Here is a 57671-nt window from a genome sequence, read left to right as displayed (position 1 = left end):
CGACGCGCACGACGGCTGATCCGTGTCACGCCGCTTCGACGACTCAACCCGCAATCGCGCGCAGTCAGTTCGAAACTGCGGCGGCAGCCATTTCGTCCAGCGGCTGCAGACGCGTGGACGACAGCAGCAGCCAGCCGGAATCCGTCGGAAGCAGGATCAGGTCCAGATAGCGGAAGACACCTTCGCGCAGAGCCAGCGAGCCCTTCAGCAGGGTCTGCGAAACCTGCGTGACCGTTCGGTTCTGCCATAGCGACGATCGCAGCAGGTTGTCGCGACAGGTCGCCGATGGATCGACAGCAATCACCAGCATCGCGCTGCCCGACGGCCACAGTTCGTGAAGGACAGCCGTCCGCTCAGATTCCGACAGTCCATCCAGAATGCAAAGCGTTGCGTTGTCATTGGCCGCCAGAATCGGGCACAGGTCTTTCCTTCGAGCAAGGTCCTTTTGCAACAGCGAAATCTGCGAAACGGCATCCGTGTCGACGATGACCGACGCCGTCCGTTGACCGCAGCAGGCGCGGACCACGGATTCGGAAGGGACGCCCGCTCCGCGATGTCTCATGCGGACTGAATCTGACCAGAACGAAGGATGAATCGTCGCTCTTGTGGTTTCGCGAATTGTGTGGTCGGGTCGGCGAGCGTTCAGGGTCTGCGAAAATTCCTGAGTGAACTCCGCCGTTCCCACCAGCGGAATTCGAAGCTTCTGCAGCCGGCTGACCAGCCCGCGAATCTTGACGATAAACTCGCAGTCACCGACTCCGATGACATCACCGTCGGAAAGCTGCTTCTGAGTCGTGCCGACACCGTTCACCTTCAGCTTCACCGCGGGAAACACGTTCTGAACGGTGCAGCTATCCTGAGTGCAGCGGACCAGAAACTGCGGATTCCCCATCATGGCCGGAGCCACCGAAAAGTCGCACAGTTCCGACGATCCGATCAGCGCGCTCTGCCCAATCTGAAGCACTCGGCAACTGCCGACCTGGGGACCGCGAATCATTCGAAGCAGCAGATTCATGTCCACCAGTGTCGCAGAACGGCGGACGAAAAACCTCACGAAAACGACGTCGATCATCCGCGCCGTTCGTTTTTCCTGTCACCTGCCCGACCAAACCGGCAACTTCCGCCGACGCGCCAGACGCCGTCCGATCAGGCGCACGTCGCCGCTGTTTTCCGGGTCAGGGGCTATTCGTCGATGTCGCTGCTGGCGGAAACGAGTCGGACTTTTCCCGACGTTGCGCTGTCGTCGGCAGGCTGTTCGCCGGCCGGTTCCGGTTCCGGAGATTCCGCCTGAGCGAGCTGCACCTGAGGCGGCTGTTCGCCGACTGATTCGACATCCGTGCTGCCGATGACCATCGACGAGTTGCCGTCGACGATGCCCAGGTTGTTGGCGGACATCAGACTGCCTTTTTCGAAGTGGACATTCTTCAGCGCCAGAGCGTATTCGGCCTTTGACTGGAAGTAACGGATCTCCGCTTCCAGCGCGCGTCGCTGAGCATCCAGCAGCCGATCGATGTCCAGATCCTGTCCCGCCTCTTCCTTGACTTCGTACGCCTTCAGAACTTCGCGGGCCGCCAGGTAGCGGTTCATGTTGTTTTCGCAGGCTTCGTGAGCACGTTCCGCGTCGGCAACGGCGTTGACAAGATCATGCACGACGGCCTTCTGCTGTTCACGCTGCAGCACTCGTGCCCTGGACAGCATCAGTTCCGCGTTGGTGACGGCCAGGTGAGCACGGCGGTATCCGATCGGCACCGTGAATTCGAAGCCGACCTGCCATTCCTGCAACTGGCCGGTCAGCATGTTGCCGACGGCGGACGAAGGCAGCATTCCCGCCTGATTGCCGCCCTGGTTGATCAGGTCTCCGCCGAATCCCCGGAAGCGGTACTTGCCGACGGCATCCAGTCGCGGCGCCAGAAAGTTCCGGGCGGCCAGCAGTTCCATTTCACGCTGCCGAACTCGCAACTGCTGCTTTCGCAGTTCCGGTCGGACGGCCACCGCTTCATTGGTGACGGCATCCCAGTCGAACAGAATCGGTGCCTGTTCCGGTTCATCAATCGGGCGCAGCATGCGTCCGTCGGCGACGGCCATGCCGGTCAGCAGCCGCAGCCGCCGTTCCGCCACCTGGACGCCTTCCGTGCCTCGCAGAGTTCCGCCGGTGCTGCCGTTGCGAGTCTGCGTGCCCTGAAGATTTCGACCGGAGATGGATTCATCAACTTCCGCCTTGAAGCGGTAGTACTGTTCGCGAGCCAGGGCAATGCGGGCTCCGCTTTCTTCGTCCTTGTTGGCTTCCAGACGCTTCCACGCGTCCAGAGCTCGATTCATCGCGCGCGTTCTGGCGTCCAGGTCGCGATAGGCAAAGTACAGGTCCCAATAGGCGTTGATCACGTTGCTAACGTAATCACGCACGGCGATTTCGAAGTCCGCCTGTGAAATATCGTTGTTGACGCGAGCCAGGAGGATCCCATTGTAAACACCGGGAGTACTGCCGGGACCGGCAATTCGGTTGAACTGAACTCCACCGCCCTGCAGCAGCGGCTGACGCAGTTCGCCTTCCAGGTACGTATCAAACGCGCTGGGAAACAGGTTGCCCGGTGCGTTGTTTGAGTCATACCTGGAAACGCTGCGAAGCGCCAGACGGGAACCGGTCGCCGTTGCTTTGGACAGTTCCGCGTTGTAATTGTGCAGGTCCTGCCGGAACGTGTTGGTCCCGCCGGAAAAAAAGGAGTTGTTGTAGGTCTGGTCGTTGTTGTTGAAGTACCCGGACATGGCGAACTGAGCGTCGAACGCGGCAAGAGCGGCTTCCATGCCGAACCGGGGATCCGTCTGCTGCAGCGGCATCGTAAACCGCGTGGCCAGAGCATCCGGACTTCGCAGCATCGTACCGCCAAGGTCGCGAAGCACCTGACTGTTGGACATTGCGATTGACAGCACCGAATCCAGCGTGACGTCTTCGTAAACGATCGCGTCATAATTCGGACGCTGGCGGGGAGTAAACGGGGTCGAAATATGCACGTCCGAAAAGACTTCCGGCTGGAAGTTGTCGACGCGCGATGAGATCGAATCAACCTTCACCGTGTCGTTCGCGATCGTCTCCTTCAGCACATCCCGGGAGACACAGCCGCCGGCCGTAACCAGACAGCTCACAATGCAGCATCCCACAATCAGAGTCGCGTGAGGCATTGGCAGAACGGAACTCGCGGAACCGTCTGTGATGTGTCGAGTCATGGCCATTCTCTGACTGGGGCTTTCCGGGCTCGCATTCGCGGCGGATTCGGCTGGCGGACAATGGGTGGTTCAGCCGCGCAAGCGTCCCCTGGCGAACGGGTCGTTTTAGAATGATCGGCATTCAGCACGTCCGCTTGCAGCGATTATGCGCAGCGCAGCGGACTTGCCGGATTCTCACAACGTTCTCTGAAGTCCAAATGTAAGGAAGCGGCAGTAAACGCCGAAAACGACGTTCCGGTACGCTGGACGATTGCGGCAAATCGAACGGGCCTCATTCCGGGCTCACGCCGTTCCGACATCGATGCTTCGGCAGTTTTTGCCGCGGAGCCGCGTTCCCTCAGCCACGTTCTGCGGACCGTGGGCAGTCGTATCTTGTGACCCTGGGGTTCCCGGCGTAGCATCGGGAACCATGTCCAGGTCGCTGAACGAATTTGAAGCACGACTTCTGGAAGCGGAGCGGCACATTCGCGAAAACGCTCCGTTTGCTGTGGTGTTTCGTGCCGCCGCGGCGGCGATGACCGAAATCGCCGGAGTCACCGGCTGTGCGGCGTGGGTTTCCATCGGCGACGGGCCGGTCCGGCTGGGCGTTGATGGTTCGTGCGGCGAACACACAACAGCCTATCCGAACGCTGTGGCCGCGTTTCTGACTTCGGAATGTCAGACAAAGTCGCTGCCGCTGCGCGAACTGGATCGAAAGCTGAACGGCGTGCTGCTGATCACTCCCGTCCGTCTGACGGAAGATCACCTGGCGGCGCTGGAAGTCCGCACTGCTTCCGACAAACCGGCGGAACCGCTGCTTCGCGAAGCCGCAGCTGCCGTCACCGATTGTCTGGCCGAAGCATTCCGCAACGTCATGCTGGACGATTTCCGCGTCCGGCTGAAGACCAGCAACGCGCTGCTGAGTCTGTGCCATCGACTTTACGAATGTCAGAGCCGCGATGCGTTTGCAATCGCTGCCGCGACGGAACTGCGATCGCTGCTGAACGTCGATCGTGTTGCGGTGCTGCGGAAACACAACGGCCACTGGACGATCGCAGCAGTGTCCGGCGTTGATACCGTCGACGAAAGCAGTCCGATCTGCCGAGCCATCCTGCAGTCCGCCGAATCGATCCTGTCTTCCAGTGATGTCGATTCGTGGATCTGCGCTCGCACTGCTCCGACGGCAAAAAGTTCTGCGTCGTCGGCCAGGGATGTCTCCGGCGAATCTCTGCGAACTCTGGCGCTGAGCGGCACCAGTCAGGTGCGAATCGTTCCGCTGGTTTCGAAAGGCGACACGAACCCGGTATCGTCCGCCACACAGGCGCCGGCGTGTCTGGTGCTGGAACTCTTTGGGGACACGACTCCCCCCGACGAACCATCCGTGGCTCTCGTGCGGCACCAGTTGTCTCTGGCCAGTGCCCGGCACTTTGCTGATCGTCCATCACTGCTGGGTCGACTGGGAAACCGACGCACGATTCTTTTGACTGCGCTGTTGATGGCCGCGCTGGTCATGCTGGTTGTCCGCACAGATTTTGAAATTGAAGTGACCGGTCAGTTGTTTCCCGACGACCGATACCGTGTCTTTAGTCCTCACGACGGAACCGTTGAGGAACTCAGCGTGGACAACGAGTCGGCGGTGTCGACGGGACAGAATCTGGTCCGCGTGCGAAATCCGGATCTGGATCTGCAGTTGCAGCAGACCGCCGGTAACCTGGAAACCGAACGCGTGCGGCTGACGTCGATTCAGCGGTCACGAACCGTCTCCTCCTCCGCGTCCGGCACGCTTTCGCTGGACCAGATTCTGGGAGGCGAAAGCGCCGTCAAACAGCGGATCACGGATCTGGAACAGAGAATGAAACTGCTGACCGAACAGCGCGAAGGGCTGACGGTTCAGGCTCAGTCCGACGGCATCGTCTATCGTGCGAATCTGAAGGAAGAGCTGCTTTCGCGCCCGGTCAGACGAGGCGATTTCCTGTTCGAAGTCATACCGCGGAATTCCGCATGGCATATGGAACTGCATATTCCTGACGATGTCGTCGGGTACGTTCAGCAGGCGCGGGCCGGTCAAAGCTCGTCACTGCCCGTGCGGTTTTCCTGCGGATGTCGCCGGGAACGTCGTGGGAGACAACACTGGAATCGCTGGAAAACACCGTTGAGGTCGTGGACAGCCGGCTGATCTGTCGGGGCACGGCCGGAATCGACAAACTGGAAACCACGAAACTTCGGCCGGGGACGTCCGTGACCGCAAGAATTCACTGCGGTCGGCGGTCACTGGGATTCGTGGTGTTTCGCGAAATGATTGAGTTTGCACGCGAACAGGCTTTCGCGTGGTTCTGAGGTGAATGATGAGACGACATCCTTCGATCCTTTCCGGCATTGGCTGTGAGTCTGGTCTTCGTCGCGGTGAAGGCTGTCGATGCCGCGGACGATGCGCTGCTGCCCGTCACCGTTTCTCCGGTGACCGTCATGCTGATTGAACAGCGTGAGATTTCGTTTCGCGACCCCGGACTGCTGGATTCGATGAATGTCACGGAAGGCATGAACGTCACGCAGGGTCAGACACTGGCCGGACTGGATGCCAGCCGGGAAGAAATCGCCGTGGAGACGGCCAGAGTCAATCTGCAGGCAGCGGAACTGCAGCTCAACAACCAGCTTCCCGTGGAGACAGCTCGCGCGTGGCTGGCCGAAGTGCGTGCGGCTCTGCAACCGCTGCAGGCGGCCTTGCTGATTTCGCAGAAGGGCGCCGAAAGTCGAACGCTGATCGAAATGGCGGAAACCGATCGAGACACGTCGCAGGTGGAACTCGAACGCGCTCAGCGCGCGAGAGCCAGATTCGAAAGCGCAGTTTCCGCGTCGGAAATCCTCAGACTGGAGACGCTGGCCAGGAAAGGTCTGCTGAGCGTCGACAAAGCCAATACCGACCACGACATGGCTCAGTTGCAGCCTCGCGTCCACGAAGCGGAAATCGAAGCACAGAATTCCACGATCGCCCGCCATGAGCTGCTGGTGCAGCAGGAACTGAAGAATCTGGATCTGCTGCAACTGACGGTCGCCGCCCGCCGCACGGAACTGCAGCAGGCGGAACTGGCGCTTGCGCGCCGCCGCATGATCGCTCCCATGGACGGTGTCGTCGCCGAAGTCATTCGCAAGCCGGGCGAATGGGTCGAACCCGGCGCCACCGTCGTTCGTGTCATTCAGTTAAGCCGGCTTCGCGTGGAAGGGAACATCGACGTGTCGCTGGTTTTGCAGGATCTGCAGGATCGAGTTGTCACGATTACTTTTCCTGACGAACTGCAGTCGCTGGGCGAAATTCGCGGCCGAATCACACATGTCAGTCCCGAAGTGCAACTGCTGGAACAGCAACTTCGCGTCTGGGCGGAATTTGAAAACACGGGCCTGAAGATTCGGCCGGGGATGTCCGGTGCCATGACCATTCACGCGGAAAAAGCCGAGTCCGATGTTGTGCCTTCCCAGGCCGAAAACACGGCGCAGCGTTCGGGTCGTCAACAGAAATGAACACGGACCGCGGCAGCGCAGAATCGCAGCGAGAATTCGGCCGTGCCGCTGCGACGAATTCACCATCCCCGGCGACGGTCGACGCCGCCGCTGACGACGCCGCGGCGCGCAGAAATCAGACACCCATCCGATGGCGAATGCGACCGGATCTGACCTGCATGCCTCACGAAAACGGAGGCTGGATTCTGAAGGATCCGCTGCAGCCGGCTCACACGTTTCTGGATTCGCACGAGTACCTGGCTCTGCGCGCGCTCGACGGCCGGATCGACATGAACGGCTGGAAACAACTGCTGCAGACTCAGTTTCCCGATCATGAAATTGACGAACAGGAACTGTGGACCTTTCTTCGCCGGCTGATTCGTCAGCAACTGCTGGTTGCCACCGTCACCGGAGATTCACCGCGCGTGCTGGCGGCGCTGGAGCAAAAGCGCAGAACGCGTCGCTGGACCGCACCGCTGAAACTGATGCGTCTGCGATTGCCGCTGATGGACCCGACGTCGCTGCTGAAAAGCATCGAGCCGCGGCTGGCCTTCCTGTACACACGCGCGGCGGCGGTGTGTTTCGCGATTCTGCTGCTGACCGCGGGCACTCTGGTCACTGTCCGGTTCGACGACTTCCGACAGGGACTGCCGAATCTGTCGACGTTCGCCAGCCGCGAAAACATCCTGCTGATCCTGGCAGCATTCATCGTCGTGAAATGCTGTCACGAACTGGCGCACGCTCTGACCTGTGTCCACTTCGGCGCGGAGTGCCGTGAATGCGGCATCATGATGCTGACGTTTACTCCGGTGCTGTACACCAACGTTTCTGATTCGTGGTCGCTGAATAGGTCTCATCGCCTTGCGGTCACGGCAGCCGGCATCGTTCTGGAACTGACGATTGCGTCGCTCTGCGTGCTGCTGTGGTGGTTCGCCGCTCCGGGAACAACTCGTCTTCTGCTGATGAACACGATTCTGCTGTGTTCCGTGACGACCGTGCTGTTCAACGGCAATCCGCTGCTGCGTTTCGACGGCTATTTTCTGCTGGCGGATCTCACGGGCATCCCGAATCTGTATCAGCAGGCGTCCGCGCGAGTCAGCCAGCTTGCTCGACGATATCTGTTCGGCGTCACGGACGGATTGACGTCGATTCGATCCCGGCAGACGGCGTTTCTGACCGTTTATGGGCTGCTGGCGGCGGCCTATCGCCTGCTGATCACGTTCGCGATCGTGAAGATCGTGCGCACGTTTGCCAGACAATGGCAGCAGGAAGCCGCGGGGCAGCTGTTGTCGTGGTTCATCCTGGCGACGTTTCTGGTGATGCCGCTGGCGTTGTTCGTCGGCAACACGGCCGTCACAGCCCTGAGACAGCGGCGCGGCCTTCGACCGCTGCTGCACACGATCGCATTCTGCGCCGTTGCATGGCTGGTGTTGAGTTTTCGCTGGCCGTATTCCGTGACGGCTCCGTGTACGTTTCTTCCCAAAGGAGAAGCGATCTACGTCACGGTTCCGGGTGACGTCATTTCGTTCGCCGACTATGGACAGGTGGTGCAGGCCGGTGACGAGATCGCCCGTCTTTCGAACACGGACATTGACCTGCGCGTGCAGGCGGTGGAAGCGGAACTTCGGCAGCATGAAAACATTCTGGCATCGCTGGAGACCGTTCGAGCGTCCGATCGGAAAAACGACCTTGCCACGACGGCGGAAGCAATCGCCGAAGTGAAATCACGGCTGGCATCGCTCCGTGAACAGGCGCGGAAACTCAGCGTCGAGGCATCGACAGCCGGCGTACTGCTGCCGCCGCAGGAACGTGTTCCGCAGCCTGATGGACGGCAGCTTTCCTCGTGGACCGGACTGCCGCTGACGCACCAAAACCGGAATGCCCATCTGGATCGCGGCACGGTGCTCGGCCATATCGGTGACCCTCGTGAATTGTGGGTCGTGGCATTCGTCGATGAAGCGGAAGTCGAATTTGTCGCACCCGGCTCGCTGACGACAGTCGCGTCCCTCTCGGGAGCAAACGAACGCTTTCAAACGATCATCGAGGAAGTCTCTCAGGAAACGGCCGATTCGGTCCCCATCCAGATCTCCGTCGCCGGCTTGAATAAGTGGCGACGCGCACCGCACGACGCCGCTCCGCCGTTGTTTCGCTGTTCCGGTGTCCTGACGGTCAGGGATTCGCAACCCGTGCCGAACCTGTATTCCGTCGGGCAAGTCCGGATTCACGGAGCGGAACGATCGCTGCTGGAACGCCTGCGGCGGTATCTCGCCCGAACGTTTTGAAGGTGGGCAGCGGTGGACGAGCCGGCTATGGTCAAGCGACCGGCCAAGACCATTCAAACATGATGTCGCGCAGAATCTGGCGTATAGGCAGCATCGTTTCGAGCCGCGCGTGCAAAAGAGCATTCAATGCGGCAGCGGCTCGGCAGGAGCCTCGCCCTCCCAATCACACCACGCTTCCGATTGCGGAGGCCATGAAATCCATCGATCTGCGGCCGACGAAGCACTAAGATTTTCCGGTATCATCGGTCACGGCGAGCCCTCAGCGCCTTCCGGCCCTTCGTGACGATGTCATCACGTGAATGCCCGCGACGCAGGTCACTTGTTTTTTCCGCGCTTTCAGGAGAATCGCATCATGACACTCCGAAGACGACTTGCCGTTGCGGCACTGGTATCCGCGGCAGTCGTGATCGTGGCAGCCATCGCTTTTCGTCTGACTGAGTCTGAACCCCGAATGACCCATTCCGGCGCCGCGCCGGCGGACAGCATCGGGACTGGAACCGGCAGTACCAATTCCTGGTCCGAATTCAGGAAGCCGGACGATGCAACGCTGCGACAACAGCTCACCGCGATGCAGTACGACGTCACTCAGCGCGAAGCGACCGAGCGACCGTTTTCCAACGATTACTGGGACAACACGCGCGAAGGACTGTACGTGGACGTCGTCTCCGGCGAGCCGCTGTTCAGCTCGAAGGACAAGTACAAATCGGGGACCGGCTGGCCGTCGTTCTTTCGCCCGATTGACGGTGCTAATATCGTCGAGAAGGAAGATCGGCAATTGTTCATGAGCCGAACGGAAGTGCGTTCGCGATACGGTGACTCGCATCTGGGGCATGTCTTCGACGACGGACCGCAGCCAACCGGTCTGCGCTATTGTATTAACTCCGCCGCTCTGCGATTCGTCCCGGCCGAGGATCTGGACAAAGAGGGCTACGGGGAATTTGCGTCCCTTTTCACTCCGAACGGAACCGGCTCGTCGACAGCAGCCGGCCAACAGGAAAACAAAACCATGAATACGACAGAACGCGCGGTCCTGGCAGGAGGCTGTTTCTGGGGGATGGAGGAATTGATTCGCAAGCGGCCCGGCGTGATTGACACGCGAGTGGGCTACACAGGCGGCGATGTGCCGAATGCCACGTATCGCAATCACGGGACCCATGCCGAAGCGATCGAAATCGTGTTCGATCCGTCACAGACCAGCTATCGCGATCTGCTGGAGTTCTTCTTTCAAATCCATGACCCGACGACACTGAACCGGCAGGGAAACGACCGGGGCGCGTCGTATCGATCGGCGATTTTTTACACCAGTGATGAACAGAAGCGAGTCGCGCTGGAGACCATCGCCGACGTGGAAGCGTCCGGCAACTGGCCGGGCAAAGTCGTCACGGAAGTGGTCCCGGCAAGTGATTTCTGGGAAGCGGAACCCGACCATCAGGACTATCTGCAGCGCTATCCAAACGGCTATACCTGCCATTTTCCGCGACCCGGCTGGGTCCTGCCGAAAACAAGCAGCACGGCGTCGGGAAAGTAACGGCCGGTCAACCCGCCGCGCAGCCAGCAGCACCCGTCGCGCCAGATTCGGAGTGGCACTGCGATATCAGCCGACTTCAAAATCGCCGCGGCAGAGTTTCTCCCGGGACCCTAAATGGCAGATGAACTCGACAGCAAGTTTGCCGGCGACGAACAACCGCAGCGCGGCGAACTGATCATGCTGGGTTCCGAATCGAGTTGCGGCTACCTGTCCGGCCGGATGTCGCAGATGGAATACCGCTTTGCGTTCTCGCTGACCGATAGGCACTACGAACAACTTCTGGAGCGGGGATGGCGACGGTTCGGACGCATGATTTTTCGTCCGAAGTGCCGGACCTGCCGCGAATGCCGCAGTCTGCGGATCGTGCTGGATCGGTTTCAACCGTCGAAGAGTCAGCGTCGCTGCCGAACTCGAAACCGCGCCATTCAGGTGGAGATCGGTCCGCCGGACGTCACCGACGAACATCTGTCGCTGTACAACCGGTATCACCTGGACATGCACCGTCGCCGCAACTGGCCGTTTCGCATGATTACGCGAGACGAATACTCCGAGTCCTTTCTGGAAGGCCGGTTTCCGTTTTCGCGGGAGTTCCGATATCTGCTGAACGGGCAGCTTGTCGCCATCGGGATCGTCGACATGACTGAATCCGCGATGTCCAGTATCTACTTCTTTCACGATCCGGAACTGCGCCATGCCGGGCTGGGAACGTATTCTGTGCTGTCGGAGATCGCAGAAGGTCAGCGGACCGCCAGGCACCGGCTGTACCTGGGCTATTACATACGCGAATGCGGTTCGATGAACTACAAGAATCGGTTCGCTCCGCACGAAATCCTGCGCGACTATGTCGGTGATGACGAGTTGCCGCTGTGGGAAGTACCGTGACGTGCTTCTCGTGATTCCGGTATCAATGTTGGCCGGGGCCGGCGCCGCCGGTATCATGGCGGCTCGACAGGTCTGTTCGGAAACAGAGATTCCCGCGAGATTGTGACTGTGGCGATCGAGCTGAAACCGTTTTCCTGGCAAAGGATGATTGAAGCCGTGGAAGCTGTCCGTGAACGCGCCTTACGAGCCACCGCTGCGCTGCGTGACGCGGGGATTCCGTATGCTGTTGCCGGTGGTAACGCCGTCGCCGCATGGGTAGCCCGAGTCGATCGGGCGGCGACCCGCAATACTCAGGATGTCGACATATTGATCCGCCGGTCTGACTTCGACCGCGTGAAGCAGGCACTGGAAAGTGCCGGTTTCTATCACTACGAAGTCATGGGAGTCGATTGCTTCATCGACGGTCCCGACGGAAGTCCCCGCGACGCCGTGCATATTCTGTATGCCGGTGAGAAGGTCCGGCCCGAGTATACAACTGCGTCAGCGGACGTCACCGAAGTGGCGGCGGGAGACGACTACAACGTCGTCGACCTGGAAGCTCTGGTCCGCATGAAGCTGAATTCGTTCCGTCGCAAGGACCAGGTTCATCTGCAGGACTTTCTGGCAGTCGGTCTGATCGATGAGTCCTGGTGTGCAAAGCTGCTGCCGGAACACGCGGCAAGGCTGCAGGAACTGATTGACGACCCTGACGGCTGACTCAGTTGGCGATCGACGATCCGCGCGGGTTATTTCAGCAGCTTCGCGGCATCGACAGCGAAGTAGCTCAGGATGCCGTCGGCTCCGGCTCGCTTGAACGCCAGCAGACTTTCCAGCATCACGGCATCGCGGTCCAGCCAGCCGTTTTTAGCCGCGGCGTTCAGCATCGCGTATTCGCCGCTGACCTGGTACGCAAACGTTGGTACTCGAAATTCGTCCTTCACCCGCCGGACGATATCCAGGTACGGCATTCCCGGTTTGACCATGACCATGTCGGCTCCTTCGGCGATGTCCAGAGCGACTTCCCGCAGTGCTTCGTCGGTGTTGGCCGGGTCCATCTGATAGGTCCGCTTGTCGCCTTTGCCGAGGTTTCCGGCGGAGCCCACGGCGTCGCGAAACGGTCCGTAAAACGCCGACGCGTACTTCGCCGAATAGGCCATGATCTGCACTCGCTGAAAACCCGAGTCATCAAGAGCCTTTCGGATGACGCCGACGCGTCCGTCCATCATGTCGGACGGAGCAATGATGTCGCATCCCGCTTCGGCCTGAACCACCGACTGTCGAGCCAGAACCTGCAGGCTTTCGTCGTTCGCCACGTAACCGTTGTGCAGGACTCCGTCCTGTCCGTGAGTCGTGTAGGGATCCAGCGCGACATCCGCGATGATTCCCAGAGGCAGTCCCGCGTCGCGGATCGCTCGCATCGCGCGGCAGATCAGGTTATCGGGGTTCGTGGCTTCGTCGCCATCTTCCGTTTTGCGATCGACAGGCGTCACGGGAAACACGGCCACGGCGGGAATCCCCAGCTCGGCAGCGCCGGTAACGCATGGGACGACTCGATCAATGCTGTAGCGATGGACGCCCGGCATGGAGGCGATCGGCTGTTCGATGCCGCTGCCTTCCGTCACAAACACGGGAAGTATCAGGTCATCGACCGAAAGTGAATGTTCCCGCACCAGCCTTCGCGACCAGTCGTGCCGGCGGTTTCTTCGCATCCGGATCGCCGGAAATCGTCCGGCGGATTCCCTGTCTCCGAGGGTCATGGGCTGGACCTCAATTCCGGAAACGGCGATTCCGCGCGATTGGCGTCCGCTTCCAACTGGTGCAGAGTCTCCTTCACGGAAACCGACGAAACTCCTTCAAACGATGCCGTCGCCGGTTGTCTGGCCAGTTGTCGGACGCGCGACTGCTGGTGCCGCAAATCGCTGCGATGGAATGACCACCAGATGAACGCGATTCCCGCGCAGACCGCCAGAGTCAGCCGCCAGAGGTATGGCGTCAGTTGCTCCGAGCGGGTGACCACGGCGGCCGGTTCAGGGATTTCCTTCAATGCTCCGGCAAGGAACAGGGGAGCGATATTGACGCTGTCACGGGTCGCGTAGCCTTCGCGTTTCAGAAAATATCCCGTGAAGCGAACGTCCGGCGGATGCTTGCCGTAGGCGTCGGCCGGCTTCAGTTTCTCATCGATCGACATTGCCACGACATGCACCAGACGGTCGCCGGAATCGGCGGTTGTCAGCCAGGCGTCGTACAGTGTGCCGACCCCGAATTCATTTGCGGCCCGGCTTTGAACCGACAGCCGCCGCAGCCTGCCGTCGATCGTGAAGGCTTTGCCGCGGGAGGCACTGGTGGCGTCCATGAACAGCGCGAAGCTGCCTGCATCCAGCTTTGCGGCGGTCTCCGGTTTGATCATTGCCGCCATTTTCAAAGCGGCGTAGTAGGCGACCGATTCGTCCGAATGAACCCCGATGACGTCGTCGTGAACGTTCTTCAGCAGATCTTCGGGCATCGTCAGGGCCGCGGATGCAGATGGTTTGGACACTGGAGCGGAACCGTCCTGTTCGACGACCGGCTTCCGTGCGACCTGCACGTTATCCGCCGCCGACGTGCCTTCCGTCGATAGTGTGTCTTCCGCCGGCAGCGTATCCGAATCGAATTTGTCGGCCGGCGCAGCAAAGAATTCGTCGGCGCGAAGCGAGTTCCCGGTCACCTGCAGTTCCGTCCTGGAATCGTCAGTCGCGCCCGTCGCCGTCTGTTCGCCGAACAGCGTGTTCCAGACCTGCGGCCGTTTCGCAACGCTGAATCCCAGCAGCACGATGCCGAAGCCCGCGACCAGCAGAGTCAGTCGCACCTGATCGGTCGGCCGCAGCAATCCTCGCGGGCGTTGTTTGGTTCGAAATCTCAATGGCTCAATCCGTGAGTAAATTTGGAACGACGGGACTGGTGGGACGCACGACATTTCCGCGACCGTCGTCGGTTCGAAATCGAAGATGCGCGATGGTTGCCTCCGCCACGATCGTCAGTTTTGCGGCGGTTCCGCGGAAGCCGTGTTGTCCTTGATGATGGTAACCGAATTGATGAAGTCGAGGTTTGGAAATGTCGGCTTGAGATACCCGTTTCCGCCGGCTCTGAGAGACTCCTGGTCGGGGCGTTCGCCGTATTCCGCGTTGATCTTGTCGACAACTTCCATCCCGTCGACAACGATGCCAAACGGGGCGAACCCGTCTCGATCCAGTCGCGAGTTGTCCTGATAGTTGATGAACACCTGCGTCGACCGTGAATTCGGCTGGTTCATCTTTGCGTAGGTCACGAACCCTCTCAGGTTGCTGCGCTTGACCGGATCGTCTTTGATGGACTGATCCCATTTGGCGGTGGTTGCCGGATCCGCGGCAATTCCAAACTGCACCATGAAATTCGGCACGACACGGAAGAAGCCCGCGTCGTTGTAGAAGTTGGCTTTGACGAGCTGATAGAAATGTTCGGCGCCGATCGGTGCCCAGTCGCGGTGCACGTCGATGGTGAAGTTGCCGGCCGTGGTTTCGAACAGGACGCGAAAACTGCCTTCCTCCGGCACGTCGGACATGTCGATGGATGAACCGGCATCCGGCAGGCTGGCATTGGTTGCGGCACGCGCGCGAGCTTCCGCGGCTCGCTTCTGCTTTTCCGCCTGATCGACTTCCTTCTGCACGTCCTCAATCGCCGTCAGAATCGGCGGCGCATCGTCAACAGGAGCGTTGGAACAGCCAGACGCCGGAAGGAACAACGCCGCCGCGACCGCAAGACGTACGAAGGCTGGCAGGCAGGAACTCAGCGACGACATGCAGTTGATACCTCGCTTCAGAACAGGGAACCGGAATACAAACCGTCCGCATCAGGATGACAAGCCCCGGCATTTTGGGATGTCGGCAGCTATGCGGCAACATACCAGCCCCGGAAACATTCCGCGACGGTTGATCCGGCGGAAGTCGATTAAGCTGGCCGCGGCGGACTCTGAGGCATCTTGCAGCTCTTACTGCCGCGGGCCTGAACGCCTCATTTTTCCCCGCTCGAGGCATAAGTCGGGCCGCCACCGGATGTCGCACCGAACTTCCAACGGCGGCAACGCCTCGTTCGGCATTGCTGGTCCGCGCGGTGTGCAATTCTGCGGCATAAAATGTTTGACGGACGACGCCGGGAAGGTTACGGTCATGCCCACGTCGGAACAGGACGGTTCACTGACAAGCCTGCGGTGGCTGTTCAAACCAGAATGACCAGAGCGGCCGCTGGCCCGGAATGCTTCGAACGGCGCCCGACAGTCGTGGCGGCAGTCGTGGCGGAAGTGTTGCGATTTGCGACACTGCGGCAGAATCGCGCAGTGTTGGTGAGTGGCATTTTCGGCGTTGTCGTCAAAAGCGTCACAATTTTCAGCAGAAAGCCCGTCATCGCGAGTTTCCCGTGAATTTGGCCGATTCGGCATTATCCGTGCTGAATTTTTCGCCGTCGCCCGTCTTCCCCGCCGTACTGTTCTGCGGTACGTCGGAGATTCATCTTTGCCGACCGTCGTGGACTCAAGGAATGTGCATATGCTTGGTGAGTTGAATCCGTGTGGTGGAGGCGATCCGATACCGCTGCTTCACGAGAAACTGCTGGTCGGACGCCGGTCGTCATGCGACATCTGCCTTTCCTTTCCAAACGTTTCGTCTCACCACTGCGAACTGGAAATGAAGGACGGTTACTGGCACATCCGGGACCTTGGAAGCAGCAACGGCATCAAGGTGAACGGAGAACGCACGACGGGAAAGCCGCTGATGCCGGGCGACGAACTTCAGATTGCCAAACACTGCTTTCGCATTGAATACATTGTCAGCGGCAACGCTCCTCCGCCCGAAGATGAAGACCCGTTTGCCATGGGCCTGATGGAAAAGGCCGGATTGGCGGCTGCCTCCAGCGGTCCCGGTCGCATGCCGGCAGCTTCCGGTCGCACGAAGACTCGCAGTCGCCGCCGCGATAGTTCGCACGACAATTTCATCATGGACTGGCTCAGCGAAGAGTAGCGATCGTCGGCCGAGATTCGGCAGACACTATTTTCACCGTTGATTTCTCACGTCGAAGTGAGGTCCGCTGCGGCTAATGCTTGGTGCCTCCACTGCCTTCCACTGGACGAAGTCCGGTTTCCTGCCGTCCGCCGCTCGCCGGTCGAGATGGCGGTCCATGGCGAAACGCGTCATTCGCCGAAGCGAACGGCTGCATAAGCTGACCGACGACGACCTGCTGGCGGCCGGCCGAAGAATCCGCTGGGAAGCCCGAGCTGGCACACCGCTGGCAAAGCTGCTGCCCGAAGCCTTTTCGCTCGTCCGCGAGTCCGCTCGCCGCGTGCTGAAGATGGAACACTTCGAAGTGCAGATCATGGGAGCGATCGCACTGTTCGAAGGCCACATCGCCGAAATGCAGACCGGCGAAGGCAAGACACTGACCGCCACCATGACGTCGTTCCTCCGCGCACTTCCCGGCTACGGCTGTCATGTCATCACCGTCAACGATTATCTGGCGAATCGCGATGCCGAAACCATGGGGCCCGTTCATCGCAAGCTGGGACTGTCCGTCGGCAAGATTCTGGACTCGATGGAAGCGGACGAACGCCGGCAGAACTACGCCTGCGATATTACCTACGGAACCTCCAAGGAAATGGGTTTCGACTTCCTGCGCGACCGTTTGCGCAAGGGAGCCAGCGCGGAAGACGGCAGCCCGTCGCTGCGAAAATTCGTCCGAACTCTGCAGGGCGGAGAAGAACCCGTTCAGCGCGGCCACTATTTTGCGCTGATTGACGAAGCCGACAGTATCCTGATCGACGAAGCCCGCACGCCGCTGATTATCGGACTGACTCAGCCGAACGATCCGGCCACGGTCAACCTGTTTCGCTGGAGCAACCGGGCGACGTTTCAACTGGAACCCCGCACCGACTACGTCTACGAACCGGAAAGACGCTCCGCATGGCTGACCGATGCCGGCTGCCGCAAGGTCGTGCTGATGTCCAAGCCGACGCTGCTGAGTTCGATGGATACGGAACGAATCTATACTCAGGTGGAAAAAGCTCTCACCGCGCGACACGCTTTCGAACTCGACCGCGACTACGTCATCGTCGACGACAAGGTCGTGATCGTCGACGAAGGCACCGGCCGCATCATGGACGGCCGCAAGTGGCAGGACGGACTGCATCAGGCCATCGAAGCCAAGGAACTGGTACCCATCACCGCCGCCACGGGTGAAGCCGCTCGAGTGACCGTGCAGAGCTTCTTCCGCAACTACACCAATCTGTGCGGCATGACGGGAACTGCCGTTCCGGCCCGCAGTGAACTGCGCAAGACGTACAAACTGAAGGTCACCAGAATTCCGACGAACAAGCGCTGCATTCGCAGGGGACTGGCTGTGAAAGTGTTCAAGACGCAGCAGGCCAAGCGAGCCGCGATTAGCGCTGAAATTGCCCGAATGATCACCGCCGGTCGCGCTGTCCTGGTCGGAACGCCGTCGGTGGAAGCGTCGGAATCTCTGGGAATCGTGCTGAAGGAAAACGGGATCAGCCACAAGATCCTGAATGCCCGTTACCACGAACAGGAAGCGGAAATCGTCAAGGACGCCGGCCATGCGGGGCGAGTCACCATCGCCACCAACATGGCCGGACGCGGAACCGACATCCTTCTGGACGACAGCGTCCGCAAAGCCGGCGGTCTTCACGTCATCGCCACGGAAATGCACAGTTCCAAACGCATCGACCGCCAGTTGGTCGGTCGAGCCGCACGCCAGGGCGACCCCGGTTCGTTTCAGTTCTTCCTGTCTCTGGAAGACGAACTGCTGCGCTGCCGCGAACCTCGCGAAGTCGCCCGAAAGCAGAAAATGGCGATCGCCAGCAAGAAGGGAGCACTCGCACGATCCTGGCTGCGTTACTTCCGGCGAGTGCAGCGGTTCCTGGAAAAGACTCACCGCAAACAGCGGAAGAATCTTCTGAAACAGGAACGCATGCGTCTGGAACAGTACGAAAACATGGGCCTGGACCCATACCTCGAACTGACCGAATCCTGACGGCGCCGCTTCTTCACGCAGCACAGCTACTGCAGCGTGCGCAACTGCAATTCCTTGATGCGAAATCTCCCACTGCTGCACCAACTCCAAGCGGTGCTGGTGTAGTCGGCGAAGTCGACCTGTTCGACGATCGCCTCGTGCCGTGTTTCCCGGACAGTGAACTGTGGTTGTCAGATTCGACCACTGTCGCGCGTGTTTCAATCGCCAATCTGTGTTGATCTGTGTGAATCTGTGGCCAGAGACGTCGCGGTGGTTGGTGATACGCTGTGAACGCAAAGTCGAGCGGGGTTCGTGCATCGCTGTCCGTTGTGCGGTAAAATCAGCGGTCAAGTCGCTTTGATACGCCTCCGATCAGTCCACGACGATCTGCGCGGAACGAACTGATGCTGAATCGCTGCCTGCTGCCGCTGAAAACCGTCGCGCGAAGCCTCGCCTTCGGGACGATCACACTGCTGTTCGTGACCATCGTTTCGGCGGCTCCAATCGACTTTGAACGTGACATACGGCCGATCCTGAACGACCACTGTGCTTCGTGTCACGGGGGAGTCAAAGCCAGCGGCGGATTCAGCATACTCAGCCGCGAACGCCTGACGACGGCAGCCGATTCCGGCAGCGTTCCCGTTCAACCGGGCAACGTTGCCGGCAGCGAACTGCTGGCGCGAATCACCAGTGACGATCTGAGCCTCCGAATGCCGCCGGAAGGTCATGACCCGCTCTCGCCGAAGGAAATTGAACTGCTGACCGAATGGATTCGGGACGGCGCCGAATGGCCAGTACACTGGTCGCACGCTGATGTGCCGCCGCTGCCGGACGCAGCACAATTCGCAGGGCAGCATCCGATCGACTGGTGCGTTCGTCTTCGGCTGAGTGAGCGAAACCTGGCACCAGCGCCGCGGGCGGACCGGCACGTTCTTGTCCGGCGAATGTATCTGGATCTGACCGGTCTGCTGCCGACGCCCTCTCAGGTCAGTGCATTCGTCGAAAGCGGTGACGCAGCGGCGCTGGCGGACGAGCTGCTTTCCAGTCCGCACTTCGGCGAACGCTGGGGACGCCACTGGCTCGACGAAGCCCGCTACGCCGATTCGGAAGGCTATGAAAAGGACAGCGCCAAGGACGATGCCTGGCGATATCGTGACTGGGTTGTGCGTTCCATCAACGACGATATGCCATTCGATGACTTCACACGCCGGCAGATCGCGGGAGACCTGCTGCCGAACGCTTCGCAGGACGACCTGATCGCCACCAAGTTTCAGCTTCAGACGCAGTTCAACCTGGAAGGCGGAGTCGATTCAGAAGAAGACCGCACGAAGCGCGTGATTGACACGGTCGGCACGGTGGGAACCGTCTGGTTGGCAACGTCCGTCGGCTGCACTCAATGCCACAACCATCCGTACGACCCGCTGGAACAGACAGACTTCTATCGGCTGTATGCATTCTTCAACAACACGGACTTAGGCGCCGATTTTCTTGGTTCTGAACCGACCAACGCGGCTGAGCTGCGCGGCGAACGTCGCGAAAAGTGGGCGAAAATTGTCGACCTGCTGAACCGACAGGTCGAGGACAAGGACCTGAGCGACGACTGCCAGCGCGAACTGAGCCAACTGCGAGGCTACGACAACGGCAAAGGCTTCACTCGCTACATGACTGAGCGGCAGCAGAATCGCCGCGCGACGTACGTCTTCACGCGCGGGGATTTTCAGAGACCGCAGGTTGATGGCGGCGAAATCGCGCCCAACGTCCCGCGCAATCTGGGGACCGTGCAACCTCGCGGCGCGATGCCCGATCGGCTGGATCTGGCCAACTGGCTGGTCAGCGAAACAAATCCGCTGACGGCTCGCGTGGCCGTCAACAAGATCTGGCTGCACCTGTTCGGCCGGTCTCTTGCCGACCAGCCTCAGGAATTCGGTTCGCGCGGGTCCGCTCCGTCGCATCCGCAACTGCTCGACTATCTGGCACGGTCGTTCATGGACAACGGCTGGAGTCGCAAGGCGCTGATTCGGTTGATTGTGACGTCGCAAACGTACCAGCAGTCTTCCTCGCACCGGCCGGAACTGGTTTCGTTCGATCCTGACAACCGCCTTCTGGCGCGACAGAATCGCTTTCGCGTGGAAGCGGAAATCGTGCGGGACATTTCGCTGCAGGCGGCCGGGCTGCTGAGTCGAAAAGCAGGCGGCCCGAGTGTCTTTCCGCCGCTGCCGGAAATTGTGGCTCAGCAGACGTATGCCGGAAGTTTCAAGTTCAGGGCGTCGGAAGGCGAAGACCGCTATCGCCGCGGGCTGTACACGTTCTTTCGACGCACCGCGATTGACCCGAATCTCAGCACGTTCGACTGCCCGGACAGCAGTCTGACGGTGGCCGAACGAGACCGCAGCAACAATCCTCTGCAGGCTTTGGCCACGCTGCACAACGAAGTCTATCACGAAGCCGCGCAGGCGTTTGCCCGGCGGCTGCTGAATGAGTTTCCAGGTGAGATGTCCGATGCTGATCGACTGGATCAGGCGCTGCGGATTACCGTCGGCCGAAGTGCCGATGATCGGGAACGCGCGGAGATGACCGATCTGCTGCACACCGCTCGTGATCACTTCGCCGCGAATCCGGATGACGCGCGGGCGCTGGCGGGAAGCAATGCGGACGAAGCGCCGGTCGTTGCGGAACAGGCGGCGTGGATCAATGTCTGTCGAGTCCTGCTGAATCTGGATGAGTTCCTGACGAGGAGTTGAACGTGAACACAATTCATGCCCACAAGCGTCGAAGCTTCTTTGCGACTGCCGCCAGCGGACTGGGTGGCATCGCTCTGACATCGATGCTGGCGGCGGATGGAGCGTTCGGCGGCGAGACGGCTCCCGTCAATCCTCTGGCGCCGAAGCCGTCTGACTTCGAACCGAAAGCGAAGAGCTGCATTTTCATCTTCAACGCGGGCGCTCCGTCGCAGCTTGATCTGTTCAACCATCGGCCGGAACTGAACCGTTTGCACGGTCAGCCGCTGCCGGAATCGCTGCTGGAAGGCGTGCGGTTCGCGTTCATTCAGAAGGACAGTGCCCGCCTGATGGCATCGCGGCGACGGTTTACTCAGCACGGACAAAGCGGCACGTGGTTTTCAGACCTGCTGCCTCACGTGGCCGCGTGCGCCGACGACATCTGCCTGATGAACAGTCTGCACACGGATCAGTTCAACCATCATCCCGGACAACTGATGATGCAGTGCGGCCAGGCTCAGTTTGGGCTGCCGTCAATGGGGTCGTGGCTTAGCTACGGTCTGGGAACGGAGAACCAGAATCTGCCGGGCTACGTGGTGCTGACATCCGGGCGAGGTTCCAGCGGCGGCGCGACTTTGTGGAGCAGCGGTTATCTGCCGTCCGTTCACGAAGGCGTGCTGCTGCGAAATCAGGGGCCGCCGATTTTGAATCTGGAACGGCCGTCCGGCCTGCCGGATTCGCTGGAACGGCAGGGACTGGATGCATTGCGGGCGCTGAACGAACGGCACCTGGATCGTGTCGGAGATCCGGAAATTCAAAGCCGCATTTCCAGCTACGAACTGGCGTACCGCATGCAGGCAGCCGCGCCGGAGCTGACCGATCTTACCGGCGAAACGGCGGCGACGCTGGACGCCTACGGTATCAATCGGCCGGAGCCGGAAAAGCGGTCCGCCCGAGTCGGTGCCGGCAATCATTATTCCGGCTTTGCCCGCAACTGCCTGCTGGCGCGGCGCATGGTCGAACGCGGTGTCCGGTTCGTGAACATCATCTTCGCGTCGTGGGACCATCATTCAGGACTGGACGCCGAACTGTCCTACAACGCGGGCTGCGTCGACCAGCCGGTCGCGGCGTTGATTCGCGATCTGAAACAGCGAGGTCTGCTGGACGAGACGCTGGTGGTCTTTGGAGGCGAATTCGGGCGGACACCGCTGGGCGAAAATCGCGGCGGCAGCGCAGACGTCACCGGACGCGATCATCATCCCAACGCGTTCAGTATGTTCATGGCGGGCGGCGGTTCCCGCGGCGGCCACACTCACGGCGAAACCGACGAGATCGGCTGGAATCCCGTCATCGATCCGATCCATGTCAATGACTTCCAGGCGACGCTGCTGCATCTGTTTGGCATCCGGCACAAACGGCTGACGTATCGTCACCAGGGAGTCGACAAGCGACTGACGAACATCACTCGCGAATCGGAAGTGATCGAAGGCCTGCTGGCGTGAATTTTCGTCGATGTGTTTCAAGACGGCAGAATACCGGTTTCGCGTCAGACATTCGGCGATTGCACACCGCGAATAACGCACGCGGCTGTGACAGGGACTCAGTCGGCTCGCATCGCGTCGAGATCCACGAGGTACAGAATCGCTCCCTTGTTTTCGTCTCCGCTGACGTAGGGAATAATTCTGACCAGAACATCGTGGCCGTCGGCGGCCTGGGTTCTCGTCGCGTATGGCTGTCCGCCGGCCAGCACGGTCCTGATTGCGGCGGGAAGATCACGAATTGCAAGTGAGTGCGTGAAGTTGGCCAGTGGGCGGCCGATGTCGTGGTCAACCAGGTTGAAGAACCGAGTGGCAGCTTCGGTAAACCTGCGAATTCTCTGGTCTGCGTCGACGAAAACCGTACCGATGTCTGTGCTGCGCAGCAGGTTTTCGATGTCTTCCGTCACTTCCTGAAGCTCAGTGATCTTGCGGTGGTTCTCTGCGTTGACGGAATAGAGTTCCTCGTTGACGCTGTGTAGTTCCTCATTGGTGCTCTGAAGTTCCTCGTTGGACGCAACTAGCTCCTCGTTTGTGGACTGAAGCTCTTCGTTGCTCGCTTCCAGCTCCTCGATGGTGGCGCTCAGACTTTCCTTCGTGTAGGTCAGTTCGGCTTCGAGCGACGAGTAGTCATCACCTGCCTGCGTGATGCGCACTTCGGTGTCTTCGACCTTACCTTGCGATACGGCATCGGTTCCGGACGTGAATTCAACAAACCACGCCACACGAGCGCCTTTGCCCTGCAGCGCGCGGATCGTGACATCGGCTCGCAGGGAATCGCCATTGACGTCGAAGCTGACATTTCGAAGAACAAAGCGGGCCTGTGGCTCTCTGGCCGCCCGAACCAGGCCCGCGGAAATTACCGTTCTGGCGTCGCCGCCAAGCAGCCTGGCAACGTTGCCCGTAAACCGGCCGGCGGAGTTATGCAGAAAACGATGCGCGTTGCCGAACGTGTGCAGGATGTTGCGGTTTTCGTCAAGCAGCAGTCCGCAATCGATAAACTGCGCCAGCAGCAGGTCGTAGGCTTCCAGCAGGCTGGTGAAACTCAGTTGATCGGGTTTGTCCCGGTTCAGAATGTTGACCAGCCGTCGCGGGCCGCGAGCGATGGACTCCGCGTCAACGCTGTTGCCTGCGATCAGCCGCGGCAGGTTTCTCAGCTTTCGATAAATCCTCCACGTGTTATCGAGCGTGTCAAATTCGTCCTGCAGCCGGCCCAGCGTTTCGCTGGAACCAAGCATCAGCAGACCATCCGGCTCCAGCGCGAAATGAAACGACGCAATCGCTGACTGTTGAGCGTTCGGCTGCAGGTAAATCAGCATGTTGCGGCACGTGACAATGTGCATTCTGGTGAACGGCGGGTCCTGAAGCACGTTGTGCCGGGCAAAGACGATATGCCGGCGAATCTCCGAACGAACCCGGTACTGATGACTGTCCACGGGAGCGAAAAAGGCGCTCTGACGCTCCTGAGAAACAAACTCCAGCGACTCGCCTGAATAGACTCCGCGGGCCGCGGTATCCAGTGCTGCCTGATGGACGTCGGTTGCCAGGATCTTTATTTTGACTTCGCGGCCGCACCGTTCAAAGGCATCAACGGCGAGCATGCCGAGCGAATAGGCTTCCTCACCGGTTGCGCAGCCGGCCACCCAGATGCGCAGTTCGGTGTCCACCGGCAGTCGGCGGACGACCTGCCGCAGATGTCCCTCAAACGCCAGAAACGCTTCGGTGTCGCGGAAGAATTTCGTAACGCCGATCAGCAGGTCGTGGTACAGGGCATCCAGTTCGACATTATCACCCTGCAGTTTGTCGGCGTAGGCCTGCAGCGACGGACTATTGGTCGCATGGATCCGGCGATCGATGCGCCGGGCGATGGTGGAGGGTTTGTAGTCGGCAAAGTCGATCCCGTATCGTTCGCAGAGCAGCGAAAACACCAGGTTGACACCGGTCAGTTCTTCATCCGACGAAAACTCCTCAACCGTGATCCGCCCTTCGCGGTGAACCGGGAATCGATTCAGGAAGCGGCTGATTTCCTCGGGCGGCAGCACAAGATCGACGCAGTGCGTTGCGATGGCGTTGGACGGCATCCCGTTGAACTGAGCGGTTTCCGGTGACTGCACAACCGTTGTTCCTCCGCACTGCCGCAGTTCGCGGATTCCGGCCGAACCGTCGTTACCGGTTCCGGAAAGAACCACACCCACCGCTCTGCTGCCGAAACTCTGGGCCAGCGACCGAAACAGCAGGTCAACCGGCTTCTGAATCTGCTCACGGTCCATCGCCGTCAGCCGCAGCCGTCCGTCACGGACGCTGAGGTTCTTGCCGGGAGTAATCAAAAAGACGCAATCCGGCTTCAGTTCCATCCCGTCAGCGGCGTTGATCACCCGCATCTTCGTGTGCCGCGAAAGGATCTCGTCCATCAGACTGTTGAAGGTGGGAGACAGGTGCTGAACGACGACAAACGCCATCCCGGTGCCGGAGGAGATGCCGTCGAAAAGCGTTTCCAGAGCTTTCAGACCTCCGGCTGACGCACCAATACCGACAATGGTGCTGACAACGCGGGCGGTATCTTCGTCATCTTCGGCGAACCGCCTGTCACTGGTGATGGAATTCATGGTGTTACCTCACGGCAATACGTTCCTCGGCAGCGGAACTGAATTGGAACTCGCGCAGAGTGAAGCAGACGATGGTTCCGCCGTCGGTCCCGGCTTCCACCCAGATACGCCCTCCGTGCCGAACCACAATACGTTTGCACAGCGCCAGACCTACGCCGGCTCCGGGGACATCGTCCTTGTACCCAAGCCGCTTGAAGATTGTGAAGACCCGGTCAGCGTGTCGGCTGTCGATTCCAATCCCGTTGTCTCGCACGGAAATCAGGAAATGCCCATCGTCTGCTTCGGCAGTGACCGTGACCATGGGCGCGTCAGTTCCGCGATACTTGATGGCGTTGTCAATGACGTGAAAGAACAGCGTCTGCAGTTGCTGCCGGTCACCCGAAACAACGGGCATGTCGCCGACCTGGATACTGGCTCCCTGGAATTCGATGCTGCCGGTCAGGTCCAGAACTGCATCATCGACGACTTCGGTCAGGTCGACACGTTCCATCGGCCGGCCGCGCGTGTTGATGCGGGAATAAGCCAGCAGGCCTTCGATCATCGTACTCAGCGACACGGCGCTGTTTCCGATGACTCGTGTGGCCTTCGCCATCTTTTCGTGGTCGTCGGACGTGACCGACTTTTCCAGAATCTCTGAATACTGCCTGATATGCCGCAGGGGAGCCTGCAGGTCGTGGGAAACGGCATAAGCAAAATCCGGCAGTTCCTCGTTGATCTGAGCCAGTGTCATCATGGTTCGCTGAGCACGTTCGGCTTCCTTGATGGCGGTGATGTCGGTGGTCGTCAGCACGACACCCCGGACATCGCCGTCACCCGTGCGATAGGGCTGCATCCGCTGCAGATAGACGCGCCCGTCGCTGTTTTGAACTTCCACTTCCTTTGGTTCACGCGTATTCAGCACATCAGCGGCATCGGCCAGCAGATGCGGGCTGTCCAGCTTGTAGGCGATGTGATCGATGGGCCGGCCGATATCCTGTTCCATGACGTTGAACGCGGCTTCGATCGCCGGTGTGAACATTCGAATGCGAAAGTCCTGATCCAGAAAGATCGTGCCGATATCGGTGCTTCGAAGCAGGTTGTCCATATCACTGGTCAGCTGCGTCAGTTCCTCGATCTTCTGCTTGTGTTCTGAGTTGACCGTATAGAGTTCTTCGTTGACGCTGTGCAGTTCCTCGTTTGTGCTCTGCAGTTCTTCGTTGGAAGCGATCAGTTCTTCATTGGTTGCCTGAAGCTCTTCGTTGCTGGATTCCAGTTCCTCGACGGTCGCCTGCAGAGTCTCGCGGGTGTACCCCAGTTCGCGTTCCAGTTGAGTGATCCGTTCGTCGGAATAGTCGCCGGCCCGAAATTCCTCCGCGACTTCAGGTCCTCGAACCGGTGTTTCCATCGGCTCCATACAAATGAGAAACAGACTCTGAGCGGATTTTTTGTAGGGTTCGACTGTCAGCTTGTAGCTTTGTGTTTCGCCGTCAGATTTGACGCGAATGTCCAGAAACACGACCGGCTCGTCGTCCTGTTTCGCTTTCAGCAGAGCGGCGCTTGTGGCAGACCGCAGCTCGCCGGTGAGCATCTTCAGGACATCCAGAGTCGGGCGGCCTTCCGGCTGCACCAGCAGTTTTCGGGCGTCGCCGAATGTGTGGACAAGTTCATTGAATTCGTTGACCATCAGGCTGGGCGGAACGTATTTGGCAAGCAGTTCTTCAGCAGCGGACGCCAGCCACGCCTGACGAAACGCCTGTGGCGCTTCCACGACCACGCCGGATTGCTTTCCCCGAATGACGGTGCTGAGCGCCGGACTGGCCGGCAGTCGCGTCGCTTCGGGCAGCCGCACGTCCCGCTTCTTGCGATAAATGCGCCAGTGCCGGTCAATTGTGTCGAACTCCGGCGCCAGGTCGCCGACGGTCTCGCTGGGTCCCAGAAACAGAATCCCGCCTGTCTTAAGCCCGAAATGAAACAGCGACAGAATTCGCTTCTGGATTTTGGGTTCCAGATAGATCAGCACATTGCGGCAACTGATCAGATCGATTCTCGTGAACGGCGGGTCGTTGGTCAGATCGTTGGCGGCAAAGATGACTCGCTGGCGCAGATCACGCTTGATGTGGCACAGTCCGTTCGTCCGCGTGAAGAACTTCATCCGGAACTCATCCGGCACGCCATCCAGAGCCGATGCCGGATAGACGGCTGTGCTGGCCGTTTCCAGTGAACTTCGGTGAACGTCGGTTGCGAAGATCTTGAATTCGGGGTCACGGCCAAATTGTTGCATCCCTTCAAAGAACAGCATGCCCAGCGAGAACGCTTCCTCACCCGTTGCGCAACCCGGAACCCAGACCCGCAGTTCCTCGCCCGGCTGAGACCGCCGGATCATCTCCGGAATCACGTCGCGCCGCAGGCGTTCAAACGCCGCGCTGTCCCGGAAGAACTGCGTGACTTCGACCAGCAGGTCCCGGAACAGAACTTCCATTTCCTCGTCGCTGCCTTCCAGAACCTCGGCGTATTCATCCAGATCACGAAAACTGCCCATTTGAATTCTGCGTTCGACGCGGCGAGTAATCGTCGCCGGCTTATACAGCCCAAAATCAACGCCATAGTGCAGCCGGAACAGCCGCAGAATCCGAAACATGGCCGATGCGCCTTCCGGTTCCTGTTCCTGCTGCGAAACGCTGACTTCAGCGCGGCTGCCGCTGGCCGCATAATCCATAATGCGCTTCGGCATTTCGTGGGGTTCGCACAGGATGTCCACGATCCCCGTCTGGATGGCGGCCCGCGGCATACCGTCGAATGCCGCGCTGTTTTCACTTTGAACCAGAACCACGCCACCTGCTTCGTGGATATCCTTGATCCCCCGGGAACCGTCGCTGCCCGTGCCAGACAACACGATGCCGACCGCCTTTTCTCCGGACTCCCGGGCCAGTGACCGAAAGAAGAAATCAATCGGAAGCTTCAGGCTGCGTTCACCGGTCTGCTGTGTCAACAACAGTCGGCCCTGTGACAGAGCCATATTTTTTTCCGGCGGAATCAGGTAGATGGAATCCGGTTCCACCACAATTCCGTCGGTCACCTTGTGAATGGCCATCCGAGTATGGCGCGCCAGCAACTGATCCATCAGACTCTTAAAGTCCGGTGACAGGTGCTGCACGACGACGAACGCCAGGCCGCTGTCATTCGGCATGTTGTCGAAGAACTCTTCAATCGGGGCCAGGCCGCCGGCGGAGGCCCCGATGCCAACGAACAGACGAGGAGTGTTGACGGATTGGTCCACAAACGTGTCCTGTATTCAGTGGTGAGCCCGGGAAATCAGGTGCAACATTCAGGGCTGCCGATCAAAGCCGCCCGGCCGTTTGCATGTAACCCGCGACTGCCATTTACCTGGTGGATGCAGTCCGCGAGCGCCGATCACTTGGGCGGCAGCCGTACGACTGTCACCCAGAATTCCTGCACTTCCTGAATGACGCTGAAGAACTGCGTCAGATCGACGGGTTTTACGATGTAGTTGTTGGCGGCCAGGCCGTAGGACTCCAGCACATCTCTGTCCTGATTTGACGTGGTCAGAACAACCACCGGAATCACTCTCAGCTCTTCGTCTGACCGAATCGCCTTCAGTACGTCGCGACCATCCAGCTTCGGCATGTTCAGGTCCAGCAGGATCAGGTCCGGACGAGTGGCATTTGCATACTTTCCTTCCCTTCGAAGGTATGCCATCGCTTCTTCACCATCCGGCACGTGAGCGACCGTGTTCCTGATCTTGCCTTCGGCCAGGGCCTCCAGAGTCAACTGGGCGTCCGTCTCGCTGTCTTCCACCAGCAGGATGTCGATGGGCTTGTGTTCGTCGGTCATGTTGCCTCTTTTTGCTCATGTTGTTGATGTCAGGATGCTGGCAAACGAAAACCGGTTCCGGCGGAAGCCGTGCGGCCGACGATTTTCTCTGGCTCAAAGCTTTGCTGTCACGGGAAGACAACCACTGAAATCACACAATGGGAAGGGTGACTACGAAGGTTGCCCCCTCGCCGGGAGCGGATCGTACGGAAATCGTGCCGTGATGGCGATCGACTATGCGGCGGCACAGTGCCAGTCCTATGCCGGTTCCGGCAACTTCCTCACGGCGATGAAGTCTCTTGAACATTGTGAAGATGCAATCCTGGTACTCTTCCGGAATTCCCATTCCGTTATCCGCCACCTCAATCACGCAGCTTGAATCATGAACGGCCGCGCAGATCGTGACCTGCGGGGACGTACCGGGAATCCGAAACTTGATCGAATTGCTGATAAGATTCTGGAAGAGCTGTGTGAACAGACCGTGTTGCCCGTGGATCTTCGGCAGCTCGCCGACTTCGATCGACGCCTGGGAGTCCGTGATCGCAGTCTTCAGGTTGTCCACCGCCTGTGCCACGCATTGACTCAGATCCACCAGCTCGGTGTTGAGTTCCAACCTGGATACTCGCGAGAAATCGAGCAGATCCTGGATCAGGTCCTTCATTCGGGCCACGCCATCGACCACGTGGCGCAGGTATCCAAGCCCCCGTTCATCCAGGCGTTCGCTGTATTTGCGTTCGAGCAACTGGCAAAAGCCACCGATGGCTCGCAACGGTTCCTGCAGGTCATGCGAAGCCACATAGGCGAACTCTTCAAGATCGTTGTTGCTTTGCTGAAGCCGCAGTTCCGCTTCCTTCTGCCGCGTCACGTCGTAGATGGAACCCGCCATGCGCGCCGGCCTGCCGTGAGCGTCTCGCACCGTATCGGCGCGACTTCGAAACCATCGGTAGCTGCCGTTTTTCAGACGCATCCGGAACTCGTGGTCGTAGGGCAGCCGCTCTTCGAAATGCTGCCGGATACGGTTCCAGACTCCGGCCTTGTCCTCCGGATGCAGCCGCCGGTCAAACGCCTCCAGAGTATCCGGGAAGGCCGGATCGCCCGCAGGATTGAACCCCAGCAACTCGCGAAATCGCGGCGCATATTCGACGCGGTTGGAGTTCACGTCCCAGTCCCATCCTCCGTCGGTTGATCCCAGCACTTTCAGGTACGCTTCCAGCCGCGAACGCATGTCTTCCCGTTCTGTGACGTCCACGTGAGTCCCCACCATCCGGGCAGGCTCGCCGTTTTCGTTTCTGAACAGTCGGCCGCGGGCCAGGATCCAGCGGTAAGAACCGTCACGATGCCGCATTCGAAACGTCGATTCGTATTCGGCTCCTGACCCGGCAAACAGTTCCGCCACGTTCCTCAGTGCCTCCGTGCGGTCGTCGGGATGAACTCGCGATTCCCAGTCGCTGAGTCTGCTGAGTGTGCCGGGCGGTTCGCCCAGTTGCGCGTGCCATTCATCGGAATACGACACGCGGTTCGTGGCGATATCCCAGTCCCACAGCCCGACGTTGCCGCCCTCCACGGCGACCCTGAGTTTGGACTGCGATTCTTCAAGCTGCCGCTGCGCTTCGACGCGCTGAGTGATGTCGACAATGGTGCTCAGCACGAACGAACCATCTTCGGTGACAAACGCATTCAGTCCGATTTCCACTCGAACTGTGGAGCCATCCGCACGAATGGCGACCAGGTCGCGTCCGCCCTGCATTCGCCGTTTCTCGGGCGTTTTGACAAATTCCTCCCGCAGCAGCCGGTGCCGCACTTTAAATTCCGCAGGCACCAGGATCTCGATCGTCTGCCCCACCAGTTGGTCGCCGTCGTAGCCGAACAGCCGCCGGGCTTCATCATTGACCAGAACGATTTTGCCGTCGAAGTCAGTCAGCACAAGTGCCAGCGCGGAGGACTCAAACGTGGCCTGAAACAGCTTGTCCTGTCGCCTGCGATCGGTGATGTCGCGAATGAATGAGCACGCGAACGGCTGATCTCCGGAATCGATGTAGTGCGTCGAGACTTCGACCGGCAGCGTCGTTCCATCCTTTCGACGGTATCGCCGTTCGCGCGTCAGGTGTTTTCCCTGCGTAAGCTGCGGCCACAATTCGTCTGTGAATTCGTCGACCGAGCCGGGGTCCGAATCGACGTCGGACACTGTCATCGTCAGCAATTCCTGCGGCGTGTATTGCAGCCGTCGGCATGCCGCGTCGTTGACGTACAGCAACCGGCCCGCGGAATCGACCCACATGACTCCGTCGCCGGCAGTATCCAGAGCGACCCTGGTTCGATGCAGCGAAGCCTGGGCCTGAGTCCGTTCCGACGCGGAAGCACCGACGATCAGGAATGCCGCTGCCGTAATGAACAGAAAGATCTGCAGCACGGACGCACGAACAACCACTTCCGGAATCTCACCGAACGTACCGTTTCCGTTTGCCGTGTGTGCAACAGTGATCAGTGCCGTTGCGAAGAGTCCCGTTGCCGCCCCGACAATATGAAAGCGAAGCGACAGCCAGAGCAGCACCGGATACGTAACGTACGCAATTCGCTGTGTCTGCCTGCCAAAGACGAATTCGGCGATCAGCATCTGAACAGCCAGCACCGACAGAAACAGCCAGATCGATCTTGAGTTCCGGCGCCGCGACTTCAACTGCACGAACGAATTGCCGTCCGTCACACTCGAGACGATGACCAGCACGAACGGACATCCGATCAGCATCCCCAGGACGTCACCGCTCCACCAGATGCGCCAGGTGTCGGCATAGTCTGCCCCGAAGGCATACGTCACGACAGCAGCTCCCAGTGTCGCGCCGATCGCAGTGCAGACCAGACAGGGAAGCAGGACAAACCCGATGACGGTGTCGGATCTGGCAAGTCGAAACGGCTGGCTCAGAAATCGCACAGTCAGCCAGGCCGCGCTGAGCGATTCCGTCAAGTTCGCGATCCAGAAGCCGCAACTGACAGGCAGCGTCTTGTGGTGGAAGAAAACGTCGGAGACCAGGTTTGCCGCCAGAGTTCCCGCCGCGACCCACGGCCAGCGACGCGTCGGAACGGACAGGTACGCCGCCAGCGCCAGTCCCGACGGCAGCCAGAACGTCGCGAAATCACCGGGAAACGAAAGGGCGTGTCCGATTTCCGCGAACAGAAAATAGCACGTCGCCACAGCAGCAAATATCCGCAATCGGGAATGCTGCTGCGAGCCCGTGGCTCGTGAAAATTTGTCCGGCGCGGCCATCGTGCAACAACGTTCGCGGGAAGCAGGTCACTGATCGGCCAGCAGCGCGTTGAAACAGGCGGCGTTGAAAAAGGTGCCTGGAACTTTGGTGGCGGCACGGAAGAACGTCGAAACTGAGCCGCCGGAGAGTTCCAGACACCTTTTTCAACAAGATACCTTTTTTCAACCTACTGCCAGGTGGAGGCGTATCGGGATGCTGAGTGCTCCGCTTCCGGCTGCCGCAACCGGCACTTGTCGGCGTCCGTAAAGCAAACAGGAGATCACCGCGCAGCATAACAACCGCACAGGGAAATGCAGCGGTGCCGGCAACTCGCGGCATCGGCCTCAGGAAACCCGACGCTCGCGGGTTCATTGACTTGCAGCACGATTCGGCTTTCGGAGTCTTTTCGGCTCATCCGGAAAATGGGGTTATTGGTTGAACAGCGTTTCAGGCCCGGCGGGCCGACACAACCTGTGCGGGTGGCGTGAGCCACCGGTCAGATGCCGAATTCCTGTCCAAAGCCCCGGAGGGGCGATACATGCTTAAACGCAGTGAATGTGTCGGCCCTTCAGGCCTGCGGACGCGGAGGCACCAGCTTCCGGAGCCTGTCGGCTCCGGCTGAAGTTGTGCCTGCCCTCCGGGCATCAACAACCGGAGATGCGAGGTTGTCGGATCGCAACGTCACATTCGATCGAAGTCTCCGCAGAAATGACGGCGAACATCAGCAAGCCTTCATCGACCGATCCTTCAGCAACACCACCATTCCCCGGAAGAGCCGTCTTTTCGATGGCGCCGACGCAAGCCCCGGTTCTCTGCGAACACAACCGCGGCTGGTGTTTTGTCAGGCATGTATCGATGGGTCGTGTGCCACTGGCCGTGCCAGTGCTCTGCAACATCGAACACACTGGCACAGCCAGTGGCACACATCAAAACACGATGGACAAGGCACTAGCGCGTGCGGCTTGCGGCTTGCGGCTTGCGGGCAGGTAACAGCTTATCTGCCGCTCGCTTTACGGCGTGTGGCCGATGCTTTCCTGGCCGGCCAGATGTCCAAGTTTTGCAAGGACGCTGTCCAGAACGTCGGGATTCAGCGGCTTGACCAGATGCAGATCAAACCCGGATTCGCGAACGGCCTGTTTGTCGGTGTCCTGTCCGTAGCCGGTCAGCGCCACCAGCGGGATGTGATTGTTGGCCGCGTCGGCTCGCAGGCGGCGGGCAACTTCGTGGCCGTTCAGTTCCGGAAGTCCAATATCGATAATCGCGGCATCGGGCTTCAGTTGCTGGATCATTTCCAGTCCCTCCGCGCCGGTGGCGGCTTCGTGGACTTCCAGGCCGCGCATCGTCAGCAGCGCGGCCAGCATTTCGCGGGCGTCGTCGATGTCTTCCACCAGAACGATTGTCTGAATGGACGTCCGTTGCGGTTTCGCGGCGGGCTTTGACGGGTTCGACGAGTCGGGGGCCAGAGGCAGCACCACGGTAAACAGGCTGCCTTTTCCATGCCCTTCGCTTTCGGCGTGAACAGTGCCGCCGTGGAGTTCCACCACCGCCTTGACCAGAGTCAGCCCCACACCCATGCCTCCGTTTGAACGGTCCAGTGTTTCGTCGGACTGATAGAACAGCGAGAAAATTTCCCGCAGCTTGTCGGCCGGAATTCCCGTGCCTGAGTCCCGGACTTCGATCACCGCTTCCTTCGCCCGTGAATACAGCGAAACCAGAACGTCGCCGCCGCGAGACGTGTACTTGACGGCGTTGGTCAGCAGATTGACAGTGACCTGTTCCAGCCGCGCGGGATCGCCATTGACGGTCACGGGTTCCGCCGCAATTTCGACAGACAGGTTCAGGTCGGATTCCTCCACCGGCTGCCGCACGACGGCGACCGCCTGTTCGACGATTCGCCGCAGATCGACGGTCGTCGGCCGCAGTTCAATCTTGCCGTGAGTGATCCGGGAAACGTCCAACAGGTCATCCATCAGCCGGGACATCTGATTCAGTTGCCGCTGAACGACTCCCAGCGCACGTTCTCGGGTGCGGCTGTCGACGTCCGGCGAAGACAGCACCGCGGTGGCGTTCGTCACGGCGCCCAGCGGGTTCCGCAGTTCGTGAGACAGCATCGCCAGAAACTGGTCACGGCGAGCGACACCCTGCTGCACCTCTTCTTCCGCCCGGCGTTTGTCGGTGATGTCTTCGAAGGATCCGGCCATGCGAATCGCCCGTCCGCCGCCCTTGCGTTCGGCCGCTCCTCGCATGTGGTACCAGCGGTATTCGTCCGACTGGCCGTATTCCATGCGATACTCGATATCAAACGGCGCATCGTTCTTCAGATGATCGTTCAGCGCCGCCATGACGCGATCGTGGTCTTCCGGATGAATGAGTTCTCTCCAGAACGATACGGTCATTTCCTGGCTGGGAGCGCGCCCCAGCAGCGAATACATCCGGCTGGAACACCAGATCGGTTCCTGGCTGACATCCTTCCAGTCCCAGATGCCGGCATTGCTGCCCCGCACGGCCAGGTCAAAGCGTTCTTCACTTTTCTGCAGAGCTTCCGTGGCCGCCTGCAGGGTTGTGACGTCGACCAGCGTGACGACCGCGCCTTCCACAGTGCCGCGCGAAAGGTAGGGGAAGATTCGCAGCAGGTACCACTGTCCGTCTTCATCCCGGGTTTCGCGGTGAATCGGCTGTTCCGTCCGAATCACTTCCTGAATCGTGCCGGACAGATTCAGTTCCTGCAGCCTGTGCGTGAACGAATCGATCGAACGGCCGATGTCCTGCGGAATCAGGTTGAACAGTTCCGCGATGCGCGGCGTGAACCGCCGCAGCCGCAGCCGCGAATCCAGAAACAGTGTGTGAACGTTGGTGGTGGTCAGCAGATTGTCGATGTCGTCGTTCAGTTCCGTAAGTTCATCGATCTTCCGCTGGTGTTCGGCGTTGACGGTGTAGAGTTCTTCGTTGACGGAATGCAGTTCCTCGTTGGTGCTTTGCAGTTCCTCGTTGGAGGCCGTCAGTTGTTCATTTGTCGACTGCAGTTCTTCGTTTGTTGACTGCAGTTCCTCAATGGTCGACTGCAGGTTGTCCTGAGTGAACTGCAGTTCGCGTTCGAGATGTTCCACCGAACTGAGGTCCGACGCGCGCAGCGGCCGGGTGTCGTCGTGCGGAACGGCAGGTTCGGATTCCTCGAATCGCACCAGCACGGAGCAGTCTTCGTCATCGTCTGATGCGAACCGGTTAATCCGCAGCGTGATTTCAACAACCCGGCGTTCCAGTTCGCAGCGGATGCCGTCAATGGAGACCGGCTGGCCGTCGCGCTGAAGATGGATCAGTGCCAGGGACAGAGGAACCCGCAGTTCAGGGTGAATAACGTTCAGGATGTCGTTTGCCGGACGGCCGTCGGAAAACCCCAGAAACTTTCCGGCACCGCCGATGACGTGCAGGATCTCGCGACGATCGTTGATCAGCAGCGCCGGAAAACCAAAGTCTTTCAGCAGCCGGTCGTAGATTTTCAGCAGGCCGCGGAATCCGTTGCGGTCACGCGTCGCCGGTTGCGGGACGGCCGGCAGCCATGGCGAACGTGTCACATACGCGGCCTTAACGCCCTGAGCGGACTCCCGGTGCTTGCGGAAGATTCGCAGCGAATCATCCATGGGCTGAAATTCGCCCCGCAGGTCGCCGATGGATTCGCTGCTGCCCAGGCAAAGTGCTCCTCCCGATTTCAATCCGAAATGGAACAGTGACAGAACGCGCTGCTGTGTCTGCGGTGTCAGATAGATCAGCAGGTTGCGGCAGCAGATCAGGTCGAGCCTCGTGAACGGAGCGTCGCGGATGACATTGTGCGGCGTAAACACAACCATCTTGCGAAGTTCCGGAGCGACATGGAAACCGTCCTGCCGCTCAATGAAGAACCGGTCACGCCGTTCGGGCGTCATGCCGGACATCCGGTCGCCGGAGTAGATACCGCGACCGGCGACGGCAAGCGACGGTTGATGAACGTCTGAAGCGAAGATTCGGACGCGCTTTTCAAGACCGCGTTTTTCGAATTCCTCGTCCAGCAGAATCGCCAGCGAATAGGCTTCTTCTCCGGTCGCTGTCCCGGCGACCCAGCAGCGAAATTCCTCGTCAGCGTGCAATCCGTCAATCAGCGTCGGCAGCACATCCAGTTGCAGCCGTTCAAACACATGCTGATCACGGAAGAAGTCGGTAACGCCGATCAGCATGTCGTGATAAAGCTGATCCAGCTCCTCTTCGTGCTGCCGAACCTGATTCAGGTAGTCCCCGACGTCCGTCAGCCCCGACAGCTTCACTCGCCGCTGAATCCGGCGAGCAATCATGTCAGACTTGTATTGAGAAAAGTCCAGTCCAAACCTGCTGTGCAACAGGTTGAATACCGTGCGCATCGACGGATCCATGTGGTCAATCGGCTCCATGCCTCCATTCACAGTCGAAGTTGCCTCCTCACGAGATTTGTTGTTGCAGATACGTTCCAGAGCCCTGGCGATTTCGCGGGGCGACAACAGCAGATCCACTACTCCGGTATCACACGCGCTGCGCGGCATGCCGTCGAACGCACAGGATTCCGGAGTCTGCACGATGACAGTGCCATCGGCCGAATGAACGTCACGTATTCCTCGCGAACCGTCGCTGCCTGTGCCCGACAGGACCACGGCAACCGCGTTGCTGCCGGCATCCTGAGCGAGCGATCGGAAGAACTGATCGATGGGAAACGACAGGCCGGACGCGTCTGACCGCTCCGTCAGCAACAGGCGGCCGTTTGAAAGAATGACCTGCTTTCCGGGAGGCAGCAGGTACACGTGATTGGCATACACGGCACCCGCGTCAGAGATCAGTTCCACCGGCATTCGAGTGTGCCGGGCAAGCAACTGATCCATAATGCTGTCGAAGTCGGGCGACAGGTGCTGAATGACGATCAGTGCCATTCCCGAGTCGGGCGGCAGTTCGTCCAGCAGGGCTTCCAGAGCGTGCAGGCCTCCGGCTGACGCACCGATGCCGACGATTCTGTCCGGAACACTTCCGCTGACCTGTTCCATGAGCCGCCTCCTGAGCTGCAACTCCTGCGCGGCAAAAATACAGGTTCCAGCTTGTGAACCTGCAGTTTCCGCCGATGTTCGGGCGCGATGATAAGAAACCGTTGGGTGTCATGGCGAGTCGACGGAGGGATCTTCCCTGAAGACATAGGGAAATCCCTGGTACACGCTGTGCGGCGGCCGTTACCGGAACTCATCCGGTTCACTGCCGTAATGGTTTTTGAGATGGGGGTATGGGTTTCCCTGGCGGCAGAATTTTTTTTCAGAATTGATCTTGCGTGGCAGATCTCAGTTGTGAAGATCCATTTGTCCGAAGGATCGGACGGTTGAACACAGCATGGATGCATCAGCTCTGAGACTGCTTCCGGGAAAGGAAACCCGCCATGCTTGTGATGTCGCGCCGTCAGGATGAAAAGGTTGTCTTCCCCGGTCTCGGAATCGTCGTCACACTGCTGGGAGTTCGCGGCAACACGGCTCGACTGGGAGTCGACGCACCTCGGGATGTCAAGATCCTGAGAGAAGAGGTTGCTGACCGGTGCCCGCCACCGCATTCGGTTCGTCAGGACCAGCATGCAATTCGCAACGTGCTGAATTCCGTCAATCTGTTCGCGATGGTCTATCAGAAACAGATGGACGCGGGCCTGACCGACGATGCTGCGACAACGTTCATCAAACTGGTGGACTATCTGGAAAAGCAGACACAGTCCGGCCGTGTTGACTTCACCGTTGAGTCGGAAAGTGCCGAACCGGTTTCCGGGCGAGTGATGGTTGTCGAAGACGACGACGACCAGCGAGAACTTTTGACAAGCCTGCTGGCAATGCAGGGGCTTGACGTCGCCGCTCACGACAACGGCCGCACGGCCCTGGACGAACTCCGCCGCGGAAACTCACCCAACGTCGTCTTGCTCGACTGGGCTATGCCGCAGTTCGGCGGCGAATGGCTGGTTCCGAAAATCCGCGGTGAATTCGGCAGCCAGTCGCCCAAACTGTTCGTTCTGAGCGGAACCGAATCCGTTAGAACCGCGCAGCGCGAAGGCGTCGACGCCTGGCTCGGCAAGCCGCTCAATCAGGAAGCGCTGCTGGCCAGAATCCGCGCCGCGTGCCCTGTTGCCTGACACTCGGTGCGATTGCGGTCCTGCACACTCACCAGCGAATCCGTCTTCGCCACCGGAATGCCGGCTGGCATCGCATCAGAGCGGTCGAATCCGGTAGTGCCCGTATGCCGATCAACCCGGGTTGTCCACAGATGAACACAGATGAACACAGATACAAAAAGGCTGGCCGCGGAACCGCTTCAAAGTTCGGGTCCAATCGCTTCATTGCCAGCCCGCCAAAAATCTGTGTCCATCTGTGTGAATCTGCGGACCAGGAACCGGCTCATCCGGAAAATGGGGGTGTTGAGTCAACAGCGTTTCAGGCCCGGCGGGCCGACACAACCTGTGCCGGTGGCGTGAGCCACCGGTCAGATGCCGAATTCCTGTCCAAAGCCCCGGAGCGGCGATACAGCTTTTGCCGCAGCGGATGTGTCGGCCTTTCAGGCCTGCGGACGCGGAGACACCAGCTTCCGGAGCCTGTCGGCTCCGGCTGACGTTGTGCCTGCCCTCCGGGCATCAACAACCGGAAACGCGAGGTTGTCGGATCGCAACGTCAGATCCGATCGAAGTCTCCGAAGGAATGACGGCGAACGCCAGCAAGCCTTCATCGACCGATTCTTCAGCAACACCCCTGTTCGCCGGAAGAGCCCAGGAACCGAGCATTCCGCAGCGCTGAGTCCGGAATTGCGAATTCCGACGTCGCCTATGGAATGCCGCGGACGATTGGCGGGCCGATCAGGCGAGTGACCCAGACGGGCAGCTTCTGCCAGACTCCGATCAGTCGATCGTACTTTCCGCTGCCGGGGCGCATGTCGCTGACGGTGCCGCGGCGATTGTAGAACTGCCACACAGCGGGAAACTCTTCCGATCCCCACTGCTTCTTGAACTTCCACGTCCCGCTGTCGACGGAACTGCGGCCGAAGTCGAAAGTCGACTGGCCTCGTTCGATCGCTCGCTTCAGCACGTGCCAGTACATCAGCATGTTGGCGCTGGTGTGGTTGAATTCTCTCAACGAGCTGGCGCTGGGAATCAGCGTGACGCCGGGACCGTGCAGCAGGAACCCGGACGCCACCGGCCTGCCCTGGTATCGAACCGTGCAGATCTCCGCCGCGTCACCGAATTCGTCCAGCATGTACTCAAACAGCCGTCTGGAAAACGGCGGAGTTCCCAGGTCGCGCATGTTGCGGCAGAAGATGTTGTAAAACGTGCGAAGCTGATCGTCGCGGCCGAATTCTGTTTGCAGCGACGAATCGTTCAGCGGCTTTTTGATCTGGCTGCGGACTTTCGATTTCAGCGTTGTCCAGAGTTCATCGCTGGTCGACGGCAGCCGGAGCCGCATGTGGACTTTCTCCGTGCTGGTCGCATTCCATGCCGGATGAGGAACGCTGCGTTCGTGCCGCAGTTCCAGACGTTTCACGTCCAGCGTGTCCGCCAGAGACACGGCCGCGTCGATCAGCCTGCCGGCGATCTCATCGGAATCCGCCAGAACGCCTCCGGTATTCAGATACGGCTGACTTGTCAGAAACCGTCCGAAGATCGGCCCGGAAATGAACATCAGCGGCAGAACACCGACAATCTTCCGGTGCTGTTCGGCCCACAGAAAATAGGGTTCATGCTGCAGGCTGGTCTGAAAGATGCGGCCCCATTCGGCTCGCAGATGAAAGCCGTCGTAGCCCCATTTTGTCAGGTATTCGTTCCATCCAGAGGCGCGCGGGTGCGAATCTGCGTGCTGAGCGACGTGCCGGCCAGCGGATGCGAAGTGGTGGTTTGTACAAGCGTCATGAGTAGGAATCCTGCAGATCTGCCGCCGGTTGAACGCTGTGCGAATCGTGTTTCGTGATTGCTGAGAGACTTGGGTCGAGCGTCCGGTAAACGTCGACGATCTTCTGCATGCGTTTTTTGAACGAGAATCGCTGTTCGACTGTTCGGCGTCCTTCTTCGGCCAGCCGGTGGCGCAGACAGTCATCGTTCAGGCAGCGCTGAATGCCGTCGTAGAGTGCTTCACGACGGTCGGGCGCGACAACGATTCCGTTTGTACCGTCGTCGATCAATCGCGGGATGCCGTTGACTCGCGTCGCCACGACCGCTCGCTGCGTCGCCATCGCTTCCAGAACAACGTTCGGCAGTCCTTCCCGAAGACTGCTCAGAACGAACACGTCGATGGCTCGGTACAGCACGCGGGGGTCGCTGAGATAACCCACCAACTTCACATGATTCTGAAGGTCCAGTTCATCAATCTGCCGCTGCAGGGCTTCCTTCAGATGTCCTTCGCCGGCGATCAGCAGTCCGACCGCCTGGCCGTCGGTCACCATCCGGCTGACGGCATCGATCAGATGATGAAAGCCCTTTTCTTCGGACAGCCGGCCGACGGCTCCCAGCAGAACCTGGTCGCTGCCGAAGCCGAAGCGAGCCCGTTCGCTGAGCCGCGGAGGCGACGTGTCGTAGTCGGATTCCACGATCGCATTGTCGACCAGCCGCAGCCGGTCGGACGGAATGCCGCTGTCCAGGCACGTGTCCAGCAGGTCCTGAGACACGCAGATCACCTGCTGATACCGCTTCATGCAGAAGCGATCGATCTTATAGTACAGCGGCGTTCGCGACGTGAACCGCACCCAGCCGTGAGCGGTCGTGACCAGATGCATGCGATGAAACCGGCGAACCAGCAGTCCCAGGGCGTTGCTTTTGTAATCGTGAGCGTGCCAGACGGAGACCTGTCGCTCGCGGCAGATTTTCACGGCCTGGCGAATCACGTTGAAATCCAGCGGACCGCGATCATCCATGCCGATGATTTCCGCACCCGCTTCACCGGCCTTCGCCTGCAGCGTAGCGAAGCCGGGATCGTGCGGCGGCCGCATGAACAGACAGGCTGACTCCAGGCCGTAGTCGGCCAGGAACCGCGGAGAATTCAGAATTGTCTTTTCCGGACCTCCGCCGGTTCCCGTGACAACGCGAGTGTGCAGGACCATCGGTCGGCCGCATCTGTTTGATGTGTGCATGTCAGACTCTGCCTTCCGCCGGGGCGGTTTCGTCGCGTCCGGAACGATTCGCCGTGAGGATCCGTTCAAAGACTTCCGATTTGGCGGCCCAGCTTTCGTCGACCAGTCGTTCGCGCGCGTGGAGCTGTTCGGCGGGCAGACCGGTGATGGATCGAAGCTGAACGGCCGACGCAAATTCTTCGGCGGTCTGTGCGATGTCGATGCAGTCGCTCCATTCGCCGACGGCCGGCAGTCGGCTGACGACAACCGGTTTGCCGGTGGCCATGTATTCCTTCAGTTTCAGCGGCTGCATGGCGCGCGTCACCGGCAGATCCGCGTACGGCATGATCAGCACATCCGCGTCGTGAGCAATCCGCGGCAGCGACTGAAACGACTGCGCGGGCAGCGACATCACGTTGCGAAGTTCCAGAATCGCCGGGTCAGGATCCTGCTGAGGCCCCATCAGCACGATGGTGCCTTCCGACAGCCACTGCGACAGACGCTTCAGCATGTCGGAATCCAGTCGCCGGTCCACCATTCCCCAGAACACAGCCAGCGGGCGTCGCACATCTTTGGGAATGGCGGATTCCTTCAGATCGTCGCCGGTTTGCTGCCAGTGGGCCAGGTCGACTCCGTGCGTCAGCAGCGTTGCCGAGCGTCCATGTTGTGCGATGGCGTTTCGCAGAGTTTCACTGACCGCCAGGATGGAATCGGCGTGCCGGATCATTTCGGCGTCCATTCGTCGCAGAGTGTCGCCGTCAAGGCCCGGCCAGACGGCGAAATCGTCGACGCAGTAGTACGTCCAGTGACTCACCGGCAGCGATTCCGGCAGGTCGGCCGTGATCGGGATCGTCGTGACCGCGTGAACCGGCTGCGGCAGTTGTCGAATCAGCGGCGCCAGTTGCTTCGTCAGCAGCCGGCGGTTCAGGGCACGGTCGAACGGCCGGCCGAACCACGGCCACATGCGAGGATTAACGACCTGCAGATTGCAGTGAGTCGCGAGATTGCCGTGAGCCGCCTCGTCGCCGGCCGAACCACCGGTGGACGAATCACCGGCGGACGAATCACCGCCCGACGTCGCAGTTCGCCGTCGCCATTGAGCCAGCTTTTCCGCGACGCGCCGAACGGTCACCAGATCCAGCCGCGGCGCGCGAGTTCCGATCGTGTTGACCCACAGCACCTTGTACTTGGGCAGCAGTTGACGAATGAGGTGCTGGCACGAAGACGGGTGTCGTCCCCAGTCGTCGGAAAACACAACCAGCGACGCGGGCGATTGCTCGACGACCGGCTTCCGTTCCGCGCGTCGACGAGGTTGCTCCGCGCGGGCCGGCGTGACCGGTTCTGCAACGTTCGATGCCGGGCGGCGACGAGGCTTCGAAACGGTACGACGCGGTTCCAGCATTTCCTGATACACGCGACGGTAATTGTCCAGCATGCTGGTCAGCGAAAACTGTTCATGAGCACGGTGGCGGCCGTTTTCGATCAGTCGTTTTCGAAGCTGTGGATCTTCGGCCAGGCGCACCAGACCGCGAGCCAGCCCCGGTGCGTCTCCGGGACCTGCCAGAAATCCGGACAGTTCGTCGGCAATCATTTCCGGAATACCGCCGACCGCCGTCGACACCACGGGCAGTCCGGCGGCCATCGCTTCAATGATCGTCAGCGGAATTCCTTCGCTGATGCTGCTCATCAAAAACGCATCCGACGCGGCCAGCAGGTCGCGAACATCGTTTCGGCTTCCGGCCAGCTTCACGTGATTTGCCAGACCGAGATCGAAGATGCGACCTTCGATGGCGCTGCGTTCGTCGCCGGCTCCCACCAGCAACAGCCGGATTGTCGGGACGGAACGCTTCGCGATGTTGATCGCTTCCAGAGCCGTCCGGTGGTCCTTCAGCTCGTGCAGGCGAGCAACCTGGACAGCCACAAAATCGTCATCGCGAAATCCGAATTCCCGCCGAATTCGCGGCCGGGCGTCCGAGGAAGCTGCGGCCAGCGCCTCCAGATCGACTCCGTTATAGATCACGCCGACGCGGCCCGCCGGCAGTCCTTCGTTGTCGATCAGAGCCTGCTGGACGGATTTCCCACAGCCGAACAGCCGATCGCAGCGGCGCAGCAGCAGTCGATTGACCAGGCGGCTTTTGCGGCTGGGATTATCCGGGAAGTGCCGGCCGTGTTCCGTCAGCAGCACGGGAGTCGTGCCGGTTGCTCCACGGCTCAGCATCGCCTGAAAGAACGGTGTGCATTGATGGGCGTGCAGCAGATCCACGCCTTCCCGCTTCACGAACGCGTTCAGCCGCGCCGCGCAGCGAACGTCGATTCCCGATTGCCGCCGCAGGTGTTCCACGACGAATCCGTCGGCTCGCAACTGAGCGCCGATCTGACCGACTGCATCCAGCACCGCGACGACGCAGCGATAGTCGCCGGACAACCGCCGAACCATCTGGTCGACCAGCACTTCTGCGCCGCCGACTCCCAGCGCATGAATCACGTGGCACACGGTCGGGCGCGTGTCAGCATCCGGGAGTTTTGGTTTTTCGCTGTTGACTGACTGAATCATGGAAGTGGCCTGTGTCGCGTTACGAAATGTGTCTCCGGAACGCATCGAATGTTCGAAGGCACCGAACCGGGTTCAGAGTTCGAACGGCCGCCAGCAAAAGTCCCGCCGGCGATTTCAGCAGCCTTCGAACACGCGTCTTCTGAGGCACGAACATCGCCCAGGTCGAATCCGGATACTTCGCGGTCGAGGGACGCAGGTAGTCCGGTTCGCACGTGCGATGAAACACTTCCCGCAGTCCTTCGGTCATCACAATGGACAGACAGCGCGAGGTCAGATGCTGGTCACCGAATTCAAACAGATACTTCCATGCATCATCGCTGATCCTGTCGGCTCGCTGCCGCATCGCCTGTTCATCCACCGGATCGTCGCAGCAGGAAGCGGCGATCCGCATGACGTTGACCTTGCGAAAATCCTGAGCCGCCCAGGCTTCGGTGTAGAACTCCAGGCCCTCCGGATCGGACAGCGACGCGCGTTCGTTCGCCGCCATCCAGCGACCGTAGTGGGCCAGCACATCGCGGGAATACGCGTAGGCGGCGTCGAACTGTTCGGCGTCGCGTTTGATCGTGAGATAGCGGCCGATCACGTTCAGACAGACCGTGTACGACCAGTGCCCTTCCGAATCCAGCAGATGCAGCGCATCGCAATCCTGCTTCGGATGCACGGTTCGCTGAATCAGCTGTTCTGCCTTTTGCATGTACTTCGGATCGCGAGTCAGCAGCCATCCGTCCAGCAGCGCGTTGATGGAATTTCCCGCGCCGCGACCGGGGCCGTGAAAGTCGTCGGTCACGGTGCGCGACGCCAGACCGGTGTCGCCTGAATCGAACAGGCCCCAGATCGTTGACCGGCCGTCGTCCATCCGCAGCACCCAGTCGGCCAGCGACAGCACGGTTTCGCGAGCTTCCAGGCTGCCCGTCAGGAAGTAGTAGTACAGCAGACCCGTGCTGTAGTTGTGTTCGTTGGACAATCCGCCGCCGTAGTCAGCCTTGCCGGCAGCGTTCGCTTTCGAATAGCCGCGATGCGTGGCCGTTGCCGCGTCGACGTAATGATCGGTGTGCCAGAACATGCCGCCGTTGAACGCGGCACGGTCCTGCGTGGTGTGATAAACGTCGATGTCCATCACGTGCCGAGCCAGCGGATCGAACAGTTCAAACCAGTCCGCGTTTCCGGATGCCGCCAGGTTCAGAATGCCGCCCAGGATCATGTCGAACTGATTGTTGTAGTGAGACACCACCGTGCGCGAACCGCGGAAGTGACGCTGCTCATGATCCGCCGGGACATCGCCGAAGTTTCGCCAGCCATATTCATCGATCGTGTCACGCCGCGCGCGGATCGACCGAGTTCCCGTCGTCGCGGATCGCAGATATCCCGCGAATCGGTCCTTGTCCGGCACGGTTCCGGGAAACCACGGAAAGACGCCGGTGGACGCAATCCAGTCCGCGGGCTGCACGATTCTCGGCGGCTGATGCACCCAGTTCAGTTCCTGCTCACCCTTCGCAGAAGCACGCAAACTCAGCCAGAACGACTGCGTCTTCTGTTCGCCGCCCTGAAGTTCGTGAATCAACCCGTCGATCGCCGGGAACAAACCGACTCCGATCGCGCCGCTGCCGCCACGGACGCTGAGTTCCGACGGGAACTGCTGCCAGCATTCCGGTACGGCGACGCTGACTTCGTGACGTCCGCCGTCGATGGCGACAGTCGGTTCGCTGCGGTATCCGCGCAGGACTCCGTTGGGAAAACGAGCTTCGAACCCGCGTTCCCGGACCGCCACGGCACCGTCGGCGTCAACGTGATTCGTCGACGACCAGTTGCGGCCTCCGCTGCCGTACTGAACGATGCGGATGTCGTCGCCGGGATCAGCCGTGCGAGTGATTCCGCCCGACGCAACTCGCCAGGCGATGCTTCGCGGCGAAGTGAGTTCCGGCGAAGTGACTTCCACCGACAGTTCACGAAACAGAAATGATCCGGCGTCTCCCAAATCCCACAAGCCGCCCGAATGGCGAGCACGATTGCCGTTGCGCAGTCGCGTCTGCACGTGAACCAGACCGGCGAAGGGCCAGACCTCGAAGCGAATTTTGAGGTCGATCCGCTGCCGACCCTCGACCTGCAGGTCCGCTGTCAGAACCTGCCGTTCAGCACCGCTGGATTCCTGCCCGATGTCCTTCACCGTCAGCCCGAGCCGCTGTCCGTTGCTGTCGGTCAGCGTGACTCGGAACGTGCATTCACCGTCGGGCAGCGTCAGTCGAAACGCGTCGCGATCGCGAACAAGTGACGCATCGCGCGCCGGCAATCGTCGAACGAAGCTGCCTTCGGTTTCAGCAGGCACCAGGACACAGGGCGTTTCGTGATCCGTCAGTTCCGGAGCGACAAAATGCACCAGCAGCCAGCGCACGCTGCCGTCGTTCCACCGATCCAGCACTTCCGTCTGAGCATTGACGGACTTCTCGCGAAGCCCTTCCACGATCCACGCTCGGTTCTCCGGTGCGGCTCCCTTCGGCAGACACAGCCCGCACGTCAGCGGCACGTTTCGCAGCACGCGGCCCGTCGGCGACACGACACGGAACGGCACGCGCAGCACGTGTCGTCGCGCTTGCGGCGATGCGGGTTCTTTGGTTGTCAGAAGAGTTGACATGGTCCGTCGTTCGCGGCGGCAGTGATTTACGGTGACTTCGGGGCGGTTGCTTCGAACGCTTCGGGTTGGTTCCTGAAGGACGCTCGCGGTTGAGTCATTCGATTGCGACAGCGGCGGGGCTGCGATCCGGAGTTCGTCGAAGCCGACCGGGCGGCGAAACTTCCGTCGGCGGACTTCCGTAACGATCCAGCCAGCGTCCGAGCACCAGCAGCGACCACAGCACCTGGCCGAAGCGTCCGGTTTTGCGGCAGTGCCGCCGATACAAAGCCGCTGCGGTTTGTGTGTTGATGAATTCCGAAATCGGTGCCCGGGGATTCAGGACGACTTGATGCACCTGATCCTTCAGCGGGCCTCGCAGCCATTCGTCGATCGGCAGTTCGAAGCCCTGCTTTCGTCGATGGGCCAGCTTCGGCGGCAGCCGCGATTCAAAAAGTTCCTTCACGATCCACTTCTTCGAACCGTTCCGCACCTTCAGGCGCGAAGGCATTGACGCCGCCAGTTCCAGCAGTTGGTAATCAATCAGCGGAGGCCGCACCTCCAGGCCAAACGCCATGCTGGCACGATCCACCTTCAGCAGGAAATCGTCGGGCAACAGAATCGCGGTGTCCGCGGCCAGCATTCCGCTCAGGGCATCGCGGTGACCCTGACGAAACGCCGCAGCGACCGCGTCTTCCGGCCGGTGCCCGGCAACGATTCCGGCGAACTCAGAATTCAGCAACTGACTTCGCAGCGACTTTCGGCACGCCGACAATGTATTGGCATACGCGACGGCAGGTTCAGCGGAAAGATTCTGCAGCAGAGTCTGCAGCCGCAGAGGTCGCGGCAACCAGTCAGCCTTCGGCCAGACAGCGGCAAACGCCGACAGCACGCTTTGTCGAAACCAGCGCGGCAGCGCGTTTCGAATGGCCGCTTCCTGCAGATCGTGTCCGTACCGGGCATAGCCGCCAAACGCTTCGTCTCCGCCGTCGCCGGACAGGACCACCTTGACATGCTGCGAAGCCATGCGAGCCACCGCCAGCGACGGAATGGCGGACGCGTCCGCGAACGGTTCGTCATAGAAGTGAACAAACTGGTCCAGATCCCGGACAGCTTCCGGCGTGACGATCTGTTCCGTGTGCCGGGTGCCGAAGTGTCGAGCAACAGCGTCGGCGTACGGAAGTTCGCTGTATTGCTTTTCCTGAAAGCCGATCGAAAACGTCTGCAGCGGTTCCGACACGACATCCGCCAGAGTCGCGACGATGGCACTGCTGTCCAGCCCGCCGCTCAGGAACGCTCCGACAGGCACGTCCGCGATCAGGTGAGCCTTCACGCTTTCGCGAATCTTCGCGTCGATGCATTCCTTCCATTGTTCGTCGGTACGTTCGGCTTCGTTGTCGAACCGAAGCTGCCAGTAACGTTCGGGAGCGTTGTTCAGTGAGTCCGCGTTGACCAGCAGCGTGTGAGCCGCCGGGAGCCGCCGCACCGCGCGAAAGATGCTTCGTTCGCCGGGAATCACGCCGAATGTCAGGTAGTCTTCCACGGCTTCCGCGGCGATGGATCGATCGACGTTGTCGTGAGCCAGTATTGCCTTGAGTTCCGACGCGAACAGCAGCTTTTCGCCGTCGCGATACACGTACAGCGGCTTCTGTCCGACGTGGTCGCGAGCCAGCAGCAGTTTTCGGTTGGCCGCGTCCCACAGAGCGAACGCAAACATCCCGCGCAGCCGCGTGACCAAATTGCGGCCGTGGTCTTCGTACAAATGTACCAGCACCTCGGTATCGGAATTTGTGCGAAACCGGTGCCCGCGAAGTTCAAGCTGCCGCCGGAGTTCCGGGTAGTTGTAGATTTCGCCATTGAAGACAACCTGCACGGATTCGTCTTCGTTGGCAATCGGCTGATCGCCTCCGGCCAGGTCGATGATTGCCAGGCGGCGATGGACCAGGCCGACGTTGCCTGCGCGGAAGTACCCTTCTCCGTCCGGGCCGCGGTGCGCAATCGCGTCTCCCATCGCCTGCAGCGCGGATCTGTCCGCGGAATGACGGATGTCAGCGTAGAGAACTCCGGCAATGCCGCACATGAAGGAAGCTGTCTGACCTGCTGGTTTCGAAAATCCCGCTCCGGCACGCGAAGCGCGCACCGGCGATCGGTGCTGATCGAAACATACGTTGCCACAATCCGTCACGAGTCCGCTGCGTGGCATTCGGGCAGCGAAACCCCGGCGGCAGCGAATGTCGTAGCGAAGATGCCGACACCGCACTCACGTTGCCGGAACGCAACACGCCCGCCGTGACGTTGACCGCCGGCAACGCGCCGTCCGCCGGAATTCATGGCAAACCGCAGGAAACTGGATAGAATCCGGAACATCGCTTCCGTCTCGGGATCGCCTATCGGACCGCAACGCACTTCGGAGTGGCATCAGGATGGCACGCAAGTGGCAACGACAAAAGGACGACCTGGGAAGTGTGCTGGCGTCCAGCATTGTCGTGATCGGCGGGTCCGGATTCTGCCTGATGGTCGCGATCTTCGGGTCGGAGAAAGCGTCGCCGTGGCTGATCGCCGGCATCGTGGCCGTGCCGGTCCTGTTTCTGCTGGCAACGGTCAGGTTCCGCCGCAGCAGCGCTCGTACTCGCAGCGGGCTGGGATTCTGGAGTTCGCTGTTCCGCAGCCCGCCGGATGACGGCCTGGCTTCGCAGTACCGCCCGCGAAGAGTGGGTGAAGGCCGCCCTCAGCCGCCGGCCGGTACGAACAAACCGATCTCCGCCGGCGAAGCGCGCGAAATCCGAATCACCAGCGCCAGCACCTGGGTCCCGACGCGAGACTCAAACGGCCGCTCCCGCAAGAAATAGCCGGCACATTTCACGATCCGAAGCGCAGAGCAATCGACGCGGGCCTCGGGAGGGCGAGGCTCCTGCCGAGCCGCCGTCGGATCTCTCGGGAGGGCGAGGCTCCTGCCGAGCCGCCGTTGGATCGCTCGAGGCGTCCACAGATTTCACAGATTCACACAGATCAAGACGGCACCATCAATCTGTGTCCATCTGTGGAATCTGTGGCTGAAGTTTCCGTCCGCCATCGACTCGGCTTGAGCTACGAGCTGCAACAGTTGCTCAACAAGGAAGCGAGTTCGCTTAATCCGTGGACGTCGCGCCAGGCATGTCCGCTGTTATCGCGGGCATTGCCGAGTTCCAGGTTTTCGGGACGCTGGTTTTGACGCGACTTAAGACGGTCCGGATGAAATTCGCTTCGAAGTCATCCAGTTCCGGCGCGCGGCTTGCGAACTGTTGTGTTGTCCGCACGAAACTAATGACTTGCGTGGCAGTGAGTTTGCCAGTGGTGACCGCCGGGCAGATACACTGGCACAGCCAGTGCCACACCTCCGGATCGGGCGAGGCATCCACAGATTTCACAGATTCACACAGATCAAGGCCGCGTGGACACTGCGTGAAAAATCTTTGTCCATCTGTGAAATCTGTGGCTGAAATCTTACTCAGCACGATACGGACGCTATTCACGGGACTGCCGAATCGAGCATGGTTAGGCGGCCGAAGATCAACTCAAACAGTGTCTGTCTGTCAGAGAAATCCTTACGGGTAGGTGCCCCGAAAGTCTTTTCGCAATCCGTCATTATTGCGTCATTTCGTTTGATTTTTTTTTCTCGGTACGATTAGATTATCGTTCTTGAGATCGAAACACCTGCCGCTGAATACAGCTTTACCCTCCCATAACCAACGAATTGCGGGTGGCCAGGCAACGTGAGATGTCACGTGCCGCCAGCCCGAATACTGGCTTACCTGCTTCCGCTTGAGGAAGTTTTTCCGTTCTGTGTTTCTCCGAAGGAGGTTGCACATGTTACTCAAGTGTCGAAAACGTCCTGGTTTCACCCTGATCGAGTTGCTGGTGGTTATCGCCATCATCGCAATTCTGATCGCATTGCTGCTGCCCGCCGTGCAGCAGGCTCGGGAGGCCGCCCGACGCACGCAATGTAAGAACAATCTCAAACAGTACGGCCTGGCGATCCACAACTATCATGACGTGCACAACACGATTCCCATCGCCGGTGGCGGCTGGAATCCGGTACACAACCCTCCGACGTGGCAGCAGCCATCGAACGTCGGCTGGCAGATTCGGTGCCTGCCGTTTCTGGAACAGGGTCCGCTGTACAACGAACTGGACTGGGGCCAGAACAAGCCCGCCAGCCAGTACACCAGTGGTATCGTCGGCTATCTGCAGACGCAGATTCTGGCAGACGGTCAGGCCGCAGCATGGCATCAGATTCCGACTGCCCGATGTCCCAGTGACATGAGCGAAAATGACCGAATCGGCGGAAATGCACAGAGCAACTACACCGGTTCGCCGGGATCGCAGCGATTCAATTCGCAGAACGGCGACCCGTGTCAGCCGTACCTGCAGTTCATTGAGCCTCTGTTCGGCTCTCGTGCTGCTGGTAAGAGCCAGGACAACAACATCCACTTCGTGGACACGGCGAATCCCAGCGAACTGTCTGGTCTGTTCGGTCGCCTGGGAATCACGATCAAGTTCCGCGACATCAGCGACGGTCTGTCGAACACGATCGCCGTTGGTGAAACTCTGCCGGACTGCTCGGACCACACCGGTGGTTTCTGGATCTACAACGGTCACGGCAACACGCATGCATCGACCGCTGTTAAGATCAACGACCTGACGACCTGTAATCGCACCAGCCCGCAGCAGATTCTGTGGCCTGGCTGTGAAGCCAAGAACAACTGGAACATCGCTCACGGTTTCCGGTCACGTCACGTCGGCGGAGCACAGTTCCTGCTGGCAGACGGTTCTGTCCGCTTCCTGAGTGAAAACATCGACCACGGCACCTACCAGAAGCTTGGTGGCCGTGCCGACGGTGGTGTTGTTGGCGAATTCTAATCGTTTGAACCGGCGGGTTTTGTCGTGATCTTCGGTCACACACAAAGCCGTGCCATACGGCTGGCAGGATCGTTCACGTTTCCTGCCGGCAAATTTTGGATTCTGACCGACCGGGTGGCGTGCGTCATTGACGTCGCCATCCGGTTGTTTTGTTCGGTGTCGCACATTTGGCTCGGCAGGCTCATCTGTTGCCCGGGCTCGTATCAGAGTGACGGGGTCGTCACCTGAACCGACGCCCTTCCGCGAATTGTCGGTTAGCCGTGTCTCACCTCCACGTCAGCGGCGACGCCGGAAGTAAGTTTGCTTCAATGCGGCGTCACTGAGTCACACCGCATGATCTCGCCGTTGCCCATTCCCCTTTTTCTCGCCTTGAAAGTTGGTCAGCAGTCATGACTAAGCAAGTACAGTGGTCTTCACGGTTGATGGTGCCATTGGCACTCGGAATGTTGATCGTCGTTTCCGGTTGTGGCGGAGGCGATGCGCCGAAACTCGCTCCGGTGTCCGGAGTCGTCAATTTCAAGGGTGCTCCGCTTGCGGGAGCCCAGGTCACGTTCGTTCCCGAAGGCGGACCGGTCGCCATGGGAATCACCGATCTGGAAGGTAAGTTCAAACTCAAGACAGGCACGATGGAAGGTGCCATGGTGGGTCACTGCAAGGCATCCGTCAACGCCAGTGCCGGCAGCGACGGCGGCGACCTCGCAAAGCCGATGACTCCGGAAGATATGCAGGCCATGGCCATCGCCGGTACTCTGGAAAAGGCAATGAAGAAGCAGAACCAGTCTCTGATTCCGGAAAAGTACAAGACCGCGGAAACGTCAGGTCTGGCCTATGACGTCACCGCCAAGGGACCCAACGAATTCACGCTGGATCTGCAATAGCCGATCTCGAAAGCATCAGGCGAACACACCATGGTTCGAGTTCCTGCGCGATTCCTGTCGGCGTTCCGGCTGAAGTGGATCGTGGCAGTGTTGCTGCTGGCGGCGGTTGCGGCAGTCTTTGGGTGGCGCAGCGCCTATGTTTCCTGGCAGATTCGCTCCGCGGGGAAACTCATGGCGCTGGGCAGTGTGGCGGACGCCGCGCAGGCTCTTCAGACTCTGCGATCCGCGGAAGGCGTGGAAAATCCCGACCGAACGGAATTGCTGTTTCTGCTTGGCAGAGCCAGCCGCCGAACCGGTGACTTCGACGCCGCCATGGACTACCTGCAGCGCGCGGAATCCTCCGGCTGGGATGCCGAACAGGTTCGCGTGCAGCGGCAACTGGCGATGATTCAGCGCGGGAAGATCGACTACGACGACAGCGCTCTGAATCAACTTCTGCAGAAGAACTCGTCCGATGCCGCCGCGTACGAAGTCTATGAAGCGCTGGCGAAGGGATATCTGTCGTCCTACCGGTTTTCCGACGCCATTCACTGTCTGGATTTCTGGACGGAATGGTGTCCCTCCGCGACAGATCCCCGGATGTGGCGGGCAACCGTCTGGGAGCAGACGGAACGCTGGGAAGAAGCCAACGACGAGTACCGCAGTGTTCTGAAAATCAATCCCTCACATCTGGAGGCTCGCCAGGCACTGGCCCGCAACCTGCTGATGGAACAGAACAAGGCCAGCGATGCCTACGAGGAATTTCAGATCTGCCTGCAGCAGTCACCCGACGACTTTAACGCTCTGCTGGGAACGGCTGCCTGTGAACGCCAGTTGGCGAAACCGGAAAGCGCCGAGAAGACACTTCGAGCATTGTTGCTGCGACCGCTCACCACCGAACAGCGTTCCAACGTCCGGATGGAACTGAGCCAGATTCTGATGGATCGCGGCGACCTGAGCGAAGCGGTCGAGTTGCTGACCGAAGTCACTCAGACAGACCCCCTGAACAGCACGGCGTTCTATTCTTTGGGAACATGCTGGTCCGGTCTGGGTGACAAGGACAAGGCGCTGGAGTATTTTGAACGTTCCAAACGCCTGACGGAGCAGTTTGGCAGACTCACGATGATTACCACGGAACTGGCCAACAATCCGGAACAGCCGGATCTGAGATGGGAGGCCGGAAAGATCCTGATGGACCAGGGAATGCACGTGGAGGGAGCCGCCTGGATGGCGACCGCGCTGATCTACGATCCCCGGCACCGGGCCACTCACGAGGCTCTGGCGGAGTACTACGAAACAATCAAGCCGGATCAGGAACTCGCTCAGCGCCATCGCCGCATGGCGAACGAGAGCAACGACGTACATGTGAACTAGACCGTCGAAATCATTCATCGAAAGAAGCGCAATGTCCGAAGCTGATACAAGTGTGGTTGATGCAGGTTCCACGGTGGCAAAGTCTGCAGGGTCCGGCTCCCTTGCCGCCACACTGACGTTCGTAGTGCTGGGAGTTGTGGGCGGACTGATCAGCGGTGTCATCGTCCATTCGCTGGAAAACTACATTCAATATCCGTGGCCGGAGGACGTTCCGCCGATGGAGGGGGCGGGGCCGTTTCCTCTTGAGCAGATTGAAGCAGCGGACATGGTCCGCGTCGCATCCGATTATCGCAACATTTCGCTCAGCTTTGCGATTGTCGCCGCGCTGGTCGCGGCCCTGATGGGTGTCGCCAAAGGCATCGTTGAGCGCTCACCGGCGGTGATGGTGAAGAGCGTGGTGGTGGGAATTGTGTCCGGCGCGGTTCTGGGCGGGATCGGCGGACTCGCCGCCGTCTTTATCCGTCAGCAGATGGCTACCTGGGTGCCGCAAAGCGCGTTGACCTCACAGCTCTACACGATGGCGCTTCAACTGCCGGCATGGCTGGCCGTCGCCGTCGCCGCAGCTCTGGCCGCGGGGCTGTTCTCCGTTTCCGGAAAAAAACACGTGGTGCCTGTCACCGGAGTCGCCATTGCCGGTGTCCTGATTGCCGTGCTGCTGTATCCGACCGCCGGATCTCTGATATTTCCGGGTGAGGCGACAGACATGGTCGTTCCCAGCGCCCGTGACAGCATCGGAAATCGCCTTTCGTGGGCAGGATTGCACGTGGCTCTGATGGCTCTGCTTGTCGGACGACAAGTTAGCGCCAGCCGCGCCCCAGAATCCGCCTGACACCGCGGCAGCGCTCACGGCACAGTCTTCCCGGCGCTCCGCTGAAATAGGAAGTTCCGCATCGCTCCCGACCGAAGCCTCCCGGTGAGGGGTCGAACGAGCAAAGCAAGTTCGGCGGGCCGAGCACATCCGCGCGTAGACCGCCTTGTTTGTTTGGGGCGTTGGATGCGAGGTCGACCTTCTTCCTCGCATCGCTTCGCTGGTGCGACCTCTCCCGGACACTGCGCCGAGAGAGGTGAGGGCGGTGCGCGGCGCTCTGTTGTCGCAGGGCGTCGGACGCGCGTTCGCTCTCCGCGATTTTTCCGCTGCACGCAGAAAGTTCTCCCTCTTCCCCGTCGCTGGCAAGAGGACATTGCGCGACGCCCTCGGAGAAAAATGGGCTCATCCGGAGAATGGGGTTGTTGCTTGAACAGCGTTTCAGGCCCGGCGGGCCGACACAGCCTCTGCCGGTGGCGTGAGCCACCGGTCAGATGCCGAATACCTGTCCAAAGCCCCGGAGGGGCGATACAGCTTTAGCCGCAGCGGATGTGTCGGCCCTTCAGGCCTGCGGACGCGGAGGCAACAGCTTCCGGAGCCTGGCGGCTCCGGCTGACGTTGTGCCTGTCCTCCGGACATCAACAATCGGAAACGCACGGTTGTCGGATCGCAACGTCAGATCCGATCGAAGTCTCCGCAGGAACGTCGGCAAACATCAGCAAGCCTTCATCGACCGATCCTTCCGCAACACCCCATTCCCCGGAAGGGCAGAAAACTGAACCACATTCCTCATAGGCGTGACCCGTTTATACTGGCCGCGGCGGACGCCGGTACTTTTCGCGCTTCTTACTCCCGCGAGCCCGAATGTCTCATACTGCCCCGCTCGCGGTATAAGAACCGCTCTCCGGGGAACTTCCGGCCTTGGCCATGATCGCGGTGACCGACCGTCCCGTTCGCGTCGGTCGGTTACGTTACCGGCTTCATTCTGACGCTTTCCGCGCCGCGTGCCTCTGAACAGTCGTCGCCCCGGATTGAGCGCCGGAAGTGGTGCCGCCGGTTTCTCAGACCGGCCGCGACTTGAATCGAACCTTCGGATTTCGCCGGACGTTTTGGAACCTGAGCACGCGTCGTCCTGCGCACTCGCCAAATCTGCCACAAACCAGCACGGCTGGACTATCCCGATCGCCGCCGGCTGAGTTTCGGCAATATGTGCCGGACGTTTCCGTTTGGGCAATTCGCAGCGTTTCCGCATGGCGATACATGTCAGTGAATCCACGTCGTTCTCGGCATGCCGGCAGATTTTGCAGGCTGCGGGAAACGAACAGTGATGCTTCTGACAAGAAAAACCTGCCAATCTGTGCGATGCAAACCATTAGGAGGAATTCACTTGAGCACTTCAACAACGATTCGACGATCCACGGCCAACCAGATACGAAGCTACCGCAACTTCATGTGGGCTTCGATGCTGATGTCGCTGGCGATCGTATTCTTTGGAATGCAGTTGATGATGGTTGGTCCGCTGAAGGGTCGACTGGATGGAATTCAGACGCGGCTGGACCTGTCTGAAAACAATATGAAGAAGCTGGTTGGCAGCCGCGACACGGTTTGGAAGACAAACGCCCTGCTGACCAGCCTGGAAGACCAGTCGCAGCGCCTGACACGTGTCGACGCTTCACTGGCCAGGATGGAGACGCTGCGGAACCGCATTCAAAACGAAGCGGAAGCCGCCACGGTCGCACTGTCGGCTCTGGATCGCATGGCTGCCGTTCAGAATCGGATTATCGCCAATCGTCAGCAGACGGACGGTGCCTTCGAACAGATCGCTCGCCTGGAAGACCTGCGCAGCAGCTTGATCAGCAACAACGATCAGATTGAGATCGCTCAGAATTCGCTGGCCGGAATTGAAGCGCTGCAGAACCGTCTGATCGCGGCGTCCAGCGGCTACGAACAGGCCAGCGAAGGCATCAGCGAAATGGCGGAACTGACACAGCGAGTCATCCGCGAATCAGACGATCTGAAGATTGCGGCTTCGAAGTTTGACGAATTTGTTGCTCTGCAGAACAGCGTCATCGCGGCTTCCGAAAACGCCGAACGAGTGTCCGGCAGTCTGGCTCAGCTTGAGCAGTTCACACAGCGGGTCGCTGCGGAATCAAACAGCCTGACGATGGCGTCACAACAGTTCGACGAATTCATCGGGCTGAAGAATTCCGTGATGGCGGCCGCCGCTGACATTCAGGACGCTCAGGAAAACGTTCGTACGCTGGTCGCCATGAACGAAACGCTCAACGGCGAAAGCCTGCGACTGGATGCGGCCCGCCAGAATCTGCACGGACTGATTCAGCTTCAGGATACGCTCGGACAGCAGACGACCCGCGTGGCTGCCGCTGTTCAGAATCTTGAAATCCTGGACGACTTCGAACACGAGGTGGACAATCACATTCAGTCGCTGGAAGGTCTGCGTCGAACGCTGGTGGAAATCGCCATGATGGAATCGACGATTGTGCGCGTGTCTTCGCTGATCGAACCGCTGACTCAACTGGGCGACCTGCGGCGTCTCAGCCAGCCGGAAGTGCGTGAAGCGGCTCGAATCATCCTGGATCGTCGCTCCACACGCCTGTCGCAGTCATCACCGGCACTGAACGCGGAACTGGTGACGGATTCCGCGAATGTCGACGAAGATGCTGTTCCGCTTCCTCCCGAAGCTCGCGAGATTGTTCGCGACTAAGCAGACATCGCCTACATGAATGATGTCTGAACCAATTCCCCTGCCGTAGCACACGAGCAGGTTCGTGCGGCCCGCGTCCTCCTCCAGACGCGGGCCGTTTTTTTGTTCGGTGCGTCTGGCACAATTCGCGAATGTCGCGATCGCTGCCGGTTCGATCCAAAACGCCGGGTCGCAGTGCGATTGCAGCGTGCTGAGCGGTGAATTCTGGTAAACTCGCCACTCGTTTCCCTCGCGCCTGCCGCGAAGGATCACGCTTCGCAGATCCCTCCTCACGTCGCACGCCATCTATGAAATCCGCTGCCACTTTCTTGACGCTGCTTGTATTCGTCGTCACCGGTCCCGCGACGGCTGACGGCCAGGACGATGTTTTTCAGTCGACGATTCGTCCCACGGACGCGCTGACTCCCGCTGACGAACTGAAAACTCTGACCGTTCCGGAAG

The 57671-nt window shown here is 59.9% G+C and carries 33 protein-coding genes (1 of these 33 running past the window's edge); 18 read left to right on the top strand and 15 right to left on the bottom strand.

The genetic code is table 11. The annotated features are described in order from the left end of the window. Positions 1 to 64: 64 nt before the first annotated feature. On the bottom strand, positions 65 to 1015 hold the full coding sequence (locus tag R3C19_10880; protein MEZ6060859.1) for a hypothetical protein: 951 nt from the start codon (positions 1013 to 1015) through the stop codon (positions 65 to 67). 167 nt (positions 1016 to 1182) lie between these two features. After that, complete coding sequence (locus tag R3C19_10875) at positions 1183 to 3222, bottom strand: TolC family protein (protein ID MEZ6060858.1); 2040 nt, start codon at positions 3220 to 3222, stop codon at positions 1183 to 1185. 409 nt (positions 3223 to 3631) lie between these two features. Between R3C19_10875 and R3C19_10870 the strand changes: the two genes are divergently transcribed. The 6 genes from R3C19_10870 to R3C19_10845 all read left to right on the top strand — a co-directional run bounded on the left by R3C19_10870 (position 3632) and on the right by R3C19_10845 (position 12084). Next, on the top strand, positions 3632 to 5377 hold the full coding sequence (locus R3C19_10870) for a biotin/lipoyl-binding protein (protein ID MEZ6060857.1): 1746 nt from the start codon (positions 3632 to 3634) through the stop codon (positions 5375 to 5377). Between the two features lie 206 nt (positions 5378 to 5583). Continuing rightward, positions 5584 to 6717, top strand: a complete 1134-nt coding sequence (locus R3C19_10865; GenBank protein ID MEZ6060856.1) for an efflux RND transporter periplasmic adaptor subunit — start codon at positions 5584 to 5586, stop codon at positions 6715 to 6717. Further along, positions 6714 to 8978, top strand: coding sequence for an HlyD family efflux transporter periplasmic adaptor subunit (locus R3C19_10860; GenBank protein MEZ6060855.1), 2265 nt, complete (start codon positions 6714 to 6716; stop codon positions 8976 to 8978). Before R3C19_10865 ends, R3C19_10860 begins: the two co-directional genes overlap by 4 nt. A 352-nt stretch (positions 8979 to 9330) precedes the next feature. Further along, complete coding sequence (locus R3C19_10855) at positions 9331 to 10506, top strand: bifunctional methionine sulfoxide reductase B/A protein (GenBank protein MEZ6060854.1); 1176 nt, start codon at positions 9331 to 9333, stop codon at positions 10504 to 10506. A gap of 114 nt (positions 10507 to 10620) precedes the next feature. Next, the gene (locus R3C19_10850; GenBank protein ID MEZ6060853.1) at positions 10621 to 11388 is read left to right on the top strand and encodes an arginyltransferase; all 768 of its coding nucleotides are present in this window, start codon (positions 10621 to 10623) and stop codon (positions 11386 to 11388) included. 108 nt (positions 11389 to 11496) lie between these two features. Continuing rightward, positions 11497 to 12084, top strand: a complete 588-nt coding sequence (locus R3C19_10845) for a nucleotidyltransferase family protein (GenBank protein MEZ6060852.1) — start codon at positions 11497 to 11499, stop codon at positions 12082 to 12084. Between the two features lie 29 nt (positions 12085 to 12113). Here the strand turns inward: R3C19_10845 and hemB are convergent, their stop codons facing one another. The 3 genes from hemB to R3C19_10830 form a co-directional block, all read right to left on the bottom strand. Next, positions 12114 to 13124 (bottom strand): porphobilinogen synthase, encoded by a 1011-nt coding sequence (gene hemB / locus R3C19_10840; GenBank protein ID MEZ6060851.1) that lies wholly within the window; start codon positions 13122 to 13124, stop codon positions 12114 to 12116. Then, a complete protein-coding gene (locus R3C19_10835; protein ID MEZ6060850.1) occupies positions 13121 to 14266 on the bottom strand; it encodes a hypothetical protein in 1146 nt (381 codons plus the stop codon). The genes hemB and R3C19_10835 overlap by 4 nt, the downstream gene beginning before the upstream one ends. A 114-nt stretch (positions 14267 to 14380) precedes the next feature. Beyond that, complete coding sequence (locus R3C19_10830; protein ID MEZ6060849.1) at positions 14381 to 15181, bottom strand: peptidylprolyl isomerase; 801 nt, start codon at positions 15179 to 15181, stop codon at positions 14381 to 14383. A 742-nt stretch (positions 15182 to 15923) separates the two neighbouring features. Between R3C19_10830 and R3C19_10825 the strand changes: the two genes are divergently transcribed. From R3C19_10825 to R3C19_10810, 4 genes are all read left to right on the top strand, one after another. Further along, entirely contained in the window at positions 15924 to 16394 is a 471-nt protein-coding gene (locus tag R3C19_10825; GenBank protein MEZ6060848.1) for an FHA domain-containing protein, read from the top strand. Positions 16395 to 16470: 76 nt separating this feature from the next. Next, positions 16471 to 18417, top strand: a complete 1947-nt coding sequence (locus tag R3C19_10820; GenBank protein ID MEZ6060847.1) for a translocase — start codon at positions 16471 to 16473, stop codon at positions 18415 to 18417. Positions 18418 to 18800: 383 nt separating this feature from the next. Beyond that, positions 18801 to 21137 (top strand): PSD1 and planctomycete cytochrome C domain-containing protein, encoded by a 2337-nt coding sequence (locus R3C19_10815; protein ID MEZ6060846.1) that lies wholly within the window; start codon positions 18801 to 18803, stop codon positions 21135 to 21137. A 2-nt stretch (positions 21138 to 21139) separates the two neighbouring features. Beyond that, entirely contained in the window at positions 21140 to 22615 is a 1476-nt protein-coding gene (locus tag R3C19_10810) for a DUF1501 domain-containing protein (protein MEZ6060845.1), read from the top strand. Between the two features lie 98 nt (positions 22616 to 22713). Here R3C19_10810 and R3C19_10805 read toward each other — a convergent pair whose 3' ends face one another. The 5 genes from R3C19_10805 to R3C19_10785 all read right to left on the bottom strand — a co-directional run bounded on the left by R3C19_10805 (position 22714) and on the right by R3C19_10785 (position 37345). Then, entirely contained in the window at positions 22714 to 25254 is a 2541-nt protein-coding gene (locus R3C19_10805) for a chemotaxis protein CheB (protein ID MEZ6060844.1), read from the bottom strand. Between the two features lie 4 nt (positions 25255 to 25258). Next, positions 25259 to 28510 (bottom strand): chemotaxis protein CheB, encoded by a 3252-nt coding sequence (locus tag R3C19_10800; GenBank protein ID MEZ6060843.1) that lies wholly within the window; start codon positions 28508 to 28510, stop codon positions 25259 to 25261. 134 nt (positions 28511 to 28644) lie between these two features. Continuing rightward, positions 28645 to 29085, bottom strand: coding sequence for a response regulator (locus R3C19_10795; GenBank protein MEZ6060842.1), 441 nt, complete (start codon positions 29083 to 29085; stop codon positions 28645 to 28647). A gap of 130 nt (positions 29086 to 29215) precedes the next feature. Then, positions 29216 to 32254 (bottom strand): PAS domain S-box protein, encoded by a 3039-nt coding sequence (locus R3C19_10790; GenBank protein MEZ6060841.1) that lies wholly within the window; start codon positions 32252 to 32254, stop codon positions 29216 to 29218. 1062 nt (positions 32255 to 33316) lie between these two features. Beyond that, positions 33317 to 37345, bottom strand: coding sequence for a chemotaxis protein CheB (locus R3C19_10785; GenBank protein MEZ6060840.1), 4029 nt, complete (start codon positions 37343 to 37345; stop codon positions 33317 to 33319). Positions 37346 to 37725: 380 nt separating this feature from the next. Between R3C19_10785 and R3C19_10780 the strand changes: the two genes are divergently transcribed. After that, on the top strand, positions 37726 to 38457 hold the full coding sequence (locus R3C19_10780) for a carbon storage regulator (GenBank protein MEZ6060839.1): 732 nt from the start codon (positions 37726 to 37728) through the stop codon (positions 38455 to 38457). Between the two features lie 682 nt (positions 38458 to 39139). Here R3C19_10780 and R3C19_10775 read toward each other — a convergent pair. The 5 genes from R3C19_10775 to asnB all read right to left on the bottom strand — a co-directional run bounded on the left by R3C19_10775 (position 39140) and on the right by asnB (position 48650). Further along, positions 39140 to 40093: a FemAB family PEP-CTERM system-associated protein gene (locus R3C19_10775; GenBank protein MEZ6060838.1), complete on the bottom strand. Its 954-nt coding sequence runs from the start codon at positions 40091 to 40093 to the stop codon at positions 39140 to 39142. Positions 40094 to 40214: 121 nt separating this feature from the next. After that, positions 40215 to 41432, bottom strand: a complete 1218-nt coding sequence (locus tag R3C19_10770) for a glycosyltransferase family 4 protein (GenBank protein MEZ6060837.1) — start codon at positions 41430 to 41432, stop codon at positions 40215 to 40217. A 1-nt stretch (position 41433) separates the two neighbouring features. Beyond that, complete coding sequence (locus R3C19_10765; GenBank protein ID MEZ6060836.1) at positions 41434 to 43965, bottom strand: glycosyltransferase; 2532 nt, start codon at positions 43963 to 43965, stop codon at positions 41434 to 41436. 19 nt (positions 43966 to 43984) lie between these two features. Then, positions 43985 to 46594, bottom strand: coding sequence for a hypothetical protein (locus tag R3C19_10760; GenBank protein ID MEZ6060835.1), 2610 nt, complete (start codon positions 46592 to 46594; stop codon positions 43985 to 43987). Between the two features lie 94 nt (positions 46595 to 46688). Then, complete coding sequence (asnB, locus tag R3C19_10755) at positions 46689 to 48650, bottom strand: asparagine synthase (glutamine-hydrolyzing) (protein ID MEZ6060834.1); 1962 nt, start codon at positions 48648 to 48650, stop codon at positions 46689 to 46691. Between the two features lie 343 nt (positions 48651 to 48993). On the opposite strand from asnB, the gene R3C19_10750 reads away from it, so the two are divergent. The 7 genes from R3C19_10750 to R3C19_10720 form a co-directional block, all read left to right on the top strand. Then, positions 48994 to 49419, top strand: coding sequence for a hypothetical protein (locus tag R3C19_10750; protein MEZ6060833.1), 426 nt, complete (start codon positions 48994 to 48996; stop codon positions 49417 to 49419). Between the two features lie 997 nt (positions 49420 to 50416). Beyond that, positions 50417 to 51469 carry a DUF1559 domain-containing protein gene (locus tag R3C19_10745; GenBank protein MEZ6060832.1) on the top strand — a complete coding sequence of 351 codons (1053 nt, stop codon included), beginning with the start codon at positions 50417 to 50419 and terminating at the stop codon, positions 51467 to 51469. Positions 51470 to 51858: 389 nt separating this feature from the next. Further along, the gene (locus R3C19_10740; protein MEZ6060831.1) at positions 51859 to 52347 is read left to right on the top strand and encodes a hypothetical protein; all 489 of its coding nucleotides are present in this window, start codon (positions 51859 to 51861) and stop codon (positions 52345 to 52347) included. A gap of 30 nt (positions 52348 to 52377) precedes the next feature. After that, a complete protein-coding gene (locus R3C19_10735) occupies positions 52378 to 53700 on the top strand; it encodes a tetratricopeptide repeat protein (GenBank protein MEZ6060830.1) in 1323 nt (440 codons plus the stop codon). Positions 53701 to 53731: 31 nt separating this feature from the next. Next, a complete protein-coding gene (locus R3C19_10730; GenBank protein ID MEZ6060829.1) occupies positions 53732 to 54529 on the top strand; it encodes a hypothetical protein in 798 nt (265 codons plus the stop codon). 1363 nt (positions 54530 to 55892) lie between these two features. Continuing rightward, positions 55893 to 57230: a hypothetical protein gene (locus tag R3C19_10725; GenBank protein MEZ6060828.1), complete on the top strand. Its 1338-nt coding sequence runs from the start codon at positions 55893 to 55895 to the stop codon at positions 57228 to 57230. A gap of 308 nt (positions 57231 to 57538) precedes the next feature. Beyond that, positions 57539 to 57671, top strand: partial view of a c-type cytochrome gene (locus R3C19_10720; protein ID MEZ6060827.1) — the 5' end (the start) only. It continues 3368 nt past the right edge of the window; 133 of the gene's 3501 nt are visible here — the first part of the coding sequence; the start codon lies at positions 57539 to 57541; the stop codon falls past the right edge of the window.

Source organism: Planctomycetaceae bacterium, from assembly GCA_041398785.1.
Classification (GTDB): Bacteria; Planctomycetota; Planctomycetia; order Planctomycetales; family Planctomycetaceae; genus JAWKUA01.
The sequence above is the reverse complement of the archived record's forward strand: the minus strand, read 5'-3'. Positions and strand labels throughout refer to the sequence as shown.

Excerpts from the sequence above, each read along its gene's own strand:
- R3C19_10880 (MEZ6060859.1), bottom strand. The coding sequence starts at position 1,015 with ATGAATCTGCTGCTTCGAATGATTCGCGGTCCCCAGGTCGGCAGTTGC.
- R3C19_10875 (MEZ6060858.1), bottom strand. The coding sequence starts at position 3,222 with ATGACTCGACACATCACAGACGGTTCCGCGAGTTCCGTTCTGCCAATG.
- R3C19_10870 (MEZ6060857.1), top strand. The coding sequence starts at position 3,632 with ATGTCCAGGTCGCTGAACGAATTTGAAGCACGACTTCTGGAAGCGGAG.
- R3C19_10860 (MEZ6060855.1), top strand. The coding sequence starts at position 6,714 with ATGAACACGGACCGCGGCAGCGCAGAATCGCAGCGAGAATTCGGCCGT.
- R3C19_10855 (MEZ6060854.1), top strand. The coding sequence starts at position 9,331 with ATGACACTCCGAAGACGACTTGCCGTTGCGGCACTGGTATCCGCGGCA.
- R3C19_10850 (MEZ6060853.1), top strand. The coding sequence starts at position 10,621 with ATGGCAGATGAACTCGACAGCAAGTTTGCCGGCGACGAACAACCGCAG.
- hemB (MEZ6060851.1), bottom strand. The coding sequence starts at position 13,124 with ATGACCCTCGGAGACAGGGAATCCGCCGGACGATTTCCGGCGATCCGG.
- R3C19_10830 (MEZ6060849.1), bottom strand. The coding sequence starts at position 15,181 with ATGTCGTCGCTGAGTTCCTGCCTGCCAGCCTTCGTACGTCTTGCGGTC.
- R3C19_10825 (MEZ6060848.1), top strand. The coding sequence starts at position 15,924 with ATGCTTGGTGAGTTGAATCCGTGTGGTGGAGGCGATCCGATACCGCTG.
- R3C19_10820 (MEZ6060847.1), top strand. The coding sequence starts at position 16,471 with ATGCTTGGTGCCTCCACTGCCTTCCACTGGACGAAGTCCGGTTTCCTG.
- R3C19_10815 (MEZ6060846.1), top strand. The coding sequence starts at position 18,801 with ATGCTGAATCGCTGCCTGCTGCCGCTGAAAACCGTCGCGCGAAGCCTC.
- R3C19_10805 (MEZ6060844.1), bottom strand. The coding sequence starts at position 25,254 with ATGAATTCCATCACCAGTGACAGGCGGTTCGCCGAAGATGACGAAGAT.
- R3C19_10795 (MEZ6060842.1), bottom strand. The coding sequence starts at position 29,085 with ATGACCGACGAACACAAGCCCATCGACATCCTGCTGGTGGAAGACAGC.
- R3C19_10785 (MEZ6060840.1), bottom strand. The coding sequence starts at position 37,345 with ATGGAACAGGTCAGCGGAAGTGTTCCGGACAGAATCGTCGGCATCGGT.
- R3C19_10780 (MEZ6060839.1), top strand. The coding sequence starts at position 37,726 with ATGCTTGTGATGTCGCGCCGTCAGGATGAAAAGGTTGTCTTCCCCGGT.
- R3C19_10770 (MEZ6060837.1), bottom strand. The coding sequence starts at position 41,432 with ATGCACACATCAAACAGATGCGGCCGACCGATGGTCCTGCACACTCGC.
- R3C19_10765 (MEZ6060836.1), bottom strand. The coding sequence starts at position 43,965 with ATGATTCAGTCAGTCAACAGCGAAAAACCAAAACTCCCGGATGCTGAC.
- R3C19_10760 (MEZ6060835.1), bottom strand. The coding sequence starts at position 46,594 with ATGTCAACTCTTCTGACAACCAAAGAACCCGCATCGCCGCAAGCGCGA.
- asnB (MEZ6060834.1), bottom strand. The coding sequence starts at position 48,650 with ATGTGCGGCATTGCCGGAGTTCTCTACGCTGACATCCGTCATTCCGCG.
- R3C19_10750 (MEZ6060833.1), top strand. The coding sequence starts at position 48,994 with ATGGCACGCAAGTGGCAACGACAAAAGGACGACCTGGGAAGTGTGCTG.
- R3C19_10745 (MEZ6060832.1), top strand. The coding sequence starts at position 50,417 with ATGTTACTCAAGTGTCGAAAACGTCCTGGTTTCACCCTGATCGAGTTG.
- R3C19_10740 (MEZ6060831.1), top strand. The coding sequence starts at position 51,859 with ATGACTAAGCAAGTACAGTGGTCTTCACGGTTGATGGTGCCATTGGCA.
- R3C19_10735 (MEZ6060830.1), top strand. The coding sequence starts at position 52,378 with ATGGTTCGAGTTCCTGCGCGATTCCTGTCGGCGTTCCGGCTGAAGTGG.
- R3C19_10730 (MEZ6060829.1), top strand. The coding sequence starts at position 53,732 with ATGTCCGAAGCTGATACAAGTGTGGTTGATGCAGGTTCCACGGTGGCA.